The organism is Flavihumibacter fluminis (assembly GCF_021491375.1).
GTDB classification, from domain to species: Bacteria; Bacteroidota; Bacteroidia; order Chitinophagales; family Chitinophagaceae; genus Flavihumibacter; species Flavihumibacter fluminis.
The window spans coordinates 978,106-1,035,776 of record NZ_JAKEVY010000002.1; the positions used below are offsets into that span (position 1 = coordinate 978,106).

Annotated in this window: 52 protein-coding genes, 1 tRNA gene and 1 pseudogene (2 of these 54 only partly in view); 22 read left to right on the forward strand and 32 right to left on the reverse strand. The window is 44.3% G+C overall.

Annotation, left to right across the window (positions count from 1 at the left end; all coding sequences use genetic code 11):
- Both L0U88_RS10495 and L0U88_RS10500 read left to right on the forward strand, forming a co-directional pair.
- Positions 1–849, forward strand: the 3' portion of a protein-coding gene (locus L0U88_RS10495) for an alpha/beta fold hydrolase (protein WP_234866004.1). Its footprint begins 36 nt before the window's first position; the window shows 849 of its 885 coding nt (coding positions 37–885); its start codon lies off the left edge, out of view; the stop codon is at positions 847–849.
- Positions 850–856: 7 nt separating this feature from the next.
- Entirely contained in the window at positions 857–1,207 is a 351-nt protein-coding gene (locus tag L0U88_RS10500) for a hypothetical protein (protein WP_234866005.1), read from the forward strand.
- On the opposite strand, the gene L0U88_RS10505 is transcribed toward L0U88_RS10500, so the two are convergent.
- Genes L0U88_RS10505 through L0U88_RS10520 form a run of 4 tightly spaced genes read right to left on the reverse strand, consistent with a single transcriptional unit; the run spans position 1,196 to position 4,470 of the window.
- The gene (locus tag L0U88_RS10505; protein WP_234866006.1) at positions 1,196–2,296 is read right to left on the reverse strand and encodes a DNA alkylation repair protein; all 1,101 of its coding nucleotides are present in this window, start codon (positions 2,294–2,296) and stop codon (positions 1,196–1,198) included. The genes L0U88_RS10500 and L0U88_RS10505 overlap by 12 nt on opposite strands.
- Before the next feature lie 47 nt (positions 2,297–2,343).
- Positions 2,344–3,078 carry an acetolactate decarboxylase gene (locus L0U88_RS10510; protein ID WP_234866007.1) on the reverse strand — a complete coding sequence of 245 codons (735 nt, stop codon included), beginning with the start codon at positions 3,076–3,078 and terminating at the stop codon, positions 2,344–2,346.
- Between the two features lie 20 nt (positions 3,079–3,098).
- Positions 3,099–3,509 carry an alternative ribosome rescue aminoacyl-tRNA hydrolase ArfB gene (gene arfB / locus L0U88_RS10515; protein ID WP_255723035.1) on the reverse strand — a complete coding sequence of 137 codons (411 nt, stop codon included), beginning with the start codon at positions 3,507–3,509 and terminating at the stop codon, positions 3,099–3,101.
- A gap of 31 nt (positions 3,510–3,540) precedes the next feature.
- Positions 3,541–4,470 (reverse strand): CPBP family intramembrane glutamic endopeptidase, encoded by a 930-nt coding sequence (locus tag L0U88_RS10520; RefSeq protein ID WP_234866008.1) that lies wholly within the window; start codon positions 4,468–4,470, stop codon positions 3,541–3,543.
- Between the two features lie 131 nt (positions 4,471–4,601).
- Between L0U88_RS10520 and L0U88_RS10525 the strand changes: the two genes are divergently transcribed.
- Positions 4,602–5,996: an amidohydrolase gene (locus tag L0U88_RS10525; protein WP_234866009.1), complete on the forward strand. Its 1,395-nt coding sequence runs from the start codon at positions 4,602–4,604 to the stop codon at positions 5,994–5,996.
- A gap of 6 nt (positions 5,997–6,002) precedes the next feature.
- On the opposite strand, the gene plsX is transcribed toward L0U88_RS10525, so the two are convergent.
- The 3 genes from plsX to L0U88_RS10540 are packed head-to-tail and all read right to left on the reverse strand — an operon-like array spanning position 6,003 to position 7,760.
- Positions 6,003–6,944 carry a phosphate acyltransferase PlsX gene (plsX, locus tag L0U88_RS10530; protein WP_234866010.1) on the reverse strand — a complete coding sequence of 314 codons (942 nt, stop codon included), beginning with the start codon at positions 6,942–6,944 and terminating at the stop codon, positions 6,003–6,005.
- A 34-nt stretch (positions 6,945–6,978) separates the two neighbouring features.
- Positions 6,979–7,173, reverse strand: a complete 195-nt coding sequence (gene rpmF / locus L0U88_RS10535) for a 50S ribosomal protein L32 (RefSeq protein ID WP_234866011.1) — start codon at positions 7,171–7,173, stop codon at positions 6,979–6,981.
- 26 nt (positions 7,174–7,199) lie between these two features.
- On the reverse strand, positions 7,200–7,760 hold the full coding sequence (locus L0U88_RS10540; protein ID WP_234866012.1) for a YceD family protein: 561 nt from the start codon (positions 7,758–7,760) through the stop codon (positions 7,200–7,202).
- Between the two features lie 302 nt (positions 7,761–8,062).
- Between L0U88_RS10540 and L0U88_RS10545 the strand changes: the two genes are divergently transcribed.
- From L0U88_RS10545 to L0U88_RS10560, 4 genes are all read left to right on the forward strand, one after another.
- Positions 8,063–9,133 carry a saccharopine dehydrogenase family protein gene (locus L0U88_RS10545; protein WP_234866013.1) on the forward strand — a complete coding sequence of 357 codons (1,071 nt, stop codon included), beginning with the start codon at positions 8,063–8,065 and terminating at the stop codon, positions 9,131–9,133.
- A 13-nt stretch (positions 9,134–9,146) separates the two neighbouring features.
- A complete protein-coding gene (locus L0U88_RS10550) occupies positions 9,147–10,052 on the forward strand; it encodes a DUF1338 domain-containing protein (protein WP_234866014.1) in 906 nt (301 codons plus the stop codon).
- 105 nt (positions 10,053–10,157) lie between these two features.
- On the forward strand, positions 10,158–11,204 hold the full coding sequence (locus L0U88_RS10555) for a sensor histidine kinase (RefSeq protein WP_234866015.1): 1,047 nt from the start codon (positions 10,158–10,160) through the stop codon (positions 11,202–11,204).
- Between the two features lie 89 nt (positions 11,205–11,293).
- Positions 11,294–12,073 carry a LytR/AlgR family response regulator transcription factor gene (locus L0U88_RS10560; RefSeq protein ID WP_234866016.1) on the forward strand — a complete coding sequence of 260 codons (780 nt, stop codon included), beginning with the start codon at positions 11,294–11,296 and terminating at the stop codon, positions 12,071–12,073.
- Between the two features lie 202 nt (positions 12,074–12,275).
- Here the strand turns inward: L0U88_RS10560 and L0U88_RS20905 are convergent, their stop codons facing one another.
- From L0U88_RS20905 to L0U88_RS10570, 3 genes and pseudogenes are all read right to left on the reverse strand, one after another.
- Positions 12,276–13,592: an ATP-binding protein gene (locus tag L0U88_RS20905; protein WP_353620653.1), complete on the reverse strand. Its 1,317-nt coding sequence runs from the start codon at positions 13,590–13,592 to the stop codon at positions 12,276–12,278.
- 309 nt (positions 13,593–13,901) lie between these two features.
- Positions 13,902–13,955, reverse strand: a pseudogene (locus L0U88_RS20910) (two-component regulator propeller domain-containing protein); the annotation flags it as partial.
- Between the two features lie 3 nt (positions 13,956–13,958).
- On the reverse strand, positions 13,959–15,509 hold the full coding sequence (locus tag L0U88_RS10570; RefSeq protein ID WP_234866018.1) for a ligand-binding sensor domain-containing protein: 1,551 nt from the start codon (positions 15,507–15,509) through the stop codon (positions 13,959–13,961).
- Between the two features lie 73 nt (positions 15,510–15,582).
- Between L0U88_RS10570 and L0U88_RS10575 the strand changes: the two genes are divergently transcribed.
- The 3 genes from L0U88_RS10575 to L0U88_RS10585 are packed head-to-tail and all read left to right on the forward strand — an operon-like array spanning position 15,583 to position 18,420.
- Positions 15,583–16,965: a glycosyltransferase gene (locus L0U88_RS10575; protein ID WP_234866019.1), complete on the forward strand. Its 1,383-nt coding sequence runs from the start codon at positions 15,583–15,585 to the stop codon at positions 16,963–16,965.
- Positions 16,913–17,695, forward strand: coding sequence for a DUF5602 domain-containing protein (locus L0U88_RS10580; RefSeq protein ID WP_234866020.1), 783 nt, complete (start codon positions 16,913–16,915; stop codon positions 17,693–17,695). The genes L0U88_RS10575 and L0U88_RS10580 overlap by 53 nt, the downstream gene beginning before the upstream one ends.
- Before the next feature lie 11 nt (positions 17,696–17,706).
- The gene (locus L0U88_RS10585; protein ID WP_234866021.1) at positions 17,707–18,420 is read left to right on the forward strand and encodes a hemerythrin domain-containing protein; all 714 of its coding nucleotides are present in this window, start codon (positions 17,707–17,709) and stop codon (positions 18,418–18,420) included.
- 63 nt (positions 18,421–18,483) lie between these two features.
- On the opposite strand, the gene L0U88_RS10590 is transcribed toward L0U88_RS10585, so the two are convergent.
- On the reverse strand, positions 18,484–19,071 hold the full coding sequence (locus L0U88_RS10590; protein ID WP_234866022.1) for a c-type cytochrome: 588 nt from the start codon (positions 19,069–19,071) through the stop codon (positions 18,484–18,486).
- A gap of 166 nt (positions 19,072–19,237) precedes the next feature.
- On the reverse strand, positions 19,238–19,486 hold the full coding sequence (locus L0U88_RS10595) for an acyl carrier protein (RefSeq protein WP_234866023.1): 249 nt from the start codon (positions 19,484–19,486) through the stop codon (positions 19,238–19,240).
- Positions 19,487–19,560: 74 nt separating this feature from the next.
- Between L0U88_RS10595 and L0U88_RS10600 the strand changes: the two genes are divergently transcribed.
- A complete protein-coding gene (locus L0U88_RS10600) occupies positions 19,561–21,282 on the forward strand; it encodes a phytoene desaturase family protein (protein WP_234866024.1) in 1,722 nt (573 codons plus the stop codon).
- Between the two features lie 18 nt (positions 21,283–21,300).
- Here L0U88_RS10600 and L0U88_RS10605 read toward each other — a convergent pair whose 3' ends face one another.
- Positions 21,301–22,164 (reverse strand): dienelactone hydrolase family protein, encoded by an 864-nt coding sequence (locus L0U88_RS10605; RefSeq protein WP_234866025.1) that lies wholly within the window; start codon positions 22,162–22,164, stop codon positions 21,301–21,303.
- A 157-nt stretch (positions 22,165–22,321) separates the two neighbouring features.
- Here L0U88_RS10605 and L0U88_RS10610 point away from each other — a divergent pair, with 157 nt between their 5' ends.
- Positions 22,322–24,451: an alpha-galactosidase gene (locus L0U88_RS10610; RefSeq protein WP_234866026.1), complete on the forward strand. Its 2,130-nt coding sequence runs from the start codon at positions 22,322–22,324 to the stop codon at positions 24,449–24,451.
- Positions 24,452–24,481: 30 nt separating this feature from the next.
- Complete coding sequence (locus L0U88_RS10615; protein ID WP_234866027.1) at positions 24,482–25,441, forward strand: D-2-hydroxyacid dehydrogenase; 960 nt, start codon at positions 24,482–24,484, stop codon at positions 25,439–25,441.
- Positions 25,442–25,489: 48 nt separating this feature from the next.
- Here L0U88_RS10615 and L0U88_RS10620 read toward each other — a convergent pair whose 3' ends face one another.
- On the reverse strand, positions 25,490–25,693 hold the full coding sequence (locus tag L0U88_RS10620; RefSeq protein ID WP_234866028.1) for a dodecin family protein: 204 nt from the start codon (positions 25,691–25,693) through the stop codon (positions 25,490–25,492).
- A 203-nt stretch (positions 25,694–25,896) separates the two neighbouring features.
- Here L0U88_RS10620 and L0U88_RS10625 point away from each other — a divergent pair, with 203 nt between their 5' ends.
- The 4 genes from L0U88_RS10625 (at position 25,897) to L0U88_RS10640 (ending at position 34,661) form a co-directional block, all read left to right on the forward strand.
- Positions 25,897–28,893, forward strand: coding sequence for a SusC/RagA family TonB-linked outer membrane protein (locus L0U88_RS10625; protein ID WP_234866029.1), 2,997 nt, complete (start codon positions 25,897–25,899; stop codon positions 28,891–28,893).
- A gap of 18 nt (positions 28,894–28,911) precedes the next feature.
- A complete protein-coding gene (locus L0U88_RS10630) occupies positions 28,912–30,348 on the forward strand; it encodes a RagB/SusD family nutrient uptake outer membrane protein (protein ID WP_234866030.1) in 1,437 nt (478 codons plus the stop codon).
- A 162-nt stretch (positions 30,349–30,510) separates the two neighbouring features.
- Positions 30,511–33,768 (forward strand): GH92 family glycosyl hydrolase, encoded by a 3,258-nt coding sequence (locus tag L0U88_RS10635; RefSeq protein WP_234866031.1) that lies wholly within the window; start codon positions 30,511–30,513, stop codon positions 33,766–33,768.
- Positions 33,769–33,848: 80 nt separating this feature from the next.
- Entirely contained in the window at positions 33,849–34,661 is an 813-nt protein-coding gene (locus tag L0U88_RS10640) for an SDR family NAD(P)-dependent oxidoreductase (protein ID WP_234866032.1), read from the forward strand.
- On the opposite strand, the gene L0U88_RS10645 is transcribed toward L0U88_RS10640, so the two are convergent.
- From L0U88_RS10645 to L0U88_RS10660, 4 genes are read right to left on the reverse strand one after another with little or no spacing between them, the layout of a single operon-like run.
- Positions 34,634–35,263 carry an HNH endonuclease gene (locus tag L0U88_RS10645; RefSeq protein WP_234866033.1) on the reverse strand — a complete coding sequence of 210 codons (630 nt, stop codon included), beginning with the start codon at positions 35,261–35,263 and terminating at the stop codon, positions 34,634–34,636. The two genes, L0U88_RS10640 and L0U88_RS10645, sit on opposite strands and share 28 nt — an antisense overlap.
- A gap of 9 nt (positions 35,264–35,272) precedes the next feature.
- Positions 35,273–35,680: a hypothetical protein gene (locus L0U88_RS10650; protein ID WP_234866034.1), complete on the reverse strand. Its 408-nt coding sequence runs from the start codon at positions 35,678–35,680 to the stop codon at positions 35,273–35,275.
- 36 nt (positions 35,681–35,716) lie between these two features.
- Positions 35,717–36,592, reverse strand: a complete 876-nt coding sequence (locus tag L0U88_RS10655) for an AraC family transcriptional regulator (protein ID WP_234866035.1) — start codon at positions 36,590–36,592, stop codon at positions 35,717–35,719.
- A 26-nt stretch (positions 36,593–36,618) separates the two neighbouring features.
- The gene (locus L0U88_RS10660; protein WP_234866036.1) at positions 36,619–36,927 is read right to left on the reverse strand and encodes a putative quinol monooxygenase; all 309 of its coding nucleotides are present in this window, start codon (positions 36,925–36,927) and stop codon (positions 36,619–36,621) included.
- Positions 36,928–37,065: 138 nt separating this feature from the next.
- Here L0U88_RS10660 and L0U88_RS10665 point away from each other — a divergent pair, with 138 nt between their 5' ends.
- Positions 37,066–38,952, forward strand: a complete 1,887-nt coding sequence (locus tag L0U88_RS10665) for a CocE/NonD family hydrolase (RefSeq protein ID WP_234866037.1) — start codon at positions 37,066–37,068, stop codon at positions 38,950–38,952.
- Here L0U88_RS10665 and L0U88_RS10670 read toward each other — a convergent pair.
- On the reverse strand, positions 38,936–40,693 hold the full coding sequence (locus L0U88_RS10670) for a hypothetical protein (RefSeq protein ID WP_234866038.1): 1,758 nt from the start codon (positions 40,691–40,693) through the stop codon (positions 38,936–38,938). The two genes, L0U88_RS10665 and L0U88_RS10670, sit on opposite strands and share 17 nt — an antisense overlap.
- A gap of 231 nt (positions 40,694–40,924) precedes the next feature.
- Between L0U88_RS10670 and L0U88_RS10675 the strand changes: the two genes are divergently transcribed.
- Positions 40,925–41,542, forward strand: coding sequence for a porin family protein (locus L0U88_RS10675; protein ID WP_234866039.1), 618 nt, complete (start codon positions 40,925–40,927; stop codon positions 41,540–41,542).
- Between the two features lie 122 nt (positions 41,543–41,664).
- Here L0U88_RS10675 and L0U88_RS10680 read toward each other — a convergent pair whose 3' ends face one another.
- Genes L0U88_RS10680 through L0U88_RS10690 form a run of 3 tightly spaced genes read right to left on the reverse strand, consistent with a single transcriptional unit; the run spans position 41,665 to position 43,338 of the window.
- On the reverse strand, positions 41,665–42,042 hold the full coding sequence (locus tag L0U88_RS10680) for a DoxX family membrane protein (RefSeq protein ID WP_234866040.1): 378 nt from the start codon (positions 42,040–42,042) through the stop codon (positions 41,665–41,667).
- The gene (locus tag L0U88_RS10685; protein WP_234866041.1) at positions 42,032–43,015 is read right to left on the reverse strand and encodes an SRPBCC domain-containing protein; all 984 of its coding nucleotides are present in this window, start codon (positions 43,013–43,015) and stop codon (positions 42,032–42,034) included. Before L0U88_RS10685 ends, L0U88_RS10680 begins: the two co-directional genes overlap by 11 nt.
- Complete coding sequence (locus tag L0U88_RS10690) at positions 43,012–43,338, reverse strand: ArsR/SmtB family transcription factor (RefSeq protein ID WP_234866042.1); 327 nt, start codon at positions 43,336–43,338, stop codon at positions 43,012–43,014. The genes L0U88_RS10685 and L0U88_RS10690 overlap by 4 nt, the downstream gene beginning before the upstream one ends.
- A 116-nt stretch (positions 43,339–43,454) precedes the next feature.
- Between L0U88_RS10690 and L0U88_RS10695 the strand changes: the two genes are divergently transcribed.
- Entirely contained in the window at positions 43,455–44,048 is a 594-nt protein-coding gene (locus L0U88_RS10695; RefSeq protein ID WP_234866043.1) for a Crp/Fnr family transcriptional regulator, read from the forward strand.
- A 63-nt stretch (positions 44,049–44,111) separates the two neighbouring features.
- A complete protein-coding gene (locus L0U88_RS10700) occupies positions 44,112–45,248 on the forward strand; it encodes an FAD-dependent monooxygenase (RefSeq protein WP_234866044.1) in 1,137 nt (378 codons plus the stop codon).
- 63 nt (positions 45,249–45,311) lie between these two features.
- Here the strand turns inward: L0U88_RS10700 and L0U88_RS10705 are convergent, their stop codons facing one another.
- From L0U88_RS10705 to L0U88_RS10730, 6 genes are all read right to left on the reverse strand, one after another.
- Positions 45,312–47,009: a caspase family protein gene (locus L0U88_RS10705; protein ID WP_234866045.1), complete on the reverse strand. Its 1,698-nt coding sequence runs from the start codon at positions 47,007–47,009 to the stop codon at positions 45,312–45,314.
- A gap of 11 nt (positions 47,010–47,020) precedes the next feature.
- Complete coding sequence (locus tag L0U88_RS10710; RefSeq protein ID WP_234866046.1) at positions 47,021–49,747, reverse strand: hypothetical protein; 2,727 nt, start codon at positions 49,745–49,747, stop codon at positions 47,021–47,023.
- Positions 49,748–49,765: 18 nt separating this feature from the next.
- On the reverse strand, positions 49,766–52,096 hold the full coding sequence (locus tag L0U88_RS10715) for a hypothetical protein (protein WP_234866047.1): 2,331 nt from the start codon (positions 52,094–52,096) through the stop codon (positions 49,766–49,768).
- 272 nt (positions 52,097–52,368) lie between these two features.
- On the reverse strand, positions 52,369–52,773 hold the full coding sequence (locus L0U88_RS10720) for a hypothetical protein (protein ID WP_234866048.1): 405 nt from the start codon (positions 52,771–52,773) through the stop codon (positions 52,369–52,371).
- A gap of 19 nt (positions 52,774–52,792) precedes the next feature.
- The gene (locus tag L0U88_RS10725; RefSeq protein ID WP_234866049.1) at positions 52,793–53,299 is read right to left on the reverse strand and encodes a hypothetical protein; all 507 of its coding nucleotides are present in this window, start codon (positions 53,297–53,299) and stop codon (positions 52,793–52,795) included.
- 79 nt (positions 53,300–53,378) lie between these two features.
- Positions 53,379–53,462 (reverse strand) — tRNA-Leu (locus L0U88_RS10730).
- A 206-nt stretch (positions 53,463–53,668) separates the two neighbouring features.
- Here L0U88_RS10730 and L0U88_RS10735 point away from each other — a divergent pair.
- On the forward strand, positions 53,669–54,241 hold the full coding sequence (locus L0U88_RS10735) for a peroxiredoxin-like family protein (protein ID WP_234866050.1): 573 nt from the start codon (positions 53,669–53,671) through the stop codon (positions 54,239–54,241).
- A 5-nt stretch (positions 54,242–54,246) separates the two neighbouring features.
- Here the strand turns inward: L0U88_RS10735 and L0U88_RS10740 are convergent, their stop codons facing one another.
- The 4 genes in view from L0U88_RS10740 to L0U88_RS10755 are tightly spaced (at most 34 nt apart) and all read right to left on the reverse strand, a layout consistent with a single transcriptional unit that may run on beyond the window.
- Entirely contained in the window at positions 54,247–55,269 is a 1,023-nt protein-coding gene (locus tag L0U88_RS10740; RefSeq protein ID WP_234866051.1) for a WD40/YVTN/BNR-like repeat-containing protein, read from the reverse strand.
- An 18-nt stretch (positions 55,270–55,287) separates the two neighbouring features.
- Positions 55,288–56,061 carry a hypothetical protein gene (locus tag L0U88_RS10745; protein ID WP_234866052.1) on the reverse strand — a complete coding sequence of 258 codons (774 nt, stop codon included), beginning with the start codon at positions 56,059–56,061 and terminating at the stop codon, positions 55,288–55,290.
- Positions 56,051–56,485: an ABA4-like family protein gene (locus L0U88_RS10750; RefSeq protein ID WP_234866053.1), complete on the reverse strand. Its 435-nt coding sequence runs from the start codon at positions 56,483–56,485 to the stop codon at positions 56,051–56,053. Before L0U88_RS10750 ends, L0U88_RS10745 begins: the two co-directional genes overlap by 11 nt.
- 34 nt (positions 56,486–56,519) lie before the next feature.
- Positions 56,520–57,671, reverse strand: partial view of a TonB-dependent receptor gene (locus L0U88_RS10755; protein ID WP_234866054.1) — the 3' end only. The gene runs 1,239 nt beyond the window's last position; 1,152 of the gene's 2,391 nt are visible here — the last part of the coding sequence; its start codon lies off the right edge, out of view; it ends in the stop codon at positions 56,520–56,522.

The following is a 57,671-nucleotide window of genomic DNA, read 5'->3' on the forward strand; positions in this document are numbered from 1 at the left end:
AAGTACACGTCTTTTAATGGGCTCTCTATTTTTTATCGTGTATTGGGAGAAGGTCCTGCCTTGCTGATTTTACATGGTTACCCATTTAACGGATTTGATTTTGAAAAATTGATGGATTCGTTGGCAGAAAGGTTTACTATAATACTTCCTGACATGCCGGGGATGGGGTTTTCAGACAAGCCAGAGAACCACGAGTATAGCTTTGAGGAAATGGCGGATGTTTACTCAGCCGTATTAAAGGAACTCCAGACTACTGAAGTTCATATGCTTGCACATGATTTAGGAGACAGCGTGGTTCAGGAGTTACTCGCCAGAGACCAGGAAAAGACCAACCTGTTTACCATTCGAAGTGTTGCCTTCTTAAATGGAGGATTGTTTTCGGATGTTTATAGACCCAGACGGATGCAGGTTCTCTTATCAAAATCACCTGCTTTTTTAGGAAGTTTTATAAGTCGCAGTCTGACCAAAAAAATGGTGATACGTGCAACCTCCGAAGTTTTTGGTAAATACACAAAACCATCAACGGAATTGGAAGAAATCTTTTGGGATATTCTAAATTATAAAAATGGTAAGCGAATCACTTATTTGTTGGGGCGCCTGGTATTTGCAAAACTAAAATATCAGTCAAGATGGATTACTGCCATGCAACGTACAACTATTCCACTTTCTTTTATTAATGGGCCGGCTGATCCCAACTCCGGTATCCTTATGGCTAACCGATACATGGAACTGCTTCCAAATGGTAATGTATATCTGCTTGGTAAAAATATTGGCCACTGGCCACAAATCGAAGCTCCGGAAGAAACACTCCAAAAGTTTTATGATTTTCATTCCTCTCTCGAAAAATAATATCCAAATGAAACTTTTAATCATTTTGATGGGCCTTTTGAATGGACTTTTTATGTTAGCGGATGGGATATATGTAACCCTGAAGGGTAAATATATTGGTCCGGAAAAACCTGGCCCTTGGGCGGGCATTTTTCAAAAAATGAATATCGATGTGTTTAAAATGGGATGGGTATTTATTCTGTATGGTTTGCTATGGTTGATCTGGGTAATTGGTATATGGCAAAATAAAGACTGGGCTTTTTATTGGGGAATTGCTATCTGTGTCTTGACTTTATGGTATTTGCCAGTTGGGACTATTATATCAATAATTATTTTGGCGATTTTATACTTTAAGGAGCAGAAAATTCTAGGTGATTAACCGAAATTCCACAGGCTCTGTTTCCTTTCCATTGACAATAATGCTGAGTCGCTGGATGCCGGTATAGTATACACGTGTAGTAATGCGGCGGAAAGCATGACTGCGGGATACTTCAATGGAACTGTTTCCTGGAATTGTTTTCTCACTGATCTTGAAAACCTTCTTGCCATACTGTCCATTTTGGCGAAGAAAATACAAGGCATATTCCAATCGTGTTAAAACCGGTTTTTTGCTCTTATTGCTGACAGTACATTCAAAATTCAGTGATTCACCCATACGGAGTTTGCGGGTTTGTTGAAGTTTGCTTACTTCAAGATAACGTGCATCCAAACCATGTATGGATAATACATCGGCATCACCTTTTTTCAGCAAAGTGCGACAGGCATGTTTGATCAGGGCATCGGTTTCAGGGGACAATCCCTTCCACTTACGGGCAACTTCAAGAACTACAGATGGATTGTCTTTAGCGATATCATTCAGGTGATTGGCTACACTCCGGCGAACATATTCAGAAGGATCATTGCGTAAATTCTCCAGCAAGGGCAGTGCTGGGCGGGGATCTTTTTTGAAAGCAGGTAAGGCAATCGCCCAGGGCAAGCGGGGCCGGCTTCCTTCAGAGGCTAATCGTCTTACATGATGATTGCTATGTTTGGACCAGGCGATCATTCGTTTTAACATGGCATCCGGATACCGAATCAAAAAAGGCCTCACCGCAAACTCGCAACTGGTGATCGGTGTGATTTTTTCAAATAGAGCAACTGCCTGATCAAAATGATCTATGCCATATCGCTCTACATAATCCGGTAGAAACATCAGAGCCAGACTTCCACTTGGAAAACGAAAACCATTGAGCTGATCGGTCAGCTTATCAAGCACCAAAGCAGCCTGGGTAAAATCAGCAGGTAACTCACGGTGCAGCATATCCGCCGTATGCCGCATGCGATCCTTGAGTTCTTTTTGGTGCCAGTCGGGCGACTGAATCTTTTTAAGAAATCGTGCTGGCGAAAAGGTCGGTACTACCATCTTTACCTGCTTGCCAAATGCCTGGTAAAATTCTTCGGAATAGATATCCTTCAATAACGTGCTCATGCTGTAAAAATAGTGGCGGAATTGACAACCCTATGTCAGGAGCCAAATCAATATCTGGTAGTTATTTTTTCTATTGGTAAATACAATTTAACGGATCCGCTTTTTAGCCTAACTTGATCAAGATGCCCCATTTTCTGGCGATCACTGGTGATCAAATGCAGGTGTAAAAATGTATCATGATGTGTGAAAATTGTTTTGTGCTCTGTGGAGAAAAATCCAACGATATCAACAGACTGATCAGAAATCATATAATTGACATTGCCTTGATGAGCATCCTGTGGTGAACGTACAGTTGCTCCCTGGGGAAGATTCACAATATGAATAATCGCCTCCTCTGCTATACCGGAGAGTTTGAATAGAAAGGGGCGTGGTGCTTGTTTGGTTTGTTGATCCAAATATACTTCCAACGCCTCTATGGTTTGAATGGAAGGCGGCAGCATTATTTCCTGCCATGCTGGTATATGAGCATAGCCGAAAAAAGGAGCTTTAAGGTTAAATGTTTCCTCCACTCGCATGGCTGTTTGTGAAATCACAGTAGATTTATAGGACTTGCCATCAATAATCAGAATTTCACCCGATAAATATTCAACAGGACCTATTCCATAAAGGTGCTGTTTATCCGCAATGGTGTCCAGGGAAATCTTTCCTTTTAACTCTCCTTTCCACATAACATCTTTCATCTGTCCGACTAATTTTACCCGGCTCAACGGATCCTGTGCTAAAGAAGAAACAAAGGATGCCTGAATCAGTAAAATCAATAAGAAGCTGAATTGATATTTCATTTAATGCAATTTTTAAAGGATCAATCCCAACTGCCGGGACGAATCTTTTTTCGGGTAGCTTTCACGGTGCCTTTCTGTTTTTTGGATTCGATGCGCTTTTCATGTACGGCTTTGGAGATTTTGGTCGCGATCCGAGCTTTCTTTTTGACCAGGGCTTTTTCCAGCAAGTCCTGGAATTTGCGCAGCACGCGTTCTTTATTGCCAGACTGAGACCGCTCTTCCTGGGATTTCAATAAGATGCTGCCATCTTTATTCAGCAGGTGTTGCAGTTTTTGCAACACCAGTGCGCGCTGCTCATCATTCAGGGCAACCGATAGGGAAGGAATCCATCGCCCCTGGACCATGGTTTCCACCTTGTTCACATTTTGTCCGCCTTTGCCACCACTGCGGGCAGTTTGAAATTCAATTTCCTTGCTGATATCGGGTGCCATGGCGCTAAATTACTGCAAATAAATGGTGTGCCTATTTCTTCCAGTACAAGGCAATCGAAGCTGCCAGTTCCATCATCCAGGCAAGTCCCAGGTGCACCACAATGCCCCCGTAAATCGATTGCGAATAACAGGCAAAGATGCCGAGCAGCAGGCCACCAAAATACGAGGAGATACATTCCAGCATGGGTTTTCCGAAATGAATGGAACAGTAAAACACCGCCATCGGTAAAATAGCAGCCGGACCAATCCAGCGTGCTAACAAGACCACCAGGAACCCGCGAAAGAACAATTCAATGGTAAAAAAATCAGACCCGTAGGCCAGTTGAAAAGCGATTTTTTGCCAAAGTGATGGGGCAGGGGCAGCATTCAATTGAAGCAATTTCATTTTGGGATAGGTCTGCAAGAAATCAGCCTGTGTAGCAGCAAAACTCACCAGCGGAATAATTACTGCCAGCATGATCAGGTAGGGTGTCCAGTTAACGCCTGCCAGCTTCAAACCGGTTGCGGAAGCAAACCCGGTCAAGCGACCATAAAGTATTGTGTAGATCAGGATCAGTATACTAACAGTTACGACTAATCGAATTGGCCAGTTGATTAGTACATTGATGCGATGACCTTCTATACCCGGGCGGGCTGCCTGCACCCATTCCTGCCATCCGCCCATCCCTGATTTCAGGGCAAATACGAGGGGGGCTAAGGCAATTATCAAAATCAATGCGGGATTCCAGTTGAAACCCGGTACCAGCAGCCAATAGAGCAGATAGGGAAGTGTAAACGCCAATGCATAAACGAAGTAAAATCCGAGTACGCGTTGTGGGCGCGTTGGTAAGTTATAAATCCACTGCTTCTCCCAGCCCCAGTAATAATTACCTGTAATCAACAGCGCGGTAATCAGGGTGCAAATCAGGAAATGTGGTTTGTTTAATTGCGCGAAGTATTCTGAGATATAATTGAATAACATAGAGAAAGATCAATTAATTAATTATACACTTGTGATAAAATTTATATATTCAGGAATAGAAATCCGAATAAATCGAGAAATTCTCAGGTTACGGCAGATTTGAAAGTAGCATATTAAAAATTATGTTGCTTATGAAAAATGTTCGGAAATCAGCTCAAGTCCTTAGCTGCGCGGTACTACTGGTTACATTTACCTGCTGTTTGAACGCTCAGGCGCAAAAGAAAAAAACAGCAAAAGTTACAAGTTCTGACAGCCGACTGGCTGAAATAAACAAGTTGGTGGGATCCGATTCTGCTAATCTGGTGGAGATATTTAAAGACATCCATGCGAATCCCGAATTGGGTTTTATGGAAACACGAACTGCTGCTATTGTTGCCAAAGAACTGCAGGCGGCTGGTTACGATGTTAAAACAGGTATAGGTATTACAGGAGTGGCAGGCATTCTGAAAAATGGGGAAGGGCCCATAATCATGTGGCGGGGTGATATGGATTGCAATGCAGTAAAAGAAACTACCGGTCTGCCGTATGCGAGTACAAAAGTAGTGAAGCGTGAGGATGGATCTGAATCACCGGTTATGCATGCCTGTGGGCATGATGCACATGTAACCTGGTTGATTGGGTTGGCACGGGCCATGGCACAAATGAAAAATGCCTGGAAGGGAACCTTCATTGTAGTAGGGCAACCAGCAGAAGAACCCATTTTAGGCGCAGAGGCAATGGTCAAAGATGGGCTTTATACAAAACATGGCATTCCCGAGCCAGATTATTTACTTGGTATTCACAGTGCCCCTGTACCAGTTGGTGTGGTAGCCATTGCAAGTGGTGTGCGTATGGCGGGCACAGATCAGATTGATGTTGTGTTTAAGGGGATAGGCGGACATGGAAGTAATCCGCAATTGAGCAAGGACCCTATTGTGATGGCAGCGGCAGCTATTATGCAGTACCAGGTGATTGTGAGTCGGGCGGTTGACCCTCAAAAAGCAGCTGTTCTTACTGTAGGTAGCGTGCAGGCAGGTAGTGATAACAATGTTATTCCTGCAACTGCACTGATAAAAATCAATTTGCGCTGGTTTGATGAGGCTGACCGAAACCTGATGATTGAAGGAATCAAAAAAATTAATGAGGGCATAGCGCACAGTTATAATCTACCCAAAGAATTGTATCCTGAAATGAAGATGAAGGGATTCGCCTATCCTTTGGATAATGATACGACGCTAACTGCAGCAGTATTGACAGGAGTAAGAAAATTGCTTCCTGATAATCAGATTCTTCGTGAAAAGCAGTTGCCTGCCGTTATGGGTTCGGAAGATTTTCATCACCTTGTTATTCATAATAATAGAAAAGTGTATTGCTATTACAATGTAGGCATAGCGAATCCAGCTGTTTTTGCACAGGCCATTAAGGATGGGAAAGCACTTCCCTTTAACGCACACAACGGTGATTTTCAGGTTGACCTGGCTGGTATTCCATTGGGCACCAAAGTAGCTATACTTGGCGTTTTGGAAGCATTTCAGCTAAAAAAATGAAACAAATCAGGATTGGAAGCTTTCCTGCATAATCTGTAGCAGGTTGCTGTCGATCATTTTCTCCGCCAATGTAATCATGTTGGAAAAGGCCCTGGACTGAGAGATTCCATGGCCAATAATAACCGGCTTATTCACACCCAGAACAGGTGTGCCACCATAGTTTTCAAAATTGAAGCGATCAAAGTATTCGTGGTGAATGCCTTTGCGATCTGTGATCTCGTAAATAGATTCAGCCAGCTTCAGGATAATATTTCCGGTAAAACCTTCGCATACCATTACATCCGCTTTATCCAGTAACACATCGCGGCCTTCGATATTACCAACAAAATTGATCGCGGTATTTTCCTTTAAGAGGGGATAGGTAGCCTGGGCCAGCAGATTGCCCTTGCCTTCTTCTTCGCCGATATTAATCAGCGCCACCCGGGGATTATCAACACCCAGGATATGCTTTGCATACAGTGAACCCAGCAGCGCGAACTGGTTCAGGTTTTCTGGTTTGCAATCGGCATTCAGGCCGACATCCAGTAACAAACCGGTACCACCATTTTCTTTTGGAATAATGGTGGAAATGGTAGGCCTTAATACACCTTCCATCGCTTTGAGGGAATAAACTGCGCCTACCAGCATCGCTCCGGTATTACCTGCACTGATAAAGGCATCAATAACGCCTTTGCCCAGGTATCCGAATCCAATAGCAATGGAAGACTGTTGTTTTTCTTTCAGCGCTTTGGTCGGATGTTCATGCATCCCGATTACTTCAGGAGCATGCACAATTTTAACCGCTTCCAGGGGAATATTGTATTCCTCCAGCAGCGGTTGGAGCTGAGCTTCATCGCCGAATAAAAACAGGTTCGCCGGAGAAGTCGTGCCAGACAGATACAGTTGCAAACTTTTTACCGCTTCTAACGGTGCAAAGTCTCCACCCATCATGTCCAGACCGATTTTCATCTCCGGCAAATCGTTTGTATTGTATACAGGTTAATTACTTCTTGATGGGCGCTTTCTCGCTCACCAGCTTACCCTTGTAGAACAATTTTCCTTCACTCACATGCGCACGGTGACGTACATGCAGTTCACCAGTAGTGCTATCTGTGCTGAGTGTAGCGGCTGAAGCCTTGTAATGCGTTCTTCTTTTAGCACTACGTTGCTGTGAATGTCTGCGTTTCGGATTTGGCATCTCTCAACAATTTATAAATACAAAAATCAATTATCCAGGTCCTTAAATTTTTCCAATCCTTTCCAGAGCGGATTGGTACTCTCTGACTGGTTCTCCTCACCGGTTTCCATCTTCTTCAGAATAGCCAGGGCTTCCTGGTTACAGTAGGGATGACTTCCCGCTTCGGCAGTGTCACACATGGTTTGCATAGGTAAACTCAGCAGCAAGAATTCATAAATCCAGTCGGCTACATGCAAATGACTTTCGCCTCTTGAGATATAGTACACATCCGGATCTTCTTCCTGCTCGTTCATCTCTTCGGGATTGTCTACCAGTTTCACCACAATATTAAACTCATCCAACAGATTCCAGGGTAAACTGTTACTCCCGCACCGATCGCAAACCACTTCTGCTTTTCCTCCGATCTCGAACTTCAGCAACATGAATCCATTCTTCTTATCCAGCGACAGTTTCACCTGCGCGGCGCAATTCCTGAATTCGGTTGACTGATACGCTTCAAAAAAGCGATCGCCGATCTCGTACTGATACTCATGAATCCCGGGCTTCAGTCCCACAAAAGCGATATCAAATTCCCGTCTGCTACTCATGACTACCTTTTTAAAAGGTTGGCAAAGGTAATAAAATATTCCAGATTAAACGGGAAATTTTTAAAGGAATCCCGTAATTTCGTCGGCGTATCCAAAAGTACTTTTTTCACAGGCATGAATGCACGTATTAACATATTTGGTGCTTACCTGGCCTTCCTCCGGTCTGCCTGTGCTAATATTCCCTGATCCCCGTGCGCCAGTAGTTTCTTTTTATTCAAGTGATCCGGTGACCCTGGCGTTATCCCCCTATTTTTTATTGTTTTCACTGATTTCCATTAATTCATACATTAAACTTCCTTGTAATGAAGAATGTTGCTGTTATTGGTCTCGGTAAGGTTGGTTCCCTCGTTGGGACCCTGCTGAGCGATGTTTTCACAGTTACCGGTTTTGATCGTCAAAAGCCGGCTACTGAAGTTCCTTTTGATGTGGTTACCGGTTCGGTTAATGATGCCGATCAACTGCGTTCCTTCCTGGCTGATAAGGATGCCGTAGTATCCTGTTTGCCTTATAACCTGAACCTGCCTGTTGCCCAGGCTGCGCATGCACTGGGTATTCATTATTTCGATCTTACAGAAGATGTGCCTACCACAACCGCGATTCGCGAAATGGCCAAAACTTCCAAAGGTGTGATGGCTCCTCAGTGTGGTCTGGCACCTGGTTTTATTGGTATTGTGGGAGCAGATTTGTACAATCGTTTTACCAAGCTGCGCGATGTGGAACTGCGCGTGGGAGCGCTTCCCCGCTATCCAAATGGCCTGATGGGCTATTCCTTTACCTGGTCGCCCGCTGGTGTAATCAATGAGTATATCAATGATGCTGAAGTGATCCATAATGGTCAGCGCAAAATGGTGCCTTCCCTGGATGGTATTGAGATGATCAATATCGAGGGACAGGAATTCGAAGCCTTTAGTACTTCCGGTGGTTTAGGTACCATGTGCGAAACCCTGGCTGGTAAAGTTGATACCCTGAACTACAAAACCATGCGTTATCCGGGGCATGCCAAGCTGATGCGCTTCCTTTTATATGAACTGATCCTGAAAGAAAAGCGTGAACTGGTGGAGCAAATCCTGACGGAAGCAAAACCTCCTGTCCGCGAAGATGTTGTATATGTATATGCGGTAGTGGAAGGATGGAAGGGTGATCAATTGGCCCGCGAAGAATTTTACCAGGCCTATCATCCGATCCTCATTCATGGTAAAGAATGGAGAGCCATCAGCTGGACAACTGCTGCTTCTGTTGCTGCCGTAGTTGAAATGGTGGCGAATGGCACCCTGCCAAAACAGGGTTTCATCAAGCAGGAAGAAATTCCATTTGATGCCTTCATCAAAACCAAAAATGGATCGCTGTACCTAAACCACGAATCCGCGAAATAACCTCACCCGAGCTATGACACAGAATAGTGCTTTAGAACAAGTGCTGGGCGGACTCATGCGCCGCTACCAGGAAAGAGTACCCGATGTGCAGGGTATCATCGCCGCCATGATTAAGGAAGGGCTGATTGAAAAGGCGGAAGATATAGAGAATGACCATATCGCATTCAGAACTATGGGCGTTCCGCATTTAGGTATCCAATCGCTGGAAAAGATCTTCCTGCATCTGGGATACAGGCGGATGGATCATTATGTGTTCAGGGAGAAAAAGCTGGATGCTTACTGGTATGCACCACCTGCTCCTCAATACCCGCGTATTTTCATCAGTGAATTACGTGTACAGGACCTGAGTCCTGTAACACAGTCCATCATTCGCTCTTACACAGATGAAGTGACCAGTGATCCGGTGGATGCTTTGGACCTGAATGATGCTGCTGCCGTGGATCAGTTCCTGCACAGCGGACTCTGGCCCACACCTACCTATGCTGATTTCCTCGAACTCGGCAAGGAAAGTGAATACGCTGCCTGGGTTATTTATAACCGTTATTATCTAAATCATTTTACCGTAAGTGTGCATAACCTGCCGGAAGGATTCAATCGCCTCGAAGCGTTTAATGAATTCCTGGAACGCAATGGTTTTGTATTAAATGATTCGGGAGGCAAGATCAAGGCGAGCCCGGATGGTTACCTGCGCCAGTCGTCAACTGTTGCCCGCAAAGTAGAGGCACAGTTTGCGGGAGGTGAGAACCATCTGATTGCGGGTTCCTATGTTGAATTTGCAGAGCGTGGGGTGCTGAAAGAATTCCAGCACCTGCCTGCTGACCAGATTCGTAGGGAGCATCGGCGCGAAGGATTTGAGGCCGGTAATGCGGATAAGATTTTCGAAAGCACCTACAGTGCGCAGACAAGCCGGGTGAATTAATCACAATTCAACCGGCAAATACTGCAATTCATCGTTAATCCTGCAACTTTGTACCATCTGACTTTGGGCGATACCCTCAATGGGCTATCTTGAAAAAAAGTCTGGATGTTGAACAGTATGGCCTTCCTGAAATATTCCAAAAGTGAAAGGTGGATAGCGGCACTGCTGCTGCCACCTTTTGCTATTATTGCGAATATTTTACTCTTTGGAAGCAAGTATTTCCAGTCTTTATCCGGATTTCTGACTGCCACCCTGATTACACTGGCAGTGATCTTTCTGGTGTATGTTTCCTGCGGAATGGTAGCTGTTATTTTTTTGCATAAGTATCCAAAATACAGCCAGACATTCAAGCGGATCGGCTTCAGTTTACTTGCTTATATCTTAATGATGACAGCAGGGATAAGTCTTTTGTTTTGGGGCTATGATTACCTCGGTTTTATGGGCTTTACCATGAATTATACCAATTTCTTCTGGACGCTTATGGTTGGTTTAGCCTGTAATTTGCTGGCAACCAGTTTTAATGAGGGAGCCACCTTTTACGAGAAATGGAGAGTTCTTGTAGATGAAGCGGAGCAATTGAAAAAAGAAAACCTGCAAAGCCAGCTGGAGGGACTCAAGGGCCAGGTAAATCCGCACTTTTTGTTCAACAGTCTCAATTCCCTGTCCAGTTTAATCAGTGAAGATCCGGGAAAGGCTGAGAAATTCCTGGATGAAATGAGTAAGGTGTACCGGTATATGTTGCGTACGAATGAAGATGGTCTCACTACCCTGGAAACCGAATTACAATTCATTCATAGTTATTTCCACCTGCTCAAAACGCGTTACGGCGATGGCCTGGATATGGAACTAAAGGTCGATGAAAAGCTGCTGCATTACCTGATTCCGCCGCTGACACTTCAGATCCTTGTAGAAAATGCAGTTAAGCATAACATGATTCTTCGCGATAGCCCGCTCGTGATTCAGTTGCTCACTACCAATAGCCGTAAACTCATTGTTACCAACAACCTGCAGCGAAAGAACCGGATGGTTTTTTCCAATAAAGTGGGACTTAATAATATCCATAACAAATACCGGCTGATGAAGCAGGAGGAGATCCTGATCCGGGATGACGGGAAAGAGTTTTCGGTTATTGTACCGTTGATTCAGCCCTGATTTACAGTTCATGCACTGATTTTAGCAACTAATCCGCTTCTTATACCAGAGGCGGACGGGGCATATTAATTTTGTGTAATATCGTTTGTATGAAAGTACTCATTGTTGAAGATGAAGAACTGGCAGTAAAGAAACTGCAGAAGACCCTGCAATCTGTGACATCCGACGCGGAAGTGGTAGGTATTACAGATAGCATCCGGTCTTCAGTTAAATGGTTGCAGGAAAATCCCACGCCGGATCTGATCCTGATGGACATAGAACTGGCAGATGGACAGAGTTTTGAAATCTTCGATAAGGTTGAGGTGAATACCACGGTAATTTTCACCACTTCCTATGATGAGTATGCGCTGAAAGCATTTAAGGTAAACAGCGTGGATTACCTGCTCAAACCGGTTCAGAAAGAAGACCTGGAAGCAGCCCTGGACAAATTTCACCGGATGAAAAAAATGCTGCTGGGTGCTGAGCCTTCGGGCAACCTGAACATGGATAGCCTGGTAAAAGAATTACAGCAGCGATTACAACCCAAAGAGTTTCGGAAACGCTTCCTGGTGAAACAGGGACAAAAACTCGTAAGTGTGGAAGTGGATGAAATCGCCTATTTCTATAGTGATGGGCGCGTTAATTTTTTCAAGACCAAGGACAACAGAAAGTTCATCGTAGATTATACCATGGATGAGCTGGAAGCCATGCTCGACCCTGACCGGTATTTCCGGATCAGTCGCTCATTTTATGTCTCCATCGAAAGCGTGGATCAGATCCATGATTATTTTGGCAATCGCCTGCTCTTGCATCTTCAGCCCGTGGTTGATAAAGAGGCCATTGTCAGCCGGGAGAAGGTAACCGACTTCAAACGTTGGATGGGGAAGTAAGAATGGAAGAGGGAGAAGGGAGACAAAGGAGACGGGAAGCCACATGAGCTTTTGTGAACTTAAAATCTCAAATTGCTGATATGATGTTTTTGTTTTTCTTGGACCTTTCCTCCTGCCTCCTTTGTCTCTAGTCTCCCTCCTCCTTTGTCTCCCTTCTCCTTTGTCTCCTAATCCATACGTCTCACGTCTGACGTCTGACATTTCACGTTTTCAACTTCATCTCCAGTCTCACCAGGGTTCCCGTATTTTTTTCAGATAAAATTTCAAGGTTGGCATTGATGGCGGCAGCGCGACGTTTCATGTCGAGGATACCGCGGCCTTTGGCTACACCGGATGTATTAAAGCCCTTGCCATCATCCTGGATCAGTAGTTGCAGTTTCTGTTTGCGGAGACGCAGTTGTACCTGGATATTACGCGCACCGGAATGTTTCACTGCATTGGTGATCGCTTCCTTATAGATGGAGAGCAGTTCATAACGGTGTTCCATATCCGAATGTTTGTCCTCGATATGCGGGTCGGCTTCAATCTGAATATTGACATCATTAAAGGATTCCTGCTCAAGTGCAAATTGTTTCATCCGCTCCAGGGTTTTCACCATCTGATCATTCTGTGGATTGATGCTCCAAACCATATCATACATGGCCTGTGTCATACGGTTGCTGGTTTCACTGATCTGGTGGATATAATCCCGCGTACGCTCACGGTCCTGTTCAATTTTATTTTTTGCGAGTTCACTAGAAATATTAATGCTGCTCAGTGAATTGGTCAGGTCTTCTGTTAAACTGGTGGCAATCCGGGTCCGTATACTTTCTGTTGCCCGGATCTTTTGCATCCGAAGGCGATCGAGCCAGTATAGAAAAGCCAGCAGAAGAAAGACCATCATCGCCATAAACCAATAGGAACGCCAGAAAGGAGGGCGCACCTGGATAATCAGACGGGTAACGGCTTCCGATTCCTCACCATCACCATTAACCGCTTTTACGAGGAAGGTATAATTGCGATAGGGCAGGTAGTTATAAATAGCCTGATTTCGGGTGGAACGAACCCAGTATTCATCGAGTCCCTCCAGTTTATGATAATACGTAAGTTGTCCGTGTTCCAGGTATTGAAGCGAAGCATAATCGATGGTGATAGAATTGTTTCTATGATTTAATTCCATGCGTCCTTCCCGCATGATTGAATCGTAATTCATTCTTTTGTTCAGTACTTTCAAATCAGTAATGGTTACCTGTGGCGGGCGGGTGGAATGCATTACCATTTCGGGATCAAACACCAGGAAATTGTGACTGGTAGTAAAAGCAAGCAGGGAGTCACCGATACGATAAGCACCACCTGAAGTGAAATTATCAAACTGAATTCCATCCCGGCGATCAAAGACCGTAAAGGAGTTCTGAGAAAGATTCCAGCGGCACAAACCATCCTGCAAACCTATCCATACACGGCCTCTTCTGTCAATTTGCAGGTAGGATGCGGAATTGGAAGGAAGTCCGTCATCTGCAGAAATAATCCGGTGGGTCATACTGCGCGTATTCAGTACCGTTAGATTGGCAGTAGCCAGCAGCAACAGGCTGTCATTATACCGGATGATATCGGTTGGGGAATCATTCCCTGTTTTCCAACCGCTTTCAGAAGAGCGTGTAATATGATGGAGGATAACCCCGGTAACCGGATCAATATGATAGGTGCCCCAGCCAAGCGTGCCGACCCATAAACTGCCATCCCAATCTATATACAGTTTATGTACCAGTCCGATTTCATGGATGAGTTCATATGCTTTAGTGGGATCTCCGCCTGATTTTTTAAAATCCCATTTGATCAGACGTCCGCCCTGGGTACCAAACCAGATATTTCCTTCCCGGTCTTCCACCATTTGCCGGATGGTTCGTTATTTGAAAATGGAGGGTTGGTCGTTGCGTACGGTACCAGTTTTGGGATTGTAGATCTTTAGAAATCCGGTTTGTTCACCTAGAAAAATCAGCCCTGTTTTACTGTGTTCCAGGATACTCCAGATGGTCATTGTATTCTTCCAGGGATTGAATGCAGCCGGTAGTTCCAGTGGCCTGAATTGCTTATCATAGAGATATAATCCTGCTCCCCAGGTGGCTACCAGGATCTGGCCATTTTTTAATTGCTGAACATGCTCAACCGGACCGTCCTGCACATTTTTTTCTCCCGGCCTAACCAGGTAATAAGCATTAAATGCCTGGGCTGTTGGATTGAATAAAAACAGGCCGTCTGTTGTTGCCAGCCAAAGATTTTCTTGTCGGTCTTCATATGCTTGCAGACCTACATCAAACCGAAATTTTTCTGTGTAGGGGGCAGTCTGATGTACAAACTGAAATCGTTGGTGTAAGGTATCGAACTCAGCAATAAAGGGCAGCCCATACACCCAGATCGTTCCGTTTTTTTGTTGGGACATACCTCTGAATTCATGATAGACTCTTGGAATGTAAGGTCCAATATAATGGCGAGTCTTTTTGCCCGTATTGCCATCGTACCAATAGAAATAAGGAACAGGATGTCGATAAGGCCAGTGAAACAGTGCCAGGCTTTTACTATTGTGAATGGGTTCAATTCCCTGGATATTATGTATACCTGCAAAGCTGTCGATGATTGGGTCCCTGGACCGGTTGTTCCCGGGATAGGAGAGTCTTTTCAGATCCGGTTCGTATTTGACCAACCCCGAGTCGCATCCCAGCCAGAGCACTTTACGATTGGCATCCGGTTGAAAATAGAGAACGGTCCAGTTTGCAGGAAGCGTTACCTCCCTGCTGATTGGCAGGAAGCGCTGTTGGCTTTCATCCAGGCGGAATACGCCTCTTCCAATCATCAGCAGGTAGAGGGTTCCTTTCCAGTCCTCTTTAAAGATAGAGGTATGAAAAATATTCAGTGATCTCGGAGGCATTTCAGCTTCTACATCCTTATAAGTGAAGCGTTCATTGTCAAACAGCCCAATTTGGTTTTCTTCATTAATAATCCACACCCTGCCTTTTGAATCGCAGAACATAGTAGCCAGGTTATTGGAAGGTATGCTGTTGGGCTGATTTGGATGGTGTTTGAAGGTGATAAATTCCCTGCCATCAAATCGCTGCAACCCATTGGTAGTGGCCAGCCAGATATATCCTTTTTTATCCTGGCCAACTGCATTCACATGATTGGATACAAGTCCGTTTGCCGTACTGTATTGTGTAAAAGAATACTGTCTGGCCTGTTGTGCCAGCAGGGATGCTGTGCATCCTGCAAAAAAAAGCAGTACTGAAAGGAGGGATTGCTTCAACATTCGTTTGTTCAGGTACTCAAATATACTCCGGTGAAAGGTACCAAAAGGAATGCCTTTACTAATATGCCAGAATCGTGGATGGATTGATGAATTTAATGGATAAGCTGTAATCAAGATAAGCTGGTTACAGTTGGGTGCAAGTTTTTGCGGTTTCATGCAGCAATGCCTTTCCCCGGGGCTTTGGGCAATTTAATATTGCAGACGCTTTTAATAACCTTATCGATCAGCTATGAAATTATCAACCGGCAGGAAGATCCTGTTCGCCAATGTACCGGCAGACGGGCATTTCAATCCACTCACTTCACTGGCTGCCCATCTGTTGGAAGAGGGCTATGAAATTGCCTGGTACTGTTCTGAGTTATACGAAGGAAAGATCCGGCAACTCGGAATTCGCTTTTTCCCCTTCCGGGAAGCATTGGATATCAATGTGCAGAATATTGATGTGTTGCTTCCGGAGCGTTCCAAAAAAAAAGGCAAAATCGCGCAGCTCAATTTTGACATGCAGGAGTTTTTCATCAAAAGAGGGCCGGAATATTACCGCGATCTGAAAGCGGTGTATGCTGAATTTCCTTTTGACCTGCTGATAGCGGACTGTGCATACATGGGTATTCCCTACGTGAAAGAAAAAATGAACATTCCGGTGCTTTCAATTGGTATTGTGCCACTGGTTGAAACTTCCCGGCAGCTTCCCCCGATGGGCCTTGGACTAACACCTTCGAATACCTTTCTGGGAAAACTGTTTCATAGGTTCCTGCGATTCCTGGTACTGGATTTTCTTTTTCAGCCCTCTTTCCGGTTAATGCATTCCCTGCTGGAGCAGCATGGCATTGAACATGGAAACCAGTATCTCTTTGACATGTGTATTTCCAAATCCGATCTCTACCTGCAAAGTGGTACACCCGGGTTTGAATATGAGCGCCCGGATTTGAGTGAGCAGATACGGTATATCGGTCCGGTTTTACCTCTGAAGAAATGGAAGAACCGGGAACCCTGGTATGATGCCAGGTTATCCTCCTACAACCGGGTAGTGCTCATCACGCAGGGAACTTTTGAAAAAGACTGTTCCAAATTACTGGAGCCGGCTATCGAAGCATTAAAAGACAGCAACTGCCTGCTGGTGGTTACAACCGGCGGATTTGGTCGCGATGCACTGTTGAAAAAATACAGCACACCCAATATTATCATTGAGGATTATATCCCTTTTGATGAAGTCCTTCCCTATACTGATGTCTATATATCGAATGGCGGATATGGTGGCGTATTGCTGTCAATACAACATGGAGTGCCCATGGTAGTAGCGGGTATCCATGAGGGTAAGAGTGAGATCAATGCCAGGGTGGGGTATTTCGGACTTGGTATCAACCTGAAAACAGAGCGGCCAAAACCTGGAAAGATACGTGCAGCAGTGGAGGAAATCCTGCAGCAGGACAGCTATCGCCAGCGCGTGAAAGAAATGTCGCGGGAGTTCATGCAATACCAGCCCCAGGCACTAACGGCCTTGTATGTACGGGAATTACTGTTGAAAAATTCATTAACCATTAACCATAAAAACAACCAACATGAAAAAAAGAGCAACAAAGCTGCTGCTGCTGGCAGCGATTATCGGATTTAGTGCCTGCAGTAAAGACAAGGACGAAAAAGGCGGTGTATTTCAAGGTCCGCAGGTAGCATTTCACGGAGGCAAAGCGCATTCTTTTGTCCAGGTAGGAAAGGATGGCAAACCAGAAAAGATGGGTATCTCGATCAATGACCAGGCCTGGAATAATTTACCAGTAGGTGGCGACCAGGGGCATAATCATGCCAATAGTGTTACGCTTCCGCTGCATGCAAAGGCGGAACTGGTTACACCCTTCAAACATATCGGACTGGATTGGAATCCTGCAGGACATGAACCTGAGAATGTGTACACCAAACCCCATTTTGATTTTCACTTTTACATGATCAGTGAAGCAGAGCGGTTGGCCATTCCTCCCTATGAAACGAATGCGGCCGGATTTGATAACCTTCCGGATGCAGCTTTCCTGCCGGCAACTTATATCGCGCCTCCAGGTGGAGTTCCTCAGATGGGAAAACACTGGCTGGATGCAACGGCACCGGAGTTAAACGGGTCAGCATTTACTGAAACATTTATCTATGGTTCCTATGATGGGAAGGTGAATTTCCTGGAACCAATGGTAACCAAAGCGTTCATTGAACAGTCTAATCTCTTTGAAAGGGCGATTCCTCAACCGCAGAAATTCAAAGTGGCAGGTTTTTATCCTACTAAAATGAAGATCGCGCGCGTAGGAACAAGCCGGGAGGTTACACTTGAAAACTTTGTGTACCGAGAAGCAAGCAATTAAACCTAATCTATATGCGCAGGTTCAATTTATTTCAGACATCACACAGCGCGCTTCGGGCGCAGTTGCTGGATGCCAGCCTGCAATTGCAGTTTACGAACTTTACCAAACCCCAGCAGGTGCAGCATCGGTTCGATCAGGTGATCGAACTGGTGCTTGCCTGTCAGCGGCAGGCTGAGGAAGAAAGTAGGTATATCATTCCTGCATTACTCGTTTTTGAGAAAAAAGTACCGGAATGTTTTGCTGCGAGCCAGCAAGTACGTAATTCTCCATTGGACCGAATCCTGGATCATATGCTGGTTTTTGATAAAGAAGCAGGATCCGACCGTGCCAATAAATGGGCTGGTGTTCTTTTCAGGGCCAGTTTCCGGAAATTGTCAGATTGGGTGATTCAGGCCATGCAGCGGCAGGAAGAAATGTTGAACCCCTTGTTGTGGAAACATTATTCGGATGATGCACTTTATATGTTGCAGCTTCGCATTGAAGGCAAACAACCTTTATCTGAATGGCTGGAGCTTTGTTCCTGGATGATTAAGGATATGGATGATGAAGACATTGCAATATGGCTGAATTCTATGGAATCCAGTTTACCCGCGCCGGTTTTTGAACTATTACTGGAGAAGATACTGGGGCAGTTGCCTTTGCTGAAATGGGATATGGTGGAGGAAAGGAAGCGGGAGGAATGGAAGAAGGAGGAATGGAAGAGGGAGTATGGAGTTGTGGTATAAAGAAGTGAAGAGACAAAAAAATACCCGCCGGTTGGCGGGTTTATTTTTTAGGGTAGCTCCTGTTTAGAGTGCACTTAGTTGCTTGGGAGCAGGTACTACGTTGTTGATGGGCTTGCTAGCTTTCAGGTAAAGAAAAATAGCACGCAGGTCATCATCCTTTAACTTTGCAAAATTTGGCCAGGGCATAGGTGGTAACATTGGGCGACCGCCTTCCAGACCCTTGTATTTTCCTTCTCTCATAGCACGGAAAAATTGCTCTTCTGTCCAGGCACCGATACCGGTTGAATCTCCACTGATATTGGCTGCATAGGAAACACCCCAGGGGCCAACAGCGGCGGTTAAGGAAGGTCCAAATAACAGCCATCCCTTTGATAAAACCGATGTATCAATTGGTCCGATTGGTTGTGTAGCCAGGTGACCTGCAAAGCGGAACTCCATATCCGGCTCAGGGCCATGAGCCCCCATTTTTTTAGGAGTATGACAATCGTCGCATCCGATGGTATTTACAAGGTATTCACCCCGTTTAACCGCATCCTCTGCTGTGGCAGTAGTTTCTGCAGCCTTGGAATCTGTAACCGGAGCCTGGCAGGCAATAGCTGTAATCGCAACGATTGCTGCCAATCCTGCTACTGTTAACAAGATCTTTTTCATTGTTGATAGGTTGTTTGAAGATTAATGAATTGGGGGCAAGGTAATCTTCCAAGGCTCCGGAGGCAAGGAATAAGAGGATAAACTGCATAAATTTCAGGATGAAGTGTGCAGCAGGGGGCTACCACTGGTCGATCAGGTCAGATGACGAGATGGCAAAGAAACCTGTTTAAGAAACTCCGCAGCGGCTAAAGGCATACTGGTAAAAATCCTGCACAGTTATCATGCGGGTGAAGTCCTCCGGCTTTACTTTAAAGTTGAGGTGATGTTCTATTACTACCGCCAGGTCAATATAATCCAGGCTGTCCAATTCCAGGGTTTCCTTGAGATGGGCATCAGGGGTGATTTTTTCCGGTTCCACTTCAAATTCTTCCGCCAGAAAGTGGTTTATTTTCTCTATGATCTCTTGTTCTGTCATACTCATAGAAATAAATATATTCAATATCCTATTCAAATGTACAACTAATGCCAAGTGTTTAGTAATTTTCTCGCATGCTAAAACCAGGTTTAAACGACTCCTATGATGTTATAATAATCGGTTCAGGTGTGGGCGGACTGACCGCAGCAGCACTGTTGAGTAAGGCCGGTTATGCTGTTTGTGTGCTGGAAAAAGAGCCCCATGCAGGTGGTTACCTGGCGGGATTTCGTCGCAAACAATTCTTGTTTGATACAGCCATTCACTGGCTGAACCAGTATGGTCCGGGTGGATTGATCTGCCGGATTTTCGACCTTATCGGCTCAGATTATCCGGTTGCTGTTCCCCAACAACGCATTCGTCGCTACCAGGGCAATTCGCATAGTTACCTGCTCACGAATAATCCGGATGAATGGCGTGATCAGTTGATTCGCGAATTTCCTCATGAGGAAAAAGGAATCCGACGCTTTTTTGCCAGCGCAAAAAAAGTGGGCCGGTCTTTTAAGGAGTTCAACACCGTATTTCGTGCCAAGGAGAATATGTCAATCTGGGATAGGGTCAAATCGGGCTATAACACGTTTCGCTTTGTAATGCCGTTTATTCCCTACGTAATGTACAGTGGTGAAAAAGGATTGAAAAAAGGATTGAATAAATTTTTTAAGGACCCGGGACTACATAAAATTTTTGCTGCAGAACACGAACTAATTGGTTGTTTTGTTCCCATTGGCTGGGCTTATTATGGTGATTTTCAAAGTCCTCCAAAAGGTGGCAGCCAAATGATCCCCAAATGGCTGCAGCATAATATTGAATCCCGCGGCGGGCAGGTACTGTTTCAAAGTTCCGTGAATCAGATCCTGGTGGAGGACAATAAGGCCACCGGTGTGCAGTTTACGCATCGCAAGAAGCCCTATACGTTTAAGAGCAGGTACGTGATTGCAGCAAATGATATTGAAACTGTATATGAGAAAATGTTACCGGAACATGTGATACCTGCTAAACTGAAGGAAAAACTTCGGAAGGCAGAATTATATACCTCCTCAGTAACCTTATCCATTGCATTGGATTGTCCGGCTGAAGCGCTCGGTTTTGGTGAAGAGATGATTCATATCATCAATGACGGACAGCCATTTGAGGCTCATTCCAATGGTGATCCGGATACTGTTGAAATGAGTGTGCTCGCAGCAACGGTGCGTGACAAATCACTTTGCCCCGAACACCAGGGTACACTCACAGTTTATATGCCCGCGGAGATGCACTACCGGGATGAATGGCTTACTACCAAAGATGCCGAAGGCAATTATATACGCGGAGAAGCCTACCGTCAATTAAAGGAGGAAATCGGAGAGAAACTGATCCGGAGAGTAGAGGAAAAAGTGGCACCGGGCTTACGGGAACATATCCTGTTTTATGAAGTGGCTACTCCGGTTACGCATTATCGTTATACAGGCAATAAAAATGGTACGATGATGGGAGCAAGACCCGGACGAGCCAACATGCAGGCTAAAATCGCGCATTATCAGACGCCGGTGCAAAACCTGATCCTGGGTGGTCACTGGGCTGAACTGGGTGGCGGTGTTCCGATTGCTGTAAAAGCCGGTGCGAATGCAGCTTTCCTGATCCTGAAAAAAGAAAAGCCAGCTCTTTTTAAAAAGCTGGCCCGTTATATGGATGGGAAATCGGATTTACAGGAGGTGTTAACAGATCCTTCTTTCAGCAGGGAAGAATTTCCATTCAAGGCTTTTCCTACTCCCGCTGAACGGGCTGCCCAAAAAGCTGCAGAACTTTCGTCTGCTTCCTAGGGATAATCCTCCAGTAGTTTATACACCAAATTTTTTCTTCAGGTAAGTCAGTGCCATGGCATTGGCTTCCTGTGTTTTAGCAGGGTCATGTTTGGGATTACTGGGATTCGCAAAACCATGAACTGCATCAAAAATTTTATAATCCAGGGATTTGCCTGCCGCTTTCATATCAGCTGCAAATTGCTCGATGATTTCTTTGGAAATGTATTGTTCAGTTGCAAAAAGTCCAAGTACATCGGAATTCAGGGTCTTCAATAACTCTACATCTTTCACCGGCATGCCATAATAAATTACGGATCCGATATTTTGTTTGTTTCCAATAAGTGCAGAGCGGAGCGACCAGCTGCCACCGAAGCACCAACCGATATTCGCAACCTGTGCTTTTGAACCTGCATAACTATATGCACCTTTCACGATGGTTTCCAGGCGTGCAGGATCTGTACCCTGCATGTATTGTCCGGCCATCTTCGGATCATTGGTTACTTTTCCATCATACATATCAATGGCTATCACATTTACTTTTTCTCCGAGGTCGGCATATAAGCGATCTGCTTCCTGTTTGATCTGGTCATTCAGTCCCCACCATTCCTGGTATACAAACAGCCATTTAGTGCTGGACTTTTTAGCTTTAATCAGGTAGGCAGAAGCAGTTTTTCCATCACTGGTGGGATAGCTGATCATGCTGCCCTTTGCATCCCATTGAATGGCAACCGGAATCGGATGTAGGGCCTGGAAAGCAGGATCGTTTGCAAAGTTTACCATATCGTCTGCCAGGGGATGACATACTACTGCATTCTTCAAATGTGCAGTTGAATCAACGGGTTTCCACCAACCAATGGATGCCAGCAAAAGGCTGATGGGAAGTACTAAAAACTTTATCATTTCGTCTCGATTTAGGAAAAGTTAACAAGGATCAGGACGCATTGTTCAAAGGGAACAGTAAGATTAGCTCAAACGATTGCGTCTGGCGCTTCGGCTCTAATGGTTTATATTTCAACAAATTCAACTGTGTATGCGGTGTTTACCTTTTTTTCTGTTGATGTTATCACTCCATGCAGGTTCCCAGGTTGTACCGGCAAAGGATTGGTTGCTGCAGCCGGAGTCCTTTGTCGCCAGTGTAAAAACCAGTAAGGATGGGAAAGACCTTGAATTAAGCAATGGACTAATCAGCCGGCAATTTCGCCTGCAACCTAACCTGGTTTGTTATAGTTATACCAATCTGTCCAATGGAAGACAATTATTACGTTCCATCCGGGAGGAGGCACGCATTACTATAAATGGTAAAACCTATAAAATTGGCGGATTAAAAGTGCCGGATGAGAAAGCCTATTTTTTGCCTGAATGGCTGGATGGGCTGGCTGCTACAGACAGCAGCTTTCAATACCAGGAGCACCGGATAGAAGAGATAAAGCCTGTTCTCAACTGGAAAACCAGAGGCTGGGCATCCGGTGCGATACCCGCTACGGGAAAGAAACTGATCTTCAGGTATCGGTCGCCGTTAGCTGAACTGAAAGGGCTTGAAATCCTGGTAAATTATGAACTGTACAGCGGCCTGCCATTGGTTAGCAAATCGCTCCAGGTAATTAATAACAGCTCACGAAGCTTGCTCATTGACAGCCTGGTGCATGAAGTGCTGGCGATGGTGGAAGAGGAGAGTGCAGTGATAGGAAGTCCTGAGCAGATGAAAAAACCAACGGGCATTTATTTTGAAACGAATTATGCATTTAACAATGCGATGCGGTACACATTAAGTGATCAAACCCTGCATTGGAAAACGGATCCGGGATATACTTCGCAGGTAAATTATAATTATGAAACACCCTGTTTGCTGGAGATCTATCCCGATCATGGTCCGGGTGTACAATTACATCCCGCCGACACGCTTCAGTCTGTAAAAACCTATGAACTTGCCCAGGATAATGCAGACCGGGAACGAAATGGCCTGGCTATCCGGAAAATGTATCGCACCATTGCTCCCTGGGTTACAGCCAACCCGATATTTATGCACCTGGTAAGCAAGAATGATGAAGAAGTAAAAACGGCTGTGGACCAGTGTGCAGCAACCGGATATGAGGCATTGATCCTGAGCTTTGGCAGTCACTGTAATATGGAAGATACGAGTGCCGAAAATATCAAAAAATGGAAGGAACTGGCTGATTATGCACACAGCAAAAAGGTCCTGATTGGTAGTTACTCCCTTTTTAGCTCACGCAGGATCAATGATGAGGAAGATGTGATCAACCCTAAAACCGGTAAACCCGGTGGCACCATGTTTGGCAATGCACCCTGTTTGGGAAGCCGGTGGGGACTGGATTATATTCAGAAGTTAAAAACCTTTATGAGCCAAACGGGATTTGATCTGTTTGAGAATGATGGTCCTTATCCGGGTGATCGCTGTGCATCCACCAAACATCCCGGGCATACCGGGCTGGATGATTCACAATGGAAACAAATGGAATTGCAAAAAAGCCTGTATCGGTGGTGTAATGAAAATGGGATTTATGTAAATGCGCCTGATTGGTATTTCCTGGATGGTACACATAAGATCGCAATTGGTTACAGGGAAGTGAATTTTTCTTTGTCGCGCGAGCAACAGAAAATCCTCAACAGGCAAAATATTTATGATGGCACTTGGGAAAAAACGCCCTCCATGGGATGGGGTTTTGTTCCCCTGATAAAATACCAGGGAGGCGGACCGGAAGCCATCCTGGAGCCACTTTCAGAGCATTTGAAAGACTATGAGCAACTGATGATGCAGTATTATGGTGCAGGGGTACAGGCCTGTTATCGCGGGCCACGTCTCTATGATACAGAAACAACCAAAGCAACTGTAATCAAAGTAATCAGTTGGTATAAGAAGTACAGGGAAATTCTGAATGCCGATGTGATTCATTTGAGGCGGGCTGATGGGAGAGATTGGGATGGAATCCTGCATGTTGATCCCAGACTTCCTGTTAAAGGATTGGCGATGTTATACAATCCGACCGGGAAGCCGATTACGCGTACCATTCAGCTGCCCTTGTATTATACAGGTTTGCAGCAATCAGTTGTACTAACATGGGCGGATAACCGAAAACAAACCGTTGCGCTCAACCGCGATTTTAATGCCACTATTACAGTAACGATTCCTGCAAATGGGTATACCTGGATGACGGTTAGCAAACCATAAATAATATATTTGGTGTACAAATAGGGAAAGATGAAAATCGTTGTACTGGATGGTTATACATTGAATCCGGGTGACCTTAGCTGGAAGGGCCTGGAAGCCCAGGGCACACTGATTGTTTATGACCGAACAGCACCTGATCAGGTAGTGGAGCGGGCAAAAGAAGCCACGATTGTACTAACGAATAAAACAGCCCTAACGGCGGATCAACTAGCGGAGTTACCCGAACTGAAATTCATCAGTGTACTGGCAACAGGATTTAATATAATAGATATAGAGGCAACTAAACAATTAGGCATCACCGTTAGTAATGTTCCGGGCTATAGCAGTTATTCCGTGGTTCAGTTGTGTTTTGCCTTATTGTTTGAATTAACACATCGTGTACAGCAGCACAGTGATGCGGTGCACCAGGGACAATGGGTTAACGCTCCCGATTTTTCTTTCTGGCAACAACCTCTGGTGGAGTTGGCAGGAAAAAAAATGGGATTAATCGGATTGGGTGATATCGGTCAAAAAATGACGGATATGGCATTAGCGCTGGGCATGGAAGTGCTGGCTCACAGTCGAACCCGAAAAGGAAGACTGGAATCTCAACGTTTCAAATGGGTAGAGCTGGATGAATTGTTCCGTGAGGCAGATGTGGTGAGTTTGCATTGTCCGTTAACACCGCAAACAAAAGACATAATCAATGCAGCCAGGTTGCGTCAGATGAAGCAGACATCCTACCTATTAAATACAGCCAGGGGACCATTGATTGTGGAAGCCGACCTGGCGCAGGCATTGAATGAAGGATGGATAGCAGGAGCCGGACTGGATGTGTTGAGTGTTGAACCACCTTCCGCAGACAATCCTTTATTAACCGCCAAAAATTGCCTGATCACTCCGCATATTGCCTGGGCTTCCGTCGAAGCACGCACACGCCTGCTTGAGGAAACCATCGCAAACGTAAAGGCTTTCATTGCGGGTAAACCAAGAAATGTTATCGGACTGTAATTTTCACCTTTCACCTTTCACTTCTTTTCACATCTCACGTCTCACGTCTCACTTCTCTATTTCAAAGCTCAACTTAACCGTCACACGATACGCGGTTATCTTACCATTTTCAACTGTGGCACTCATGTCCTGGATATAAACGGAACGGATATTATGCAGGCTTTTGGAAGCTTCGGTAACAGCCTGCTGGGCGGCATCTTCCCAACTTTTTGTGGAGTTGGCCATCAATTCCAACACTTTTACAACTGACATAGAATTTGTTTTAATGGTGAGTGAATGGAATGCCTTATAAAGTTAAACTTCTTCCATGAATGTTTAATCATCTAGTTTACGTGATACATCCTGAAAAATAACCACTCAACACATGTTAAAAGTGTTCCTGCAACGCAATGGTAATTTTGATTGTCTCTGCCTTCACGAAAAGAAGAGTAAACATTTAACGAAAAAACAGCATTATGAGGAAATTTATCTTGTACTTAACGGTTTTGATTTCGTTGAGTACAACCGCAGCTGCACAAAAAGCTGTTACGGGTAAAGTGGTGGATGAAAAGGATGGAAGTCCAGTTGTAGGAGCTTCCATTCGGGTAAAAAATGGGGCCATTCTGGGCACAACCAATGAGCAGGGAGGATTCTCGGTTTCTGCTCCAGACAATGCACGTGCATTGGTATTTACCTATGTTGGATACGATGAAATAGAAGTAGCAATCACCGGAAATGAACTGCTGGTTAATATGAAACAGGCCAGCCGTTCCTTAAATGAAGTGGTGGTAACAGGATATGCAACCCGTACACGTCGCGCCAATACAGGTTCTGTATCTGTAGTGTCAATTGATGATATCCGGACACAGCCGAATGCTTCTTTTGATCAGATGTTACAGGGACAGGCACCTGGTATCAACGTAAAAACAGGATCCGGGCAACCGGGTAGAAATGCGGATGTAATCATCCGTGGTAAAGGATCCATCAATGGATCCAATGCGCCTTTGTATATTCTGGACGGAGTTGAAATTCGTGCGGGTGATTTCAGCACCATGAACCAAAATGATTTTGAGTCTGTAACCATTTTGAAAGATGCAGCTTCTACTGCTATTTATGGATCACGTGGTGCTAATGGGGTAATTGTGATTACAACCAAAAAGGGAAGAGCGGGACGTATGCGTCTTAGCTATGATGGCCAGATCGGTACGGCAAGACTTCCAGAGAATCAGTTAAAACTAATGAATACCCAGGAAAAACTGGATTTCGAAATGAATATTGCCGGTAACCCCTGGGGCTGGTCGGCTGCAGATGTGGAAGAGCTTAGTAAGGTCAATACCAATTGGAACGATCATGTTTTCCGCAATGCGGGTATGCAATCACACCAGATTTCTGCTTCAGGTGGTTCCGATAAAACCACATTTTATACTTCACTAGGTTATTACGATGAAGAAGGAATCACGATTGGAACCGGAATCAAAAAATACAATGGCCGGATCAACATCGCACATACTGATAATAACCTGAAAATTGGTGCCAATATGGCCGGCGGCTGGTCAAGTTATACAGGTACTTTTGAAGGAGATCAGAGTATTGGTTCTCCGCTGAATACTGTAATCTGGGCCTTGCCTTATGAGCGTCCCTACAATGCGGATGGTTCTTATGGAGAGTCCGTTCAGTTCCCTTTCTGGATTAATCCGGCTGAAGACCTGATTGAAAACCCTAATCGCAGCTGGCAGTTAAAAGGTTCAGGAAATATTTACCTGGAATACAAATTACCCTGGGTGAAGAACCTGACCTATCGTATCAATGCTGGTGGCGATTATTCTCAATTGGAAGGATTTAGTATCATCAAAAATGGTACGCAGTCGGCTCGTCAGAATGAAGCATTTGGTCAGGATTTCCGCCGGAATGGTGAAATCGCCAGAAGCCTGGACAGACGTTTCCGGTATACTATAACCAACAGTTTGAATTATAAAACCGATCTGGATCAGGATGGTGATCATAATTTGTCAGTATCGCTGTTTACGGAGTTTGTAAAAAACACATCCCGTTCATTCAATTATACAGCTTATGGCTTACTGCTGCCGTTTGAGAATGAAGCAGGGTTGGTACCTGGAACTGTTGACAATGGATTCATTCCGGTTGTAGGTGGTGGATTTCCGGAGAACAATGCCCTGATGTCTTATTTCGGATCAGTGGATTATGCGTATAAGGGTCGTTATTTTCTGACCTTGACAGGAAGAACCGATGGTTCATCCAAATTGAGCCCGGAGAACCGCTGGACACAATACGGATCAGTAGGTGCGAGCTGGATTGTGAGCGATGAAGATTTTTTCAAGTTCAATGCAATGAATTTCCTCAAACTCAAAGCGAGTTACGGATCTGTGGGTAACCAGAATGGTATTGGCGATTTCCCTTATCTGCAACAATATGGAAGAGGTAGTTATGGTGGTCGCGGTTCCCTGAGTGTAAATCGTTTGGGAAATAACCTGCTGACCTGGGAGATCAGAAGCACACTTAACATAGGTGCTGATATGGAATTCTTTCAATCGCGGGTGCGGGCATCTGTTGAATGGTATAACAGCTTAACCAAGGGATTGTATTTCTCTCCCTTTGTTCCAAGTACCAGTGGAGGAAATGGAACCTTACTGAGCAACAATGGTAGCATGCAGAACCGTGGTATTGAAGCTTCCATTGGTGTGAAGATTATCAATAAGCGGAATTTCAAATGGTCAATTGATGCGAACTATGCGTATAATAAAAATACGATTAAGTCGCTCCCGGATGGCCAGGATTTCCAATTGTACAAGAGCTTCCAGGCACTCCAGGTAGGTAAACCTTTCAACAGTTTTTACCTGGTACGGTATGCAGGTGTGAATCCGGCGAATGGAAATTCACAGTACTATAAAGCCGATGGAAAAACAATTACAGAGCAGTATGATGCAAATGACCTGGTGGTGTTGGGAACAAGTGATGCTCCGCACAATGCTGGTTTAACTACAACGGTAAGTTATAAAGGGATCGAGTTTTCTGCCTTCGGTGTTTTATCTGCCGGAAACTACATCTATAACAATGCACGCCTGAATGTGGAATACAATGGTTATACCACTTCCGGTTTTGCAAGAAGTGGATTGACGGCCTGGACAACACCCGGACAAATCACCAATTTCCCCCGGATCAGTGAAACAACAGAGTCCAATACTACCCGCTTCCTGGAGAAAGGAGATTTCTTCCGGTTGAGGAATGTACAACTGGCCTATACCTTACCCGCAGAAGTGGTAAGTCGCCTTAAGATCCAGGGCTTCCGAATTTTTGTACAGGGTCAGAATCTGTATACCAAATTCAAGTTCCAGGGCTGGGATCCGGAAGTATCCAGTGTGAATGATGCAGATCCGAACTCCAATGCCTCGGTAAGTGGAGCACAGTATCCTTCTTTAAAGCGTGTAACCGTAGGCGTTAACCTTACCCTTTAATTCTCAAAAACAGAACACATGAAACGTAGTTTTTTATATACAACCATTTTAGCTGGAGGCCTGCTGGTACTGAGTGCCTGTAACAAACAGCTGGAAACCGAACCGCAGACAGAACTGACCGAATTGAAAACCTTTGAAGATGTTCAATCTGCTCTTCAGGGAAGTTATGAAGGATTTAAAAGTGTAAGGTATTACAATAATCCTGCAGCAAGTGGATTTTCAAGTGCCTGGAGTGCATTACCCGATATGATGGGTGATGATATGATTGAGGCATTGGAAAGTCTTGGTAACTGGCGTATTTTATCTGAGCTGGCCTACAATGCAGATAATGGTGCGGTACAGGGTGCGTTCCGGCAAGGATATGAAATCATTTCCCGTGTGAACAATGTGTTGCAGGCATTGCCTGTATATGAGACCGGAGATACAGAGGCGGAAGCAAAAACGGTTCGGGGGCAGGCACTGGCAATTCGTGCACATGCTCATTTTGACTTGTTGCGTTATTTTGCTCCCCAATACGATCGGAATTCTACCGAGCTGGCAATTCCTTATGTTACCAGTTTTGATCCTTTAAATCCGCTTACTATTTTGCCGGCACGAAATACGGTAAAAGAAGTCTATGACCGGATCTTTGAAGATCTCGACAATGCCTTGACTGCTTTTGAGCAGGGAGGTAATCCTTCCGGAAATACTGCCCGCTATTACATTGATGAAACAGTAGTTCATGCTATGCGGGCCCGAATCAATTTATATGCTGGAAACTGGCAGGCAGCAATTGATGAAGCAACTGCGGCATTGGATGCTCGTGGACTCACAGATGCCGATGGTTATGTAGCAGCGTTTTCAACCGATACAGAAGCTGCTCCTTCGAGTGAAGTGTATTGGTCGATTCCCTCTGACAATTCGCTTACACCTGGTGGTGGTATCTCCGGAGGCAATCCCAATTACCGGGTAGCAACTCCGATCAGTAATATTATTAAAGATATGGGTGGTGCTTACGACGAACCAGGAGTCATTCTCTTTGATCAAACCGGTATTGGTGGTTTTCAACGAACCATCGTTGATAAATACCCGGGCGTAAACAGTTTTAAAGTATTCCGTGCAGGGGAGATGATGCTGATTCGGGCAGAAGCAAAACAGCGTCTTGGAAATCCAACTGCTCTGGAAGATCTGAATGCGTTGCGTACTGCACGCGGTGTGGATGAAGGCAATGAAACGGGTGCAGCACTTCTGGATGCGATCCTGTTGTTGCGCAGAGTGGAATTGCTGGGTGAAGGACATCGCTGGTTTGATATCAAGCGTACTACGCGCATCATCAATAGAACTGAATGTGGTACTGCAGGTGGGTCTTCTTCCAACAATTGTACTGTTGGAGCCAACTCGCGTTCCTGGGCATTTCCCATTCCTTTTAATGATATTCGGGTGAATCCGAACCTGGTACAGAATCAGGGATACTAAAGAAGTTAGAAGTTAGAAGTTAGAAGTGAGAAGTGAGAAGTGAGACCTGGAACGAAAAGCCTCAATTGCCTGCTGGGTAATTGAGGCTTTTGCGCAAATTGAGGGCAGGGGGAGGCGCAGATCCTTTTTCGGGTGCAGCAGATTTCTTATTTTCAGGGCCGTATGAAACAGGCTCTTTTTTCTTTAGTAGCAACTGCAATAGCGGGGTGCGTATTTGTTCCTTTTTATGCTGCTGCGCAAGCGGTCCAAACAACCCAGGCAACAACTGTACTGAACTTCGTTAATCCCTTTATTGGCACTACCAATGCCGAACAGCCTACCAAATGGGGAGCAGAAGGGGGAACCTATCCCGGTGCTGTAGCGCCCTGGGGAAGAGTGCAATTAAGTCCGGAAACAAAAACCGGTGGACTGAAGGGATATGATTACCGCGACTCCATCATCTATTTTTTCAGTTGTACCAATCATAGCAGCGGTTACCCGAACGGTTCTGCAGGAAATATGAAAGTGCTGCCACTTGCGGATTCCAGGTTTCGAAAGAAACCCAGTGCCGGCCGGCCTTTTCGTCATAGGGAGGAAAATGCTCAACCGGGGTATTACCAGGTTCAGTTCACTGATGACCAGGGTACTGCAGAAATGACTACATCCGTTCGTACCGGGCTTTTCCGTTTTCGTTTTCCCAATGGTGTATTACCACGGATCTTTTTGGGCGATATGGGTAAACTCATACCAAGATCCAAGCGCCTCCTCTATAGTGAACGCCAGAACCTGCTGCTTGCATTTCCAACTGATATGATGGGCTTGGAACCTGTTGAAGATGGTGTGATCCTGACTTTTTCACCCCGCTCCGCTGATAACTCGGTGTTGATGAAATTATCAGTATCCTCAGTTGATGAAGCCGGGAGTATGCGAAATATGCAGCGTGAATGTCCGGATTGGGATTTTGACGCTTTCCGGACTGGGAACCAGCAGCAATGGACAAACCTGCTCAACCTCATCCAGGTGGAGGATCCTTCTGAAGTAAATAAAACAAAGTTTTATACGGCGCTTTATCATTCTTTCTTGGTGCCCTGGATTATTTCGGATGTTGATGACCGTTATAGAGGAGCGGGTGGTAAGATTTTCTCCACGAAAGGTACTAATCAGTTCAGTAAATTCTCTCCCTGGGATACCTACCGAAGTTTACATCCCTTACTGGCACTGCTGGTTCCATCTGTACAGGAAGATATGATTCGTTCCATGCTGGACCATTTTGAACAAACAGGTAAATTGCCTAAGGGTCCGATGACCGGTTACCACTCGCTTCCGGTTATACTGGATAGCTGGCGCAAGGGAATTCGTGGATTTGATTTACAACTTGCCTGGAAAGCTATGCTGGCTTCCCTGGATTCCACTATGCAGGAACCTGATTTCGCAGAATACCGGCAAAAAGGATATGTGTCAGCAAATTTCTCTGAATCAGTTACGAAGACGGTAGAATTTTCCTATAATGACTGGGTAATGTCGGAAATGGCAAAAGAAGCAAATGATTCAGCCAGCATCAGTTTTTTTAGTCCGCTTGCATACAGCTACCGTAACCTGTTTCATTCACCCAGTGGATTTATCCTGCCCAAAAAACAGGAGGAATTCATAGTTGAACCAGAGAGTAACGGGTATAAAGAAGGGGATAAGTGGATCTATAGTTATGTGATACCTCATGATGCACGGGGACTTGTAAACCTGATGGGAGGGGATTCCGCTTTTATTGCCAAACTTGATTCCGCGCTCACAACCGGACTTTTGCTATTTGATAATGAACCGGCATTTCATGTACCTTATTTATTCAATTTTACAAATCAGCCTTCCCTTTCACAGGCATGGGTACGCGAAATTATGCAGGAAAAATTTTCTGCTGGTCCGGGTGGTATTCCCGGCAACGACGACCTTGGTTCCATGTCGAGCTGGTTTGTTTTTAGCGCCATGGGTTTTTATCCGGTAGCAGTAGGGGCTCCTGTGTATGAAATCGGATCTCCTCTGTTTAAACAGGTAAAACTGCAACTGCCAGGAGGCAAAACAGTTGAAATAAAAGCAGCTTCGAATTCTGTAGAAAATATCTATGTACAAGGACTAAGTCTCCGTGACAAACCATTGAATCAGTTATTTCTGCACCATGAGGAGCTTGTTACGGGAGGGAAATTGGTATTTGAGCTTGGATCAAAGCCTGCGGATGAAAAATTCCAATCCACGCGGTTTTATGGCAGATCGGCAACGATTCATCCTGTACAACCGGAGCTACTTGGCTACTATATCAGGAAGCAGGAGGTAATGCCCAACGATTCAGTTTGGGTAATTTATACATTGCGAAATACTGGTGCTGATGGAAATGCTTCTGTTCAGCTTCTGGTAGACGGGCAACCGAAAAATATAAAAATGAGCTGGTTACCGGAAGGAGCCACCGTTACAGATTCAGTGCTGCTTCAGGCGTACCAGCCAGGTGAGCATACGATTCAATTGAATGAGGGACACCTTATTCCCTTCTCGGTGAAACTTCCTGCGGAGGCACCAGATCAAAAATTTTTGGTAAAGGAATTGAGGACTGTACCACTGGCTCAATACGGAACCGCGCATCGGCTAGATTATATCGTTCAAAATATAACAGGTAAAACAGAAACAGTGTTGCTGCCGGTATTGGTAAATGGCCGAAAGGTAAAGGATGAAAGTATTACACTGGAGGCTGGTGAAGAAAAAAGGCAATCTGTTCAAGTGCCGGCTGATCTTCCTGGAATTATGCAGGTTCAGATTGGAGATAAGGCTGCCTCAGTTAAAGTTTTTGAGCAAGCTCGGGAGAAAATGATATTGGATATCTCGATGGGTAAAGCGAAGCCGGGAGAGCAAATAAAGGACGGATCGGGGCTTGGAAATCATGGCTTATTCAAACAGGAAACCCGGCTCATGGGAGATAATACTACCCAAACCATTCAATATGTACAGTTTGAGAATTCTCCAAGCCTGGATGAACTGCAGGATGAAATTACTGTAATGGCCTGGGTATTACCAGGAAAACAAAAAGGTATGGCGGATATACTTGCAAAGGGAGATTTTATTGTACTGCAGCAGACAGGGCAATCCTTAAGTTTTTTTGCGGGTGGCTGGGGGCAGGGTTCCTGTGATATGCCCTTGCCAAAGGATTGGGAAAACAAATGGCATCATATTGCCGGTGTGTGTAAAGGAAGAATCTTTACCCTTTACATTGATGGTGTGAAAGCAGGTTCTTTTGAAGTAGACAGGGCAGTGAATTTGTCGAGTCGGCTGCGGTGGGTAATGGGAGGTAATGAAGAGTTTCCTGATCAACGTTATTTCAATGGCAAGATTAATGGGTTTAAAGTATTTGCGGCTGCCTTGAATGCAGATGAAATTGAAGAGGAAATGCTGCCGATGGAATAAAAGCAACAGCAACTCATATATTGATATTTATCATTTTTACTGGGTGAAAACTTGTCTAATCTTGTTGAAACAAAAGGATGATGGCAAATTCAACACAGAATCGATTGCTTCGTGATTACGGTCCCTGGGCCCTGGTGACCGGAGCCTCTTCAGGAATTGGATACCAGATTGCATTGCAATTAAGTGAGATTGGATTTAATCTGGTAATTCATGGTCGTAATACAACTGCCCTGGAATTAATGGCCAATGAAATTCGGTACGGAGGAACGGAGGTTCTTGTGATTTCAGGTGATCTTTCTAAAGAAAAGGACAATGAGAGGCTGCTGGAAAGCACTGCCAATTTACCAATTGGTCTATTAGTGGCATCAGCGGGATATGCTACCTCTGGTTTGTTTGCTGGCAGCAAGCTGGATGAAGAGATTGATATGCTGCAGGTTAATGTGCAGGCAGTACTGACACAGGTACATAATTTTATCCAGCGATTCAAAAGCAGAAAGAGAAGTGGAATTATTTTAATAAGCTCTATCGTGGGCTTTCAGGGCGTTCCATATGCTGCACATTATGCCGCAACCAAAGCATATGTACAAACGTTGGGAGAGGGGTTGTCAAGAGAACTTAAAAAGGAAGGAATTGATATATTGGTTGCTGCACCCGGACCTGTTCATACAGGATTTGCCGGTAGAGCGAAAATGAAAATGAAGCAGGCTTTACAACCGGCAGATGTGGCCCGGGACTGTCTGAGCAATCTTGGAAAAAAAAGCACATTGAAGCCAGGTTGGTTAAGTAAACTGTTATATTATTCTTTGGCAATGTTACCGAGGGCCGGAAAAATTCGCATAATGGAAAAAGTTATGAAAGACATGGTTCAGCGAAAGTCCGATTCATTGGCTTGAAGTTGCTTTCTTACAAATTCAATGAGTTGAGTCCGATCCTCCGCAGTGGTTACGTATTCCTTTTTGTGAACAGGCTCCTGGAGGAAAAGAGCTGCCGTATTTTTTCCTGCAAACGCTGTTTCAAACTTGACTATAAAGCCAATCTCTCCAAATAGTTCGATATAACCAGTCATCCAACCAGTATGCTCGCGGGCTTCCAGGTAAATCAGGTGTATTGGCAATTCAGGATAAAAGCGGGGTACTACCCGGAAATACTTTTGTATGGAATCATAGTGTAGGATTCTGCTAGCAGGTTTCCATTTCCAGAAGTAGAAGTTGGCAAGAATTTTATGCACAGCCAACATCACCATTTCTGATGTAAATGACTGAGGCTTCCAATCCTGGCTGGAATTGATTCTGTCTGGTTGTATACCAAATTTATCCAATTGATTCCGGCAGTATGCTACAAGAGCCTGGTCAATTGTACTTCCCGCTTTTTCATTGCAGGCTTTGCAGAGAATCCGCCGGCTTTTGGTAGAGCCACCCAGTGCGCTGGGAATAATATGTTCCCAGGACTGATTTTTTCGATTTAACAGTGCATGACAGGTATAGCAGGTGGCCATCGCTGTAAATTACTTGATTTGCCTCATCAGTAAACGTATATGAATCAAGGCAGCCAGAAGAAAAAATGCGGGGATATAAGGTGGTTTGATTTTCAACGGCAAGACTGCTGCGGGAACTGCCGGATGCAGGTGTACATACATGCCGGTTGCCATCATCAATACAAGCAGTGAAGCTGAAGTAACTCCCATAAATCTGATTTTTTCGCTGCTGAACTTTTTACGATTGATCACCGTCAGTAACAACATAGCACCTACTCCTATTTCACCAATAATGCCCAGCCAGTAAGCGGCAGTTCCAAGTCCGCTTGAACTAATCTGGGTCTGGTACCAGGAACGAAAGGGATCTATAAATTTGAGGATACCAAAAACAAAAATTGAACCACCTAAGAAGGCAGCAAGAAAATGGATCTGTTTCATAAAGTAAAACTACTGATGGCCAATCGGAAAGAATGGTCAGTTTTGCTCAAAAGCTGGTCTGTTTGGTTCAGGATCCGGGCGATTGTTTCTGAATTCCATTGGTGAATGGCCTGCCCATTTCCGAAAAACTTTAGTGAAATGTGAAGGGTCCTGAAATCCGGTACGGTATGCTATTTCACGAACGCTAAGGGAGGAGCGTAACAGTAAGTTGCAGGCTTCCTGGATTTTTCGTGATTGAATGTATTGTGCCGGACTATCCTGGTAAATTTTTTCGAAATGTCGTTTAAAGCTGGAAAGGCTCATGCCGGTTAAACGGGCGAGGTCATTGATGCTTGCACTTGAAAAAATATGTGACTCAATGATTTCCCTGAACGAGGCAAGTTGAGGGGAAAAGAGTTGATCAATCAAATCATTAATGGATTTGGCATAGTTTGTTTGTACTAGCAGTAAAACCAGTTCACGAATTTTGCCGGTTAATATCGCATCGTTGGTTAATTCAGGTGATTCAAAGTAGATAATAAGAGATTGTATAAATGCCGCCAACACCCGGGAACTGGTTGCTGGAGAAATAATCGATGTGGCTGAGACAGTTTTTATCGTTAATTGATCATCCTGCTGAATCAGTTTTTTGAGAAGATCTTTTGGTAGATGAATGGCTACAACGGTTGCATGGGTTTGATCTGCCTGTTGAAGGAGTTCTGCAAAATAAATTCCACATTTAAGCAACAGGTTCTCCCCTGATTGCATGCTTTGAGTTCCATTTATGGATTCAAGTTCAAGACTGCCTTTGTTCAAATAAAGCAGGCAGGCTTCATTTGGGAAAATAGCTTTGTGCTTAAAAGGAGGTTCAATGGTTAGTTTTTCGAAAACAACCTGGCCATTGATTTGTAAAATCTGTCGTTGACTGATCATGGTTTGTAAATCTCATGATTTTTCAATTATTTATCTTCCGGTTTTCTCGCAACTCCTATTATTGATACATCAATCAGCTCAAGAGATTTCACCATGTCCTTAACGGTTTCCTTGTATTTCAGGAAATGAGCTGTTTTGATGTGCGACAAATAGGCACTGCTATCAGCATAAATTTCAAGAATGGTGATCCGGTGCGGAGCTGTTTTTTCGGCTACCGCATAATAGGTTAGCACTCCTGGTTCCTTTATTATAGCTACTTGCATTTGTTCTCTCAACGCTTTGTTATAAACTTCAACTTGAGTGGGATCCACTTCAATTTTCGCCAATCGCACCATTTGATGTGAAGATTGAGCTAATGAGCAGAGGCTGGTTGCCAAAAGGAAGACAAGTAAAAAAGAATATGTATTCATTCGGCTGCTTTTCTACTAAGGTACTTTAATGGAAAGCTGCTTTCAAATTCTTACATTCGGATTATGAAAAAGATATCCCTGCTCTTTATTGGCTTTCTGCTGGCATTCCAGCTGTCGGCTCAGGATACAGCTGCTATTTACCGGAAACTCGATTCCATCGCCATCATTGACCAGAAGGTTATGATGCCCATGCGTGATGGCATCCGACTTGCTACGGATATCTATCGCCCCAAAGGCAATCAGCAAGTGCCGATTGTATTCAGCCGCACACCCTATAACTTCAATACCTGGGTAGATGGTAAGATGACCACGCGTACCCTGGAAGAAGCCTATGCTGCCGTGAGCCGGGGATATGCATATGTAGTACAGAATGAGCGCGGACGCTTTTTTTCAGAAGGTGAATGGGATATCCTGGGTACGCCGCTTACCGATGGTTACGATGCATTCGAATGGATGTCGAAACAGTCCTGGAGTAATGGAAAGATCGGACTGATCGGTTGTTCCTCTACAGCTGAATGGCAGATGGCTGCTGCCTCGCTGAATCATCCGGCATTGGCAGCAATGGTAGCACAGGGATTTGGCGCCGGAGTAGGCAGGGTAGGAAAATTTTTTGAGCAGGGAAACTGGTACAGAGGCGGAGCCCAGCAAATGTTATTTACTGCCTGGTTGTATGGAACACAACACGATCTGTATCGCCCCAGGCTTCCCAAAGATATCAGTCAGCAAGACCTGCAGCGCATTCAGCGTTTTTATGATATGGGGCCGGAAATGCCAAGAGTTGATTGGGCAGATAAACTGAAGCACCTGCCAGTAAAAGATATCATAAAAAATGCACAGGGATCAACCGGCATTTATGATAAGATGATCGTTCGAAAACCCAATGATCCGGCCTGGTTCCAGGGAGGATTGTACCATGATAATATGCCGATGGAAGTACCTGCTTTCTGGTTTGTTTCCTGGTACGATGTATCCTCGGCTCCCAATATTGCACTCTTTAATCATGTGCGCAATACAGCGAAGAAGCCTGGAGTGGCAGATAACCAATACCTGATTATAGCACCTGTTTTGCATTGTTCTTATAAACGTGCTACTGAAAATACCGTTGTTGGAGAAAGGAGTGTGGGAGATGCGCGACTGAATTATGATGAACTTACCTGGGGCTGGTTCGATATGCTCCTGAAAGGCGAGCAAAATAATTTTAAGACCAGCAATCCGCGAGTTCGGTACTATACCATGGGTAGCAATAAATGGCAGCAGGCGGAAAGTTTTCCTTTGCCTAATACCGAAATGCGCAGCTTTTATTTAAATAGTGGTGGCAGCGCTAACAGTCGGCTTGGAGATGGTATCCTGAGCATCAAAAAGCCCGGTGCAAAGAGTAAACCTGACAGGTTCACCTATGATCCGATGAATCCTGTTCCCTCATATGGCGGAAATGTTTGTTGTACAGGAAATGCCATCCAGGGAGGTTCCTTTGATCAGTCTGCCATGGAATTGAGAAATGATATCCTGGTATACACTTCGGAGGAATTAAAAGAAGGGGTGGAGGTAACGGGATTTATTGAAACCTCTTTATATGTTTCATCAACCGGACCGGATACAGATATCACCATTAAACTGATTGATGTGTATCCGGATGGCAAGGCCTACAACCTGGATGAAACGATTCAGCGCCTTCGCTACCGGGAAGGATACGATAAGGAAGTAATGATGGAAAATGATAAAGTGTATAAGGTGGATCTAACGCCGATGGTCACCAGTAATTATTTTGCGCCCGGTCACCGGATTCGTATTGAAATTTCCAGCAGTAATTTCCCCAGATTTGAGCGTAACCTGAATACAGGTGGTAACAATTATGATGAATCAGAGGGTAGAGTAGTGGAGAATACCATTCACCATTCTGCAAAATATCCATCTGTAATCCGGCTGCCGATCATCAAAGCTGGAAATTGATGCAATCAAGTTCCAGTTCTGCCAGTTGAAGGTCCTTTTGAAATTGTTCCGGGTACTGAATACTTCCTGGAGGCAGGTTCAGATAGTATCGGATTCCGAGATACAGGTTTTTTAGGAAGGTACGGTAGTAGGATTGATTCCTTTCAAATAATCCGGAGGTTTTATCTTCCCCGATTTTTTCTTTTAAAAAATCAATATAGAGATGCAGTTCCGCAATAAACATATGAGGGCGCACTGGATTGGTAACAATATCTGTGCGGCCATAAATATGGTCAGTCATGGTTTGCAGAGAAACCAGCTTTGAAAAATTTACAATGTTTGGGCCGGGACAAATGGTTACTGCATCCAGTTTTTTTACAAAGGTTTGCTCATAATTTATGGCCGCTGAATTACTCAAGCCAACACATAAACATTCCTTGTCTAAAACTTCTGTAGTTTGGCGCTTATATTCAGCTTCCGGTAAACCCAATGTTTTTAACTGCTCCAGTTTCAGGCGCTGGTATTTTTTCGAAGCTGTACAAATGGGCTCTTCTGTGAATTCAGTATTGAATGCAAGGTGTTTTTCGGTGCAGGGACTGCCAGGATTATTTCTCTCGATTCTGCTTTTCCTTTCTTTTTCTGCACTGGTTCCTCTAAGATAGTGAAAACGTACGCCAAGCGGAGAACTATTGCTTAAACTCAGATCACTTTCTCTGGCTTTGCATAAAAGTTCCAGGGTTTCTTTGTCAACTGTGGTGGCTTCAGGAACCAGCAAAAAGGGAGTACCCCAGCCAGTGCTGTCCATTTCATAATAGCTGTGAAGCAATTCATCTTCAGCAGCAGTTCCAATACCGCCCTGAACAGAAAATTGAATCGGTGGAGGAACTGATAATGGCTGCTTTTTTTGAAGGACCAGACTCTGATTAAACATTTCAAAAAGAGTATCTGTTAATTCCTTTCGTTTTGCTTTGAATTCATCCAGAATGGGACCAAGTAAGATTCCATCCGTAGCAAATGCATGGCCTCCACAATTCAGGCCGGATTCAATCCTGAACTCACTAACCCAGCGCCCTTTTTTGGCCAGGTATTTACCCTGGATCAGGGCAGATCTGTAATCACTTACCTTGATAACAATTTTCTTGTCAAAGCTACCCTGTTCATTTAGATCGAAAGCTTTACTGGTACCGATAAAATTGAATAAACGGGGGTTTAATCCCGCTGAAAATACAATAGATGAATTCCTGAGATCACTCTCTGCATACCCTTTCAATGCTGTGACAGCATCTGAATCCCGGTCCACTTTGGTCATAATATTGACATCAATGGATCCTGCAATAATGCTTGATCTAAGGTGTTTTTCAAGTGCTGTTTTTTCAGCCGGACTGGATGCTTTTTGAAAATTTTGATAGGCTTGTTTTAAGGGATTGGAATCCGGCAGCATTTCAAAATACTTAACGATTTCTGAACCCGTTTCAAATGCAGACTGTTTGAGTTGATCCATCTGTTTTTTCACCAGCTCGTTCAGCAGATTCAGGTAATCTGTAATACGTCTGCTACGTGCATCCGGTTCCTGTGCGGTGATGGGCGTATAATTTAGATTATGGAGTGTATAATAATGCTTCCGCATCATTTCAACCAGTTTGTCTTCAACAATCGAGACAACGGAAGAAATACCAAATCGGGCTACTTTCAGCGGACTGTCGATAGTAAATGCCAATCCCATTACCGGAATATGAAACCGGTGCAAATTACTCTGTTGCATAAGTGGGGGCAATGGTACGGTAGAATATTTCTATAGGATATGATTTCCGTCATATAAGGAAGTAATGTCTGTTATTTTGTGCTAAATGAATTTTTATTATACCATACAATATGAAGTGTCTGGATGGTATCGGTTTTAGGCAAAAGCAATGGCTGTCATGATTTTTGGTGGAAAATTTGGATTCTATTATTCTTCTATTATTTTTGAGCCCATTAAAAACTAACTTTTTCTATGAAAAACAATTTCCTTAAGCCACTGGTATTGGCCTGTTCCTCCTTTTTTCTAATTTCAACTGCTTCTTTTGCTCAGGTTAGTGTAGGTCCTGAAGCCGGGTTTACTGCTTCTGGCTTGTATGATCAGGATGCAAATACTTACGCAGGTGTAAATTATCAGCTTGGGGCAACTGCACATTTTCAATTGAATCATTTCCTGGCTGTTCGTCCCTCGGTTTTGTTCCGTGCGGGCAAATTGTCGTATGAAGGATGGGATGAATTTAAGCTGAATCGCATCTCAGTACCTGTTCCCATCATGTATTCTCATATTTTCAACAACAACAGTACAATCTTTGCTGGACTGGGTCCGAATTTTATGTATACACTGTCCGGGAAATATTCCTATGATGGAATTACTGAAGATATTCAATTTGGAAAAGGTGAGGGTGAGATGAAACGAATGGATATTGGTGTGCAGATTAAAGGAGGTTACCAGTTTGCAAATGGTATTGCACTTAGTACTTTTTTCAACTTTGGAACAACTAATTTGTCAAATGTCGATGGACAAAAACTACGCTCACTGGATGCTGTAGGATTTTCCGTAGGTTGGATGTTTGGTAGTCATTCTTCCGAATAGTCCTCTGAACCCTTTTTATTAGGGTTGAAGTGTATGCCAAAGAATCAGAAAAGTCAGGCTTGTCCCAGGGATAACCTGACTTTACTGTTTGCTTGTTTTTTTCACCGCATAATGAAAGAAAATCAGCGAATAAGTTGAAGAAACTTGCTTCGATTTTCCCACATAATCCAGCCTATTACTGCCCATATTATCAATGCCATAATAAGTCCGTCCGGGGCAACCGTCAGGTGTGTCAATAGTACTCCTGTCATAACCGGGAAAACGATTAACAATCCTAGCGCGCGGGTCCGTGGAAAAAGGATTAGCAGTCCGCCCGTTAGTTCAGCGCTGGCAATCAGTGGCATTAGCCAGGATATCTCCATAAGTGCCATGCTATCTTTCATTAATGGTTCCGGCAGGTTTTCAGGTACCGGCATGTAATTGAAAAATTTGTTGAGGCCTCCATTGATCAGGAGCAATCCGAATAAAACAGAAACAATATTGAAAATTTTATTTTTCATGGGTAGGTTGTTTTTGATTATTAACATGAATCATCCAGTTGATACCAAACTTGTCTGTGAAACTTCCGAAATACGCACCAAAGAACATATCCTGCATGGGCATTTCAATGACACCGCCTTCCGAAAGCGCTTTGAATATCCGATCTGCTTCTGTTCTTGATTCGGGTTCCAGCTGGATGTGCATATTGTTACCCTCTGATAAAGTGAATCCCATTTCTTTGGGCGCGTCTGTACCCATCAGGATATGTCCACCAAGTATAGGTAACTCTACATGTAAGACCATGTTTTTTATGTTTTCGGCTACTGGTGGGTGCGAGGAATCAGCTGGGAGATCTCCAAAGCGTTGGATCCCATTTATAAACTCAGATTGAAACACATCCCGATAAAAATAGAAGGCTTGGTCTGTGTTTCCTGCAAAATTGAGATAGGTCGAAACCCTGGCCCTGGAATCTGTTCGGTTTTTCTTTCGCAGGTAAAATTGTGCTGCAATATATTGATCCAGGTTTTCCAGTCCGGCTGTAAATCCTTCCTTGAAGCCCATCTGAATAATAGTTTCCAGGTCTTCCAGTTTTTCAAACTGTAGTTGTATGCGCACCAGGGTTTGCTCTTCGGCAGGTTCAAAATCATTGCTCCATTGTACCCGGGGTTGAGTTTCGTTGATGATGCCCTGTTCATTGCAGAATGCATCCATTCCTGAAAAATGTTTTAATGGTATGATTTTTTCAAAATCAAAGAGGCTCCAGTGTTTTTCGCCATCGGGTCCCTGCATATAATAAAACCAGCGTCCTCCTTCCCTAAAGTTCATTGATTGGGTGACCGCCTGCCAGGGTTTGGGGGCCCACCACTGATCAAGAATTTCGGCTTCCGTCCAGGCAGCCCAAACCAAGTCTACCGCTGCATCAAAGGAGCGTTCCACATGGATCCGTTTGTTTTCTTTATCTGTTCTAAATTCAAATAGGATGGTTTTGTTCATCGTTTGGTATTTTTTAGGTTTCTAAGTACATCATCCAATTGATCGAATCGTTTGGCTAATAGTTTTTTGAATTGCTCCAGCCATTTTTCGATCTCTTTCATTTTTACTGTATTCAGGTGATAGTGAATTTCTCTGCCCTGTTGTTCCTGGGTAACGATTTCACATTCCGACAGAATCTGCAAATGCTTCGATACAGCCTGCCTGCTGGAATTAAAATGCTCCGCAAGGGCATTGGGTGTCATAGATCCAGCTGCCAGTAACAAAATAATAGCTCTGCGGGTGGGGTCGGCTATCGCCTGAAAAACATCTCTTCTGCTATTCATAGTTTTACATGCTACCAAATGGTTGCATAAATATATGCAATTATATGGTTGCGCAAATTATTTTCAATTTTATTTTTCGATCTGCATTAATTTCATTTTGCATTCAGCAGTAATACATGAGCAGTTGTTTATCTCCGATACTAAAAAAATCACTTGCTTTTCAACTTGGACTTCCTATGGATCGGTTGGAGGAATTTCTTGGTATATGTGTGTTTGAAAAACTGGGTAAGAATCAATTGGTATATCCTGGAAACAGGTGTTTTGATCGGCTTTATTTTATCGTGGACGGTGCGGTTCGAACCTTCTATCATACGGATATGGATGAGGAAATAAGTTATCTTTTACAGGTAAATGGAGATTTTTTTGGTGATTATGAAAGTTTTATTACCGGACAGAAATCAAGGTTTACCATTCAGGTAATGGTTGATTCCGAATTCTTTTATTTTACCAAATCAAGTTTACTTACACTTGTTAATCGGGAAGCATTCTGGCTGGAGTTTAAATCAAGAATCGCAGACCTGGCCTTTCTGGACGCAAAAGAAAGAATTAATGAGCTGTTGTTCTATAATCCTGAAAAAAGATACCTTAATCTGCTTACAAAGAATCCGGAGATCGTTCAGAAAATTCCACAAAAATATTTGTCGAGTTATCTTGGAATTACACCTCAATCCTTAAGCAGGATACGAAAACGACTGGCTGCTGGGTGCTGACTAATTAACAATGGTTAACGCGGTATCGGTTGCCTGCCGGTAGCTTTGTAAAAAAAAGAAAATATGCAGGTTGCAATTGTTGGAGGAGGAATAGGCGGACTAACCACTGCGCTGGTACTTAAGAACGCAAATATCCCATTTACGTTGTATGAAGCTGCCTCCGAAATCAGGCAGGTAGGCGCAGGTATTATTCTGGCCAGTAACGCGATGCAGGTGTTAGCAAAGTATGGGCTTGATCAACTACTGTATTCGAAAGGCCATCGAATAGATACTATGCTAATAACAGATGCTGGCCTTGGAACTCTTTCCCAATTTTCGCTAAAAGGATTCGAGCAGCAATATGGATTACAAAATTTGGCCATTCATCGGGCGCACTTGCATGAAATACTTTGGAAAGAAGTGGGAGGTCAGCATATCAAACTGAATAAAAGACTCCACTCGGTTATCCGGGACGGGAACAATTTTGTACTAAGTTTTGAGGATGGCAGTACTTCCCTCGTTACGCATATTATTGGGGCGGATGGTATCAAGTCAAAAGTGAGAGAGCTCTTGTTCCCGGCTGTTCAATACCGTTCTGCTAACCAGGTTTGCTGGAGGGGAGTTTTAAATTTTCAACTACCGGTAAGTTATGAGCATGGTGCAGTTGAAGCCTGGGGAAAAGGTAAAAGGATGGGATTTGTTCAAATCAATGAGCAGGAAGTTTATTGGTATGCGGTTATCAATGAGGATATGATAGCCACGGATCAAACGGTGGATTTACCTGCTTTGTTCAGGGAATTTCATCCCATTGTAAAGGATTTGCTTGAACAAACTTCACCTGACAAACTGATCAGGGGGCCGCTGTATGATATTCAGCCTTTCACTACCTGGAATCAAAGCAGGGTCTGCTTGCTGGGTGATGCTGCACATGCCACCACTCCCAACCTGGGACAAGGAGCCTGTCAGGCCATTGAAGATGCATTTGTGCTGGGTGAATTACTAAAAAAAGGAACGCTGGATCAGGCAATTGAGTGCTATCCGGCTGTTCGCATGGAGAAAGCTCATTATGTAGTGAATACATCCTGGCAGCTGGGAAAAATATCTCATCTGACGAATCCTGTTGGAATGGGTTTGCGAAATTTTGTGCTGAAATACCTCACGCCAGATTTTGTCAATCGCAGACAATTGGACAAGTTGTTTAAGTTGGATACAATACGTTAAATAAGTATGCACTGCCAGTATCATATAGAACCGGACTGGCAGTGCATTATAGTCAAACAGTGGTCAATACTCCATTTCTTCCATCATCCGCATTGAATAAGTTGCCACACCTGCTTTGATGTAGAGTAAAATCACAGATCCCTTATCCGGCCGGAATATCCCCGAGGGCGAACATTCATTAGCTGTCTGAAATTTTTTGATGGCTGCGATAGTTCCTGAACCACATATTCCATCAACCAGAATTCCGGGTGTACCTCCCTCTGCTGCTGAAATCTGACTTAACAACTGTTGAATCAGTCTGACATCAGCAGCTTGATTACTGCCACCGGACCCAACCGATTGCTGGATCCTCTTATTGGTGGTTTCATCTCCGCCGGAAACCGGTTCATTCCCGGCATCCGTATCCGGTTTGGGTGTCTCTTCCACTACTTCACTAATTACCTGGAAGGAGGGGGCACTTGCATACTGGTCGTCGGGGAAAGAAACTTTCCATCCATTCCAGCTGTAGTCAACCGTTGATCCGATTCTGAAATAGATTACCGGTGCATTTTTTAACGCATCCCAGGCATAGGATTTCATGGTATAGGTATTGCCCGATTCCAATGCATAGCCATTTTGTTCGTCTGAATAACTGGCATAGAAATTACTGCTGTTCCTCCTGCTTTCGTGATTGGCTGCATCAAACAATTGATTGTCGGTCGCAAATTCAACATAGTATTGAGGATTCCCAGCCTTATCCACCTGGAAACTTGGTGGCATACTGGCAGCATTCCAACTGGCCGGCGCCTGCATGGAGGGTAAGGCGGATGGGGTTGCGTTTGTTGAAGTGCCACTGCCTGTACCTACAATACAGAAGGGACGCTGTGCTTCAAAAGGAGCAATATTACTGCCAAGTGTCATGTAGTTGGGAGTTTGATCTGCTGGCATATCTGCAATAATGGTATCATAAAATGTTTTGTAATGGCCTGTAAAGGCACCATTGTTCCAAACTTCCAGCAGCCTTCCTGTGAATACGCCATTGGTAGCGCCATCACCGCTTAACTGGTTGTCCTGGCACCCGGAAATATAAATTAGAGAAGCTGGAAATTCATTGGCTGCTTTTGCATTACGGGTCAAAAACTGTATGTTCTGGTAGAGGGTTTTATTCTTCACATAGTTCTGCAGACTCGCAGCAATCGGTATGCTTTTCCTGGTTGGTCCAACCAGCACAGACCGGGAAGGATGTTTTTCGAGTTGGCGATTGAAAATTTCTATGTCCGATTCGGTGAAGGTTTTTCGCAAGGATCGTTTACCCGGATTTTTATCATGCATGAAATTCAATAATAACATACGTACCATGGAGCCACTATGACAACTGTCGGACGTCACAAAAATCCGGACACCTGCCGCAAATTTTTTCCAGCAGCTGAATAACTCATTGTCAATTAATTGCCGGTCGTACAAAACCCATGTTTCATTCATCCCATCTTCTTCTTCGCCGGTTTCATCCGGCACCTGACTACCATGACCAGAATAGGTCAACAGGAAAATATCTCCACTGCAGAGTTGCGAAGATGCTTCGTTTATTTTTTGCAATACATTCATGGCAGTTGCCTGGCCGTCAAGCAATTGATCCGTTGTACTGAACCCGGCTTGTTGCGCAATACTCTTCATGGAGTTGGCATCATTGATGCACCCCGCTAAGTCCGGAATGGTGTATCCGGGATACTGGCTGTTGTCCACCCGGTTGAGTCCGATGTGGAGGGAAATTCCTCTTGACATAATTTGATTTTTTAAAGGTTGATTGATATGAAGTTTCCTTTTTCGCTCAGGTCCTGTTCTGAATAGTTGGTTGTTGGTAGCGTTTCTGTACTGTCGGTTTTGACAAGTTTGCTGATTTTATATTCAATGATTCGCTCCATCAGGAAATGGGTTACCGGCATTTGAATATATACTTCCTGGCTGCGTTCTTCTGCTGATAATTCTAATTTTTGCGCCTCCGTTTGTCCTTTTAGTTTAAAGCTTATTTCAATTCTTGCGAGGCCCGATTCTTTAAAATCCGCTGTGCAAATAAAAATCACCTGGCATTGCACGTCTTCTATGTATTGATTAATCTGTTCCAATTCTACAGGTACAGGATCTACCAGCACGTAATCCGCAATGAATCCCTGGTAATCCAGTTCAGGTACCGTTTGCTCAAACTCTTCGAAGGCATCCAGTTCTGCTATCAGTTCCAGTTCTTCCTCTTTTTCTGAGTCGAGCAGCCCGGTAATTCCTGAAAGCTGTAACCTGGATTCTGTTAAATTGGTTAGCTTCAACTTACCCTTACCATCATACGAAAACACACAATGCCCTTTGTTCCATTCTCCTCCGATATGCTGCAGACTTGGCATTATTCGGCTACTGTATTTTTCCTGTTCCGGCAGGTTAATGGTTAGCAGGCCGTTGATGGCATCCCGCTTAAGCATTTCCAGTAGTATCAAAATAGAACTGATATCGGTTTCAATGGTCATTCGCAGGTATTCACCATATGGATAAATATTGGTTGTTGTGCCCGTCATTTGATCCATCGATAATACTGTTTCACTTGTACCCATCGGGATTTCCGTCAGGTAATGGAGCTGAGGCAGATAGGGCGTCAGTTTCGCACAGGCCTTTTTTAAAAGATGCCGTTGAACCAGGCTGATATCCGGAATTAAGGTAGCATCCAGCACCCATTTACTGGTTCCGGAAACGGCATCCAGTGTTGAATAGAGCAGGATCATTGGTTTAAGCAACTGCCTGCCGTTTTCTTCCACCGCCTGCCTTCCGATTACGTATTGGGTGGGAACAACAAGAAAATCATTGGGTACATTGGTCGACCGGTAAACCTTATACTGATCAGATTCAAGGGAAGCAATCGGGGTATAGAGCACTGGGGATACTTCTCCCAGTTTATAGGCTTCCTTACATCCGATAGCTGTAAAACCAGCTCCTGATTCCTCCTGGTAATAGGTTCCAAAATCAGTGCAGGGGAAATGCAGGTCAACTCCAGAGGATCGTACATAACTCTGGATTTTATACTGTACTGCAGGTTCGATCAGTTGTGCCAACACTACAGGTTGAAGAAGGGTTTCGATTCTGCTATTCCAGGCCGGTTTCACTCCACGATTCAATTTCGTCAAGGATAATTTTGTTCCAACTATTGAGTTTAATTGCAATAATTGCGGTTCCAGTTTTGAGTATCCTGAAAATGCCATTGCCACCTGCAACTTCAACTTTGGTTGGTTGCCGGAAATCGCTGCATAACACATTCGGATCGCATTGTTGAGTAAACGAAATACCAGTTGTGTTTGCCCATTTTCAAGCAATGTTATTTCGCCTGGAGATAGTTGCAGGTTTACGGTTTCCTGTGCGTCATTTACATATGGAATCGTCAACAGGTAGCTGATTTGATCAAACTGAATGGCAGCAATGCTTTTTCCTGGAAATGCTGCTTCTGCTTTTGCTTTCAGCGATTCAGAAATGCCATGGTTCAATGTCACCTGGAGCGATCCTTCCAATACCGGTTTCCCATTGCTTTCTGTCAGTCCCGTATTCCGGAATATAAACCGAAAGGCAGCCTGTTCTGGTGGTGTTTGCAAGTTGGGTATCACCAATTGGGGTTCTGTCAGTACCAGTACTTCCTGTTGATTTCTCCGGTTCAACCAGTACTGGGATGACTCATCCGTTACGATAGGATAATCTTTAATTGTTTCAGCTCCGGAAATAGCAATGCTCCAGTTGTTCAGCAAATGCAGTTTGATCCTGTTATCATACTTTAATTGATCCTGTTTTTGAATGGCTGATATTGGTAGTGCTACAGTAGCTACCTGTGCAAAGGATGCATTCAGGATTTTTCCTTTTTCCATCTTTCCTGATGCCGTGGTTTGAATAGCTCTTGTTTTATCACTTGTTTTTATTTGTTCAGGGATCAGCCGGTAATTGTTGTAAGGCGGATCAAAATATTTGAACTGTACCTGGTATTGATCAAATGCCCGGATCAACTCTTCCAGCAGTAGCTTGCTGTTTATCCTGTACTGATGCTGGCTGTCTGGAGCAACTACATCCGATACCAGGTGCAGGATTAGACCGGATTTTTTTTGTTGTATGGCCAATAACAACGCATCGGCAGCTTTGGCATCCAACACACCTTGCAAACTGGTTGCTGTTCCGGAAAATGTTTTTTCCAGCAGCAGCCGATTGGTTGCACCTTCATTCAACAATAATTTTATTACTGTATTGGTTCGGATGAACCTTTCCTGTTCAGTAGTTTCCGGTAGTTGCAGGGACAGCCGGATTTGCAGTGTTGCCCGTTCAAGTTTCCTGTAAGTAGTTGGATCTTTATTGGGCAGGTATTGATCCTGGAAAAAAGTAAAAGCGTTGTTGCTGCCTATCAGACTTGGATAAATACTGATTCTGCCCAGGTCTTCTTCAAGGTATGGCCAACCTGTACCATTTGGCAGGCGCATGGTTTTTTCCTGTAATAGTTCAGTAGACATGGCAACAACGCTTTAGGGTTAAACTTGTTTCCATCCACCATTTTCACTCACCTCCCGTTGAACAATCTTTCTGGACAGTGGTGTTTTACTGCCGGATGGTGGCTGGTGAATTCTTCCTCCTTCTTCTACGGAATAGGTTCCCCTGATTGGTTCAGCCGGTTGGCTTATTTCGCGGGTAGTTACTGAAACAGGCGGCTGCAGGATGATTTCACGCGCTTTGGATTGGATATCACGTTTGATTACAACACCTTCATCTTCGGTGGATGGTACACTGATGGTAAGCGGTCCGTTTCCAATCATGTTTACCCATGGACCTGTCCATTCCATTCCTTTGGTGAATAAACTTCCTTTGACGATGACCCTTACCTGGTACTTGAAGAATGAGCGGATGGTAGCATCGGAACTGAATACCGACCAAAACCTGGGTGTTTCCTGGTCAAGATGGTTCCAGCTAAATTTCTGGGGTGGAAAGCGGGTAAGATCAGCACCGTTTTCATCTATTGCCTGGAAGGTTACTTCAACCAGTTGTTTGTTGTCTTCCAGTGCCACATTTAATCCAAGTGGTCCTACCCGGATTCGACCTGCTTCATCTGCTCTCACTTCCAATGTTACATCATTCATCAGGCTTCCGTTTTCTCCCGGATCCAGTACAATTTCATTGTCTTCAATTTGTACCCGCACAAAGGGGTTGGCAATTGGATCCGGCGGTTCCAGCATATGAACTTTCCGCCTGATAAAGGTTTTATCAGGTGTCCAGTTGGCTGGAGCATTGCTTACATCGGCCGCAGCTTTCTGTGTGGTTTCAACTTTCCAGGTGTCGGTAGGGGAGGAACTGCTGTCAAAATAATGGCCTACCCAGTTGATCTCACCGGAGGTGTTGGGATATCCAACTTCAACGGATACAAAGGAGACGGGTTCTCCAGCCCAATTGTTGGCAGGTTGTGGCCAGTTTACCACCGGCTTGATGATACGTGCCAGTTTTCTTGGCCAATCATCCATATAAACTGTCACGAAATATTTCTTCTCTGCGTCCGGATCTTTTTTCATTTCCTCAAAAGCTCCTTCCAGGTTGGAAGAAATGACATGATCCTGCAGATAAGCCAATTGCCTTTTCTCATGATAATTGAGATTGAGCTTGGTGCTGTCGCGACGATATTTCAAAGCTACACCACCACCCCAAAGTCCGAACAATCCGCCTGATGAACTGGCTTCAGCAGCCTGCACAGTAGGTTGTGGCGGATCAAAGATGATGCCTTTCGCCTGTTCCATAAATTTTTGCGAAATGAGATCGGTTTTTTTGTCAACATAGTCCTGGATTTTTTCCGCTCCGGGAATGGTCGGATCCACTTTTACATCCACTTCAATGCCACCGCTGATGCGCATGTTGTTAAACTCTGCTTTGATATCTGCAGAGAACCATAAGTACTTGCCTTTTGCATTGGCGGAGAAATGTTCAAAAATGCGGTCCCAGTTTCCTTTTATGGTGATCTCAATAATAGGTACCCAGAATTTCACTTTCATAGCCTGGCATACCCGCACAGGTGTGTATGCCATTTTGAATGCCTGGTAGAGAATACTGGCAGGATAGACACCCATCAATCCGGAGTAGGCATTTTGTCCCATTGGATCAATGGATCCATTGCCCTGTCCCTGCATATTGAAATACCAGGGGTCGAGGTTGCCATCCCGAACATTTCGTTTGTCAAAAGAGCGGGTAGTAAATCCTTTTTCTGTTATAAAGCGTGGCACTGGAACAGTTTCATAACGCAGTTGCCGGTTAGGAGCCGGCGGCCCGGCTGGTCCGGCAGGCGCACCCGGATTCACGGGTGTAGCCGGATTGGCAGGTGTTCCGGAAACGGGTTGTACTACAGATCCATCGGCATTGGGAGAGAGGTTGGAAATAGAGGTATGATTGGATGTGATTACCACCGGCCGGAAAATAGGTTTAACCCGGGAGCGGATACCCCAGAAAAAATCAACTTTTCCCTGGTACATATTGATGATTTCCTGCTGCCCTTCCTCGAGAACATGGTATGGAGGTGCTGCGGTAGTAGTTACTCCTAATACACCACCTGCTACTTCTCTGCTTTCACCTTCTTCCAGTCCGATATTGCCTTCACTGGTTTGCTTTCCTGCAAAGCGCAACATCAGGAACATCAGGTCTCCATCTTCCCGACCATTTTTGCGCGCAATATGAACATAGTTGGGTAGCCAGTAAAATACAGGTGGCTTGCCTTCATTTTGTAGTGCATCATTATTTACATCAGGATAATAGATGAGTTCGTACCCATCTTTGATGATAGGTTGAATCCCACCGGCCATGGTAGGACCCAAAGCGGTAGTTGCCATAACAATAAGTTTAATGTTTGGTAAATAGCGGGCGGACTAAATACAGCTGTAGCTAGGAACCAGAGTGGGGGTTAAATAGATGAATTTGGAATAGGGCGGAAGACTATAAAGATACGAAAAATGGAGGAGAACAAACGGTTGTTTTCATCCTCCTTTGCACGGGAAAAAGACCCTGCAGCAATCGTAAAAGATGAAGTGTTTATTTCGGAAAATACGGTGAAAAATCATGTATATCGATCGGATTTGTTTTAATCCATTTCTCTATTCATTCGCTATGTGCCGCTGCCTGAAATTTCCAGATTTTCAGTTACGAAATAAAGCGTAAAAGGAGGAATTTCCCATTCTCCGGCAAAAAATCCTTCTGATTGATATTGACCAGAATAATTTATATCATAAGCTGGTTCATCATCAAATACTTCCATTTCTCCTGAAAGAGAATTTCTTAAACATAGATTTGGATATTGTTTTGTGAAAAAGATATGCTTGTTTTCTATGAATCCAAAGATATTTCCAGCACTTCTGAATAAATGTTTTGTTTCCTCATCTGTAATGGTCCCAGTTATTTCTATTCCATTCATTTTTAAAATCAGTTCAAACTGTACGGTTTTGCCATGCATTTCCGGTGTATATCCATCTCCATAAGTGAATGTTCCACTCCACTTTCCAGCAATATTCATAGATGCGTTATTTTCTTATTTATTCTAATGTTGACGACAGATAAATTGATCCATTCTTCCTTTTCTCAATAAAAGTCATTGTGCATTTGCTATGATCCTTTTCACTATTTTCAGTAAAATCGAAGCCAAAATGTATCCCTTTGGGAATAGAGAGAACTATGTAGCCTGGTTGAATGTATTTCTTCTCGAAATCCAGTTTTAACTTAAGCAGTGCCACTATAGTTTGTTTAAGTGAAATCTTTTTTTTATCAAAAAGCCACCAATCTGTAATTTTTATCTTTTTGCCACCATCTAATCTTTGTGTAACATAATCCGAGAATATTGACTCCAGCCTGCTGTTCGAATCAAAATAAAACTCAAAATTTCCATATGTCCAGCATGATGAATCTTCCATGCTGTTATTTGAAAACCAATTTTCCGGCTTCAATCCTAAGTCTAATAATTCATTTTTGGAAGTTCCTAATTCGATTTTTCCAAAATCTCCTTTTTCAACCAGCTCTTTTAAATTCAATTTAATTTTTGCCATACACTAAATGAATTATGGTAAAACAAGAAACAAAAAACCCCTGATAGTTACACTATCAGGGGTTTCCATTTTTAACTCGTGCCCAGAACAGGAATCGAACCTGCACTCCCTTGCGAGAACCAGATTTTGAGTCTAGCGCGTCTACCAATTCCGCCATCTGGGCTTTTTCCGGTCTGAACCGGGTTGCAATATTACGGTCTGCTCCAGTTTCAGCCAAAATTTATTTGCAACATGATTTCCGGGGCAGTAGAAGTTTTACGAGGAAACTGACTATTTTTTTAAAAAACATGCCCAAAGTTACCAATTCGTCCGCCAGCTGACATAATTAACGCGTAAGCTGGTTTAGTTTTAACGTCACAACGTAAAAAAATGAAGCATTTACTTATCGGAGTTTTGCTGCTGGGTGCCCAGGTTCTCTATGCCCAGCCATCTGGCCTCCGGGTAGGAGAAAAGGCACCTGATTTCTCAGCAACTGATCAGCATGGTCAACTGGTGCAGTTAGAGAAACTGGTAAAGAAAGGACCGGTAGTCGTATTCTTTTACCGGGGACAATGGTGCCCTTACTGCAACAAACAAATCAAACAGATGCAGGATTCCCTTCAACTGCTCTCCGCAAAAGGAGCCAGCGTACTGGCGGTGAGCCCGGAAATTCAGGAGAATATCGCTAAAACAGTCTCCAAAACAAAGGCGGAATTCCCTGTGCTGCACGATGAAGGCCTGCGCATCATGAATGCTTATAAAGTCACTTATGCAGTTGACCCGGCTACCATTGACCGGTACAAAAAATTCAATATCGATTTTAATCAGGTGAATGGAACAAATGGTGCCAAACTGCCCGTTCCGGCAGTATATATCATCAAAAACGGGGTGATTAGTTATCGTTATTTCAACGAGGATTATACCAAACGTCCGAGTATCCGGGAATTGGTACAACAGCTATAGTTTTCTTAACGTATCAACTTTCCAATCCGGCCATTACCCCCAGCCAGGTAAACAGCCCTGCCGTCTTTTGCTTTTTGCACCACATGATACCCGACAGGTGAAATCAACGACCAGGTGCGGCCACCATCCCGCGACCAATCCACGCCCGATGTACCACAAGCTATCAATTGGTTGCCTCGCACATAACTTATGCCGGAACGATAGCCTTGTGGTGGCGCTGCTGCCTGCTGCCAGCTCGCACCCCCATCCCGTGTGAAACAAATATTACCGGTCCTTTCTTTGTCTTTTGCAAAATCACCACCTACTACTACCCAATGCCGTCCACCCCGTTTGCGGTTGGGATGTTTCAGGGCGATGGCATTCGCACCGGTGCTGGTTTCCCCCTGTTTTAACGGCAGCTCGAATGCCTGGCCAGCATAAAAGACCCGCGATTGTTTTCCGCCACTTACAAATATGGTTTCGGCTTTTTTTAAGGTCACGATATTTCCTCCGCTTGCTGCAAAAAACGCTTCGCCTTCCATGGGTGCAGGATAGGCAGTAGGATAGGGTTGCCAGCTTCTGCCGCCGTCTGCTGTACGCAATAGTAAAATCTTCCCATCTATGGGATCACCAACTGCCATGCCTTCGTCTTTATTGCGAAAATGCAGGGCATCCAGAAAAATTCCGGATCGATTATCCCGATACACTTCCTGCCAGCTTTCTCCTCCATCAAAGGTTCTCAATATCAATCCGGGTGAGTCCACTGCTAGTATTACTGCGGTTACTGCATCAAATGCTTCAATGTCTCTGAAATCTCTTTTCTCATGCCCCTTTACAGTCATCCACTGAAAACTCTTTCCTCCATCCGTACTTCTACCCACCGTTCCTTTATTTCCACTGACCCAAAGCAGCCGGTCATTCACTACGCTTAAACCACGAAAACTAATGCCTTCCTTGCCTGGTAATTCCTGGATTTTCTGCGCTGCCACATCCTGTAGCAAGAGCACGAATGACAGCATACCTATCAATTGAAAAACTGTTTTCCTCATCTCCCAAAGTTGGGAAATTTATCCTATCAACGGGTAACCTTTCAGTACCTGAACATATAGTAATACAAGAAACAGTAACCAACTTGCTGCAATCACCTGCATGGATCGTTTGCTGTGAATCATATAAAATCCAAGCAGAGGTAAGAGTTGCAACGAATGCATTCCAAAGAAATGGATCACCCGCAGATCACCGTGCACCTTGCTCCAGTTCAGTACCAGATAGCCTTCGCCGCCATCCAATCCGCCTATGCTGTGCTGATTGATGATGGACATATGTGCCCCCTGAAAGGCAGACAATACAAAAAATAAAATGCCCAGTCGGATGCCCCAGATATAACCCTGGTTCATCCAGAGTGGAAACTCCTTTTGTTTGAAAAACAAATACCCGATATAGGCTGTCCACAAGGTGAAAATAGTGATGGCCAATCCCATTGCCTGGTATAAAATTGCATTGGTCCAGCTGCTGATATTGAAATGAGAGGCCTGTCCAACTGCTGCCTGATAGGTGATGATACCAAGCTCCACGATCATTGTATAAACCACCACCCAACTGTAGCGCCTAACCGCTTTTTGATTTTTCAGGTACACCATCAGCCAGGCCATAGTAAACATGGCTATTGCAAGCGAAAGGTGAAACTTCATTGGTTTGATCCAGGCCCTAACGCCACCCACTTCAAGCGGACTCAGCATTGCCAGCAACCCGCAAACCAGGGCGCCGGTCAAACTCACGGCACCCACATAAAACAGTACCTTGTTCCGGCTTTTCAGTTTTAGTATAAATTCATTCAACATCGATCCAATAGTTTTTGGTGCGCGCCCAACGGATCAGGAGATACAGCAATAAGCCTACTGGTCCCAGCATGAAAGTAAAAAACAGGCAGGGCAGGAGCAACGCTATCCCGATACCATTTTTACGCGCATTGTTGACAATAAAAATGCCGGTCAGCAGATCAAACGCCAGGTAATGTACCCAACCCGCCAACAACGCTTCACGGTTGACAAAGAGCGCAGCCACACCATCCAGGGATCCAAAACTATCAGGCTGCATTCCTCCGAAATTTTTGGCGATCAGCCAGGTATAAAGAAGACACATCAGTAGAATGATTGTTCCGATTAAAGCCCTGGATATCCAAAGTGTTTTGTGAAAGATGGCTAGCAGGATCCAGCCTATCATGGCCAGGGTGCTGCTGATTTGAAACAACTGATCGGCATGCATAAGATTTGTTTTTCCGAATGTACTATTTGTAAGCCTAGAATTGCACCCGGTACAATAAATCAGGAAAGAAGCCTAACTGGTATACATTGCCGATTCCACCTCTTTGGGCGTTGTACCTTCGTAGGAAAATATTTTCACGGTTGGATACATTTTGCAGATCAAGATAAAATGTCTGGCTCAGTTTGCGCTTTTTACTGTTGAGTCGATACCCGAATTTCAGGTCGAGCCGCAGATAAGCATCAAGCCGCTCGCTATTGTAACGGCGCTCATCCAGGATTTCCCTGCCGGCCAATTGGGAAGCGGCCAGGTCTACCGGTGTGGCATATCGCCCGCCAACAGTGCTGAAGCGGCCATCAACCGTGAAGGCATTGCGCCTGTCTTTTCCAAGTTTCCATTCTTTTCCTCCCAATACATTCCATACATATCCATAATTGAAACTGGTATTTCGTTCTATGTTATCACTTCCCTTGTATTTGGAATCAAACAGCGAAACCGTATTCAGTACATACCAGCCGTTCTGCAGAAATTTTTCCAGGGTAATTTCCAATCCGTAATTCCTGCCGGTTCCTTCATTCACCAGTCCGGCTTTTCTTGGAAACGCAAAGTCAGCACCACTGTTCAGGATAGAGAAGCCGGATGAAATTGACTCTACAGGTACATCAAACAGCTGTTGATAATAGGCTTCCGCTTTGGCTCTCCAGTTGTTTCCAAACCGTTTTTCCAATCCGGCTACAAAATGATGTGCTTTCGTGAAATCAAGCTGTGCATTTCCGCTATTGTACTTTCCCGTGGCTTCATCGTATTCCTGGTAGAGATAAACCGGGAAGGGCTGGGTTTGCGCGTGTAAACCGTAAGACATATATAGATTCCATCCGCCTTTGGGTAACCAGCTCACCGATGCCCTTGGTTCCAGTATGGAGCTTTCATTAAAACTGAAATATTGTCCGTGTAATCCTGCTGTAATCAGCCATTGCTCCGCTGGCTTATACCTGGTTTGCGCATAAACCTGCCACAAGCTATAACGCTGGTTATATTGATTGAGTAATTGGAAGGGTGCATTCGCATCCTGTCCTTCGCGATCTTGCAGGAAGGAGTTCAGCCGACTCATTTCTCCCGTTAAACCCGCCCTCCAGGATAGTTTGGCATTCAGTTTCTGATTGATATAACTGCTAAGGTTAACCGAATT

Bases quoted from the DNA above. Each gene is read 5' to 3' on its own strand.
- L0U88_RS10500 (WP_234866005.1), top strand. From the start codon at position 857: ATGAAACTTTTAATCATTTTGATGGGCCTTTTGAATGGACTTTTTATG.
- L0U88_RS10505 (WP_234866006.1), bottom strand. From the start codon at position 2,296: ATGAGCACGTTATTGAAGGATATCTATTCCGAAGAATTTTACCAGGCA.
- L0U88_RS10510 (WP_234866007.1), bottom strand. From the start codon at position 3,078: ATGAAATATCAATTCAGCTTCTTATTGATTTTACTGATTCAGGCATCC.
- arfB (WP_255723035.1), bottom strand. From the start codon at position 3,509: ATGGCACCCGATATCAGCAAGGAAATTGAATTTCAAACTGCCCGCAGT.
- L0U88_RS10520 (WP_234866008.1), bottom strand. From the start codon at position 4,470: ATGTTATTCAATTATATCTCAGAATACTTCGCGCAATTAAACAAACCA.
- L0U88_RS10525 (WP_234866009.1), top strand. From the start codon at position 4,602: ATGAAAAATGTTCGGAAATCAGCTCAAGTCCTTAGCTGCGCGGTACTA.
- plsX (WP_234866010.1), bottom strand. From the start codon at position 6,944: ATGAAAATCGGTCTGGACATGATGGGTGGAGACTTTGCACCGTTAGAA.
- rpmF (WP_234866011.1), bottom strand. From the start codon at position 7,173: ATGCCAAATCCGAAACGCAGACATTCACAGCAACGTAGTGCTAAAAGA.
- L0U88_RS10540 (WP_234866012.1), bottom strand. From the start codon at position 7,760: ATGAGTAGCAGACGGGAATTTGATATCGCTTTTGTGGGACTGAAGCCC.
- L0U88_RS10545 (WP_234866013.1), top strand. From the start codon at position 8,063: ATGAAGAATGTTGCTGTTATTGGTCTCGGTAAGGTTGGTTCCCTCGTT.
- L0U88_RS10550 (WP_234866014.1), top strand. From the start codon at position 9,147: ATGACACAGAATAGTGCTTTAGAACAAGTGCTGGGCGGACTCATGCGC.
- L0U88_RS10555 (WP_234866015.1), top strand. From the start codon at position 10,158: ATGTTGAACAGTATGGCCTTCCTGAAATATTCCAAAAGTGAAAGGTGG.
- L0U88_RS10560 (WP_234866016.1), top strand. From the start codon at position 11,294: ATGAAAGTACTCATTGTTGAAGATGAAGAACTGGCAGTAAAGAAACTG.
- L0U88_RS20905 (WP_353620653.1), bottom strand. From the start codon at position 13,592: ATGACCCACCGGATTATTTCTGCAGATGACGGACTTCCTTCCAATTCC.
- L0U88_RS10570 (WP_234866018.1), bottom strand. From the start codon at position 15,509: ATGAAACCGCAAAAACTTGCACCCAACTGTAACCAGCTTATCTTGATT.
- L0U88_RS10575 (WP_234866019.1), top strand. From the start codon at position 15,583: ATGAAATTATCAACCGGCAGGAAGATCCTGTTCGCCAATGTACCGGCA.
- L0U88_RS10580 (WP_234866020.1), top strand. From the start codon at position 16,913: ATGAAAAAAAGAGCAACAAAGCTGCTGCTGCTGGCAGCGATTATCGGA.
- L0U88_RS10585 (WP_234866021.1), top strand. From the start codon at position 17,707: ATGCGCAGGTTCAATTTATTTCAGACATCACACAGCGCGCTTCGGGCG.
- L0U88_RS10590 (WP_234866022.1), bottom strand. From the start codon at position 19,071: ATGAAAAAGATCTTGTTAACAGTAGCAGGATTGGCAGCAATCGTTGCG.
- L0U88_RS10595 (WP_234866023.1), bottom strand. From the start codon at position 19,486: ATGACAGAACAAGAGATCATAGAGAAAATAAACCACTTTCTGGCGGAA.
- L0U88_RS10600 (WP_234866024.1), top strand. From the start codon at position 19,561: ATGCTAAAACCAGGTTTAAACGACTCCTATGATGTTATAATAATCGGT.
- L0U88_RS10605 (WP_234866025.1), bottom strand. From the start codon at position 22,164: ATGATAAAGTTTTTAGTACTTCCCATCAGCCTTTTGCTGGCATCCATT.
- L0U88_RS10610 (WP_234866026.1), top strand. From the start codon at position 22,322: ATGTTATCACTCCATGCAGGTTCCCAGGTTGTACCGGCAAAGGATTGG.
- L0U88_RS10615 (WP_234866027.1), top strand. From the start codon at position 24,482: ATGAAAATCGTTGTACTGGATGGTTATACATTGAATCCGGGTGACCTT.
- L0U88_RS10620 (WP_234866028.1), bottom strand. From the start codon at position 25,693: ATGTCAGTTGTAAAAGTGTTGGAATTGATGGCCAACTCCACAAAAAGT.
- L0U88_RS10625 (WP_234866029.1), top strand. From the start codon at position 25,897: ATGAGGAAATTTATCTTGTACTTAACGGTTTTGATTTCGTTGAGTACA.
- L0U88_RS10630 (WP_234866030.1), top strand. From the start codon at position 28,912: ATGAAACGTAGTTTTTTATATACAACCATTTTAGCTGGAGGCCTGCTG.
- L0U88_RS10635 (WP_234866031.1), top strand. From the start codon at position 30,511: ATGAAACAGGCTCTTTTTTCTTTAGTAGCAACTGCAATAGCGGGGTGC.
- L0U88_RS10640 (WP_234866032.1), top strand. From the start codon at position 33,849: ATGGCAAATTCAACACAGAATCGATTGCTTCGTGATTACGGTCCCTGG.
- L0U88_RS10645 (WP_234866033.1), bottom strand. From the start codon at position 35,263: ATGGCCACCTGCTATACCTGTCATGCACTGTTAAATCGAAAAAATCAG.
- L0U88_RS10650 (WP_234866034.1), bottom strand. From the start codon at position 35,680: ATGAAACAGATCCATTTTCTTGCTGCCTTCTTAGGTGGTTCAATTTTT.
- L0U88_RS10655 (WP_234866035.1), bottom strand. From the start codon at position 36,592: ATGATCAGTCAACGACAGATTTTACAAATCAATGGCCAGGTTGTTTTC.
- L0U88_RS10660 (WP_234866036.1), bottom strand. From the start codon at position 36,927: ATGGTGCGATTGGCGAAAATTGAAGTGGATCCCACTCAAGTTGAAGTT.
- L0U88_RS10665 (WP_234866037.1), top strand. From the start codon at position 37,066: ATGAAAAAGATATCCCTGCTCTTTATTGGCTTTCTGCTGGCATTCCAG.
- L0U88_RS10670 (WP_234866038.1), bottom strand. From the start codon at position 40,693: ATGCAACAGAGTAATTTGCACCGGTTTCATATTCCGGTAATGGGATTG.
- L0U88_RS10675 (WP_234866039.1), top strand. From the start codon at position 40,925: ATGAAAAACAATTTCCTTAAGCCACTGGTATTGGCCTGTTCCTCCTTT.
- L0U88_RS10680 (WP_234866040.1), bottom strand. From the start codon at position 42,042: ATGAAAAATAAAATTTTCAATATTGTTTCTGTTTTATTCGGATTGCTC.
- L0U88_RS10685 (WP_234866041.1), bottom strand. From the start codon at position 43,015: ATGAACAAAACCATCCTATTTGAATTTAGAACAGATAAAGAAAACAAA.
- L0U88_RS10690 (WP_234866042.1), bottom strand. From the start codon at position 43,338: ATGAATAGCAGAAGAGATGTTTTTCAGGCGATAGCCGACCCCACCCGC.
- L0U88_RS10695 (WP_234866043.1), top strand. From the start codon at position 43,455: ATGAGCAGTTGTTTATCTCCGATACTAAAAAAATCACTTGCTTTTCAA.
- L0U88_RS10700 (WP_234866044.1), top strand. From the start codon at position 44,112: ATGCAGGTTGCAATTGTTGGAGGAGGAATAGGCGGACTAACCACTGCG.
- L0U88_RS10705 (WP_234866045.1), bottom strand. From the start codon at position 47,009: ATGTCAAGAGGAATTTCCCTCCACATCGGACTCAACCGGGTGGACAAC.
- L0U88_RS10710 (WP_234866046.1), bottom strand. From the start codon at position 49,747: ATGTCTACTGAACTATTACAGGAAAAAACCATGCGCCTGCCAAATGGT.
- L0U88_RS10715 (WP_234866047.1), bottom strand. From the start codon at position 52,096: ATGGCAACTACCGCTTTGGGTCCTACCATGGCCGGTGGGATTCAACCT.
- L0U88_RS10720 (WP_234866048.1), bottom strand. From the start codon at position 52,773: ATGAATATTGCTGGAAAGTGGAGTGGAACATTCACTTATGGAGATGGA.
- L0U88_RS10725 (WP_234866049.1), bottom strand. From the start codon at position 53,299: ATGGCAAAAATTAAATTGAATTTAAAAGAGCTGGTTGAAAAAGGAGAT.
- L0U88_RS10735 (WP_234866050.1), top strand. From the start codon at position 53,669: ATGAAGCATTTACTTATCGGAGTTTTGCTGCTGGGTGCCCAGGTTCTC.
- L0U88_RS10740 (WP_234866051.1), bottom strand. From the start codon at position 55,269: ATGAGGAAAACAGTTTTTCAATTGATAGGTATGCTGTCATTCGTGCTC.
- L0U88_RS10745 (WP_234866052.1), bottom strand. From the start codon at position 56,061: ATGTTGAATGAATTTATACTAAAACTGAAAAGCCGGAACAAGGTACTG.
- L0U88_RS10750 (WP_234866053.1), bottom strand. From the start codon at position 56,485: ATGCATGCCGATCAGTTGTTTCAAATCAGCAGCACCCTGGCCATGATA.